The following is a 56660-nucleotide window of genomic DNA, read 5'->3' as shown; positions in this document are numbered from 1 at the left end:
GGTCAGGAGAAACTTGTCGCTCACCGTGTCGCGGATCGCGTTGAAGAAACGCCCGCAGCCATGGATGTGCCGCCAACGCTCCCAGGCGATGCCCTTGGTGTTGTCGCGCAGGAAGAAATATTCGGCGAAATCCTCGTCGGAAATCTCCGAGATCACCTCCGGCCGGGCGATATGCGCCTCGCCCGCCCAGCGGAATTCGAGTTCGGATCGGTCGTCGCCGCAATAGGGGCAGTGGATCAGAAGCATGGTCGTCCCCTTATCAATGCGCGACGGCGGCAGCAGCCGCCTCGTCGATCAGGCGGCCGGTGCGGAAGCGGTCGAGTGTAAGGCCTTCCGCCAGGCGGTGCGGCTCTCCCTTGGCGATCAGCCAGGCGAAGAGATGTGCAGACCCCGGTGTCGCCTTGAAGCCGCCGGTGCCCCAGCCGCAATTGACGAACAGGTTCTTGACCGGCGTCACGCTCTGGATCGCCGAACGGTCCGGTGTGTTGTCGGTAATGCCGCCCCACTGGCGCATCATCTTCACGCGGCGGAAGATCGGGAAAAGTTCGCAGATGGCATCCAGCGTATGGGTGATGATCTGCAGGCCGCCGGTCTGCGAATAGGAGTGATACTGGTCGGTGCCGGCGCCGATGACGAGTTCGCCCTTGTCGGACTGCGAAATATAGGCATGCACCGTGTTCGACATGACGACGCAGGGGAAGATCGGTTTGAGCGGTTCCGAGACCAGCGCCTGCAACGGATTGCTGGTCAGCGGTACGCGCACGCCCGCCATCTGCATGACGACGGAGGAATGGCCGGCGGCGGACACGCCGATCTTCTTCGCGCCGATGAAACCGCGGCTCGTTTCGACGCCCGTCACCTCACCGTTCGGCCCGCGGCGGATACCGGTGACCTCGCAATTCTGGATGATATGCACGCCGCGATCGGAGGCGCCGCGGGCATAACCCCAGGCCACCGCATCGTGACGGGCGGTTCCGCCGCGTTTCTGCAGCGCCGCGCCATTGATGGGATAGCGTGCCGTCTTGGAGATATCGAGCGGCGGACAGAACTTCTTGGCCTGTTCCGGCGTCAGCCATTCATTATCGATGCCATAAAGCCGGTTTGCATTGATGTGCCGCTTGAAGCTCTGCATGTCGTGCGTGTTGTGCGACAGCATCATCACGCCGCGCGGCGAATACATGACGTTATAGTTGAGATCCTGGCTCAAGCCTTCCCACAGTTTCAGGGAATGCTCGTAAATGTCCATGCTCTCTTCATAGAGATAGTTGGACCGAATGATGGTGGTATTGCGGCCGGTATTGCCGCCGCCGAGCCAGCCCTTCTCGATCACCGCCACATTGGTGATGCCGTGTTCCTTGGCAAGGTAATAGGCAGCGCCGAGCCCATGGCCGCCGCCGCCGATGATGATGACATCGTAGGACGGACGCGGTTCGGGCGAGACCCAATGCGGCTCCCAACCCTTGTGGCTGCGCATGGCCTCGCGGGCCAGCGCAAAGACCGAATACTTGCGCATATGTGCCTAATGCTCCCTGGAACCCAAACCTGTGGGCGGAGCCATACAAATCGCAAATCGGCGGGCGTCGCAATGGCTGCTTTGCGACGCATTGGCTCCCTTCTATCGACACGCGCGATTTCGTGATGACAAAAGGCTACGTGAGCGAGTCTTCATCCTCTGTTATCCCACCACGCCACGAGACACCCGGGACGTCCAAAAAACGGATCATCCGGCACGTCGCAAACAGGCTGCAGCCCCTGCGAAACAAGGGAACTGACACTTTTGCCGCATTTTTCAATGTCGGGCTCCGGAGCCCGCTGGACTTCGCAAAAACCTTCTGTTATGTGCCTTCCCCAATTGCCGGACGAGACGCCCGGCTTTCAGCTATTGTTTCGTACCGGCCTGGACAGAGCCGGAACGGTCAACTCGAAAACCAAAGGAACGGGATTCACGTGCAGGTACTTGTCCGCGACAATAACGTCGATCAGGCTCTCCGCGCTCTGAAGAAGAAGATGCAGCGCGAAGGCATTTTCCGGGAAATGAAGATGCGCGACTACTACGAGAAGCCCTCGCAGAAGCGCGCTCGCGAAAAGGCCGAAGCCGTTCGCCGCGTCCGCAAGCTTGCCCGCAAGCGTGCACAGCGCGAAGGCCTCATCCCTGGCGGTCGCACCGCCCGTTAATTGGCCGTCTTTTGGACGTTTTTGCGTGCTTTTAAGCGGGGGCGAATGTTCGCCGCCGCTTTTTTGATTTGCCCTGCCCTTCACCCGTTCGTCACAGTACGAGGATCTGCGCCTTATGGCCGCCAAGACCGCCGCAAGCATGCCCCATGACCTTTCGCCTGCCGAGCATCCGATGACTGGCCGACGCATCGGCATGAAGCTTTCGGGCGCCGTGCTGTTCCTGACCAGCCTTGCCCTTGCCGGCTGCCAGACGGGACCGGCGAGCACGGACCTGATCAGGCTCGATCGCGCCCAGGGCTCGGAGCAGAACATCGCGTCGCTGTCGGCCGTCATCGCGTCCAATCCGCAGGATCCGGAAGGTTACAACGTTCGTGGTTCCGCTTATGGTCGCGCGGGCGACTTCCGCCGCGCTCTCGACGATTTCAACCGCGCCATCCAGCTGAACCCGCGCTTCTTCCAGGCCTATGCCAACCGTGCGCTCGTCTACCGCAACATGGGCAAGCCGTCGGAAGCGGTGAACGATTACAACACCGCGCTGCAGATCAACCCGAATTATGACGTTGCCCTCATCGGCCGCGGCAATATCTATCGCCAGGCCGGCCGCACCAACGAGGCGTTCAACGATTTCAACCGGGCGATCCAGCTGGAAACCACCGATGGACGCGCCTGGCACAATCGCGGCCTGATCTATCAGCTGCGTGGCCAGCACGCCCAGGCGATCGAGGATTTCTCCAAGGCGATCTCGCTGTCGCCCTCCTCGCCGGAACCGTATAACGGCCGCGGCGTCTCCTATGTCGCCCTGAACGACGACGACAACGCCTTTGCTGATTTCAACCACGCGATCGAACTGAACGACAAGCTGGCGGAATCCTGGGCGAACCAGGCTCTGGTCTACGAGCGCAAGGGCGACATGGCCCGCGCCTACAAATCCTACAGCCACGCGGTGCGTCTGGATCCGAACTACAAACCCGGCCAGGACGGAGCTGCCCGCACCCGCGGCAATTCCGCCACGTAAGCGGCATCAACAACATAACGACAGAAGAAGGCGGGTCCGCACTGCAGGCCCGCCTTCTTCCGTTTGATCCGGTATTGGCTGTGACGGGGCCGAGCCCGCAGCCCGACTTAACGCAGCAGATAAAAGCCTGCGGCATTGAGGATGACGAACAGCAGAAGCCCGCCCAGGAGACCGCCGCCGGCATAAAAACCGCCGACCATGGCAAGCAGCAGCACCACGACCATCATCGTGCCCCACTTGGTTCCCGCCAGGAACATGTCGTAGGTCTTCTCGTGCTCGCGATAGTCCATCGGCGCACCCGTTTCGACCGGTCCTGTCTGATGATTGTCCATTCTGATGATCTCCCGTAAAGCGCAGCCTCCCGTCCCGTGGGTGACTGCGCAAAATCCTGCCTGCCTCTGTCCATTAGAGCTACACAAAAACCGGGCCTTGCGCAATGCGACAAGCCGTTTCGCTGCTTGACGAACCGCAAGCCGGAAACGGCAAAATCCATTTGGCGGTGGGCGCCAGTGGACACTGATCACGCCGGTGATTGCTTTTCTTTGGTTGCGCGCATAGACGGTTCGGCGAAAGAAAACTCTGAACGATCGGCGGTTCGCGACTTTTGGAGCGTTGCCACGTCAGCTGTTTTAGACATAGAGAAGATACAACTATAAAAATGCTTGGGGGATAATCAATGAACATCCTGCTTGCGGTGAGCCGCGCGATCGACGCGGTGACCGGTTTCATCGGCCGTTGGGTCTCATGGCTGCTGTTGGCCGCCGTCCTGATCAGCGCCGGAAATGCCGTGATGCGTAAAGCCTTCGACATTTCGTCGAATGCCTGGCTGGAAGTTCAATGGTACCTGTACGGCACCGTCTTCATGCTGGCAGCGGCCTATGCGCTGTTGAAGAACGAACATGTGCGCATCGACATCCTGTCATCGTCCTGGTCCAAACGTACCCGCGACATCGTCGACCTGACACTGCATATCCTCTTCCTTCTGCCCTTCGCCGCCCTGATGACCTATCTGGCCCTGCCCTGGTTCTGGTTGTCCTACCAGTCGGGCGAAATCTCTTCCAATGCCGGCGGTCTCATCATCTGGCCGGCGAAGCTCGTCGTCCTGATCGGCTTTGCGCTGCTTCTGGCGCAGGCCATCTCCGAAATCATCAAGCGCTACGCGGTCATCATCGGCCGTATCGCCGATCCTCGTGACGAGGTCTCGGCGGAAGCCAAAGCGGCCTCGGAGGTGTGACATGATGGCGGATATCATCCATATCGTTGCGCACAACCTGCCCCTGGTGATGTTCAGCAGCGTCATGGCCATGCTGCTGCTCGGTTATCCGGTAGCCTTCACGCTGGCAGCCGGCGGCCTCATCTTCTTCGTCTTCGGCGTCGAACTGTCGCATATCTCGCCGGACATCCGCCTCTTCTGGCCGCTCCTGCAGTCGCATCCCGAGCGCATCTACGGGATCATGTATAACGACACGCTGCTGTCGATCCCCTTCTTCACCTTCATGGGGATCATCCTGGAGCGGTCGCGCATGGCCGAGGACCTGCTCGACACGATCGGCCAGCTGTTCGGCCCGATCCGTGGCGGCCTTGCCTATGCGGTCATCCTCGTCGGCGCACTGCTCGGCGCCACCACCGGCGTGGTTGCGGCCTCCGTCATGGCGATGGGCCTGATCTCTCTGCCGATCATGATGCGTTATGGCTACAATCGCCCGCTGGTCTCCGGCACGATTGCGGCCTCCGGCACGCTGGCGCAGATCGTTCCGCCCTCGCTGGTGCTCATCGTCATGGCCGACCAGCTCGGCCGTTCCGTCGGCGACATGTATGTCGGCGCGCTCTATCCCGCGCTGCTGATCATCGCTGCCTACTGCCTTTATATCTTCGCTGTCACCCTGGTGAAGCCGGAATGGGCCCCTGCCCTGCCGCAGGAAGCCCGTACACTCGGCAACGGCGTTACCTCGCTGATCGTCATGATCGCCATCTCGATCGGCCTCTATTTCCTCGGCATCGAGATCCTGTTTACGGGCATTGCCAGCGAGGAATGGCGCCTCGTCGCGGCACTCGCCTTCAGCGTGGCCGCTTGCTACGGCGTGGCGATTGCCAATAGCCGCATGGAAAAGAAGATCATCTCGCGGCTTGCCGAACAGGTGATCATCGTGCTGATCCCGCCGCTGGCACTGATCTTCCTCGTGCTCGGTACCATCTTCCTCGGCATCGCGACGCCGACCGAAGGCGGCGCCATGGGCGCGACCGGCGCCCTCATCCTGGCGCTCGCCAAGGGTCGCCTGACGCTGACCTCGATCAAGACGGCGCTCGATTCCACCACGCGCCTCTCCGCCTTCGTCATGATGATCCTGATCGGTGCCCGCGTCTTCGGTCTCACCTTCTACGGCATCAACGGCAATGTGTGGATCGAGGACCTGATGCTGGCCCTGCCGGGCGGCGAATACGGCTTCCTGATCGTCGTCACGATCATCGTCTTCATCCTCGGCTGCTTCCTCGATTTCTTCGAGATCGCCTTCATCATGGTGCCGCTGCTGGCGCCGGTGGCAGACAAGCTCGGCATCGATCTCGTCTGGTTCGGCATCATCCTCGGCATCAACCTGCAGACCTCCTTCCTGACGCCGCCCTTCGGTTTCTCGCTGTTCTTCCTGCGGTCCATCGCACCGACGAGCAACTGGGTCGACAAGGTGACCGGCAAGACGATGCCACCAGTGAAGACGACCGAGATCTATCGCGGTGTCTTCCCCTACATCGTCATCCAGTTCATCATGATCATCGTGGTGATCGCCTTCCCGGGTCTCGTGATGCATTACAAGGACGAGCAGCCGACGGTAAAACCGGACGACGTGCAGATCCAGTTGCCGGCGGGTGGCAGCAACAGCAACAATCCGCTGGGTCTTCCACCGCTCAATCCCGGCAGCTCCGGCGGCAACTCTGCCCCGTCGATGGGCCTGCCACCGCTCAACCTGGGTGGGCCGGCTCCGTCGGGATCCACGGCACCAGCAGCTCCGCAGCTCGGCCTGCCACCGCTCAATTTCGGTGGCCCGGCACCTGCCGGATCGACGGCGCCTGCGGCACCCGCGGCCCCGGCGCCCAGCCAGCCCGATCTCAGCCAGCCGCCGAAGTTCTGACGCGGCTGGACAACCAGGCAATCTCGCAACCCCGTCCGACCTTGTCGGGCGGGGTTTTCCTTTGAGCAGAAGAGGCCACAAAAAGACCCCGGCGTTGAGGCCAACGCCGGGGTCTTGAATGGTACCGATGATAAAGGGCGACGGACGCTTAGAGCTTGCCGTTACGCTGCTGGATCATCATGAAGGTGTCGTAGGTGTATTCCGAAAGCTGGGTCCAGAGATAACCTTCACGCTTGTAGGCCACCTGGTCCTCGTAGATCTTCTTGAACCACTCGTTCTTGGCGGTGATCTCACCATAGAGTTCCATGGCAGCCTTGAAGCAGGCATCCAGGATCTCCTGGCTGAACGGACGCAGGATCGTGCCCTGGCCGACCAGTTCCTTGATCGCGATCGGGTTCTTCGTGTCGTACTTCGCCATCATGTTGGTATTGGCAAAGGCGCAGGCATCCTCCAGCACGGCCTGATAGGACTTCGGCAGGGCTTCAAACTTCGCCTTGTTCATGAAGGCATGAATGACCGGGCCGCCTTCCCAGAAGGCCGGGTAGTAGTAATACTTGGCAACCTTGTAGAAGCCGAGCTTCTGGTCGTCATAGGGGCCGACCCATTCGGCGGCATCGATCGTGCCCTTTTCCAGCGAGGGATAGATATCGCCACCGGCGATCTGCTGCGGCACGACACCAAGCTTTTCGACGACGCGGCCGGCAAGGCCCGCAATGCGCATCTTGACGCCCTTGAAGTCATCAACGGTGTTGATTTCCTTGCGGAACCAACCACCCATCTGGGCGCCGGTGTTGCCAGCAATGTAACCGACGAGGCCGTGCGTCGCGTAAAACTCATTGAGCAGCTTGTTGCCGTTGCCCTGGTAGAACCAGCCATTGGTCAGGCGGGCATTGAGACCGAAGGGAATGGCCGTGCCGATCGCAAAGGTCGGGTCCTTGCCCACATAGTAGTAGGAGCAGGTGTGGCACATTTCGACGGTGCCGGCGGATACGGCATCGGCCGCCTGCAGGCCGGGCACGATTTCACCGGCGGCAAAGGTCTGGATGGTGAAGTTGCCGTCGGTTGCGGCGGCTACGCGTTTGGCGATGTCTTCGGCGCCGCCATAAATCGTGTCGAGCGACTTCGGGAACGACGATGTCAGGCGCCAGGTGATCTTCGGCATCGACTGCGCGATGGCCGGAGCGGCGAGCGTGGTGGCGGCGGCAGCACCGGCACCCGTCACGGCCGCCTTCTTGAAGAATGAACGACGATCCATAAATAACCTCCCGTTGTTAAAAGCCGCGGGAAGTCCTTTTTTCCCCTATCCCCGGCCTTGCAGCGAAGTAACCATGCTAGCCACCGGCATGCAAGCGGCACGGATAATATTCCTGCCTCTGACGGGGGCCGGAGGTTGCAATACTTTCGTCTAATATGCCTGTACAGACTAGGGGATGGGTGGCGCTTTGCTTGAGAAGCGCTTGCCGGGAAGTAGCGCCTGGCTGCGCCCCTTGACTTGGGCGGCAAGCAGGATCAAGAACGCCGCGTCCCTTCTGGAGATGATGATGACGACGCCCATCGTTGCAATCCCTGCCGATATCCGCCTTCTCGACAAGACCGAATGGCACGCGGCGCAGACCCAGTATATCAATGCCGCCGTCAAGGTATCGAAGGTCATTCCACTGATCGTGCCCGCATTGGAGAGTGGCCATGATCTCGAAGCCGTGCTGGACCGGGTCGATGGCGTTCTGGTGTCCGGTTCCGCAAGCAATGTGCATCCCTCGCTTTACGGCAAGACCGCAACGGAAGCGGACGGCCCCTTCGATCCGGCCCGAGATGCCACCACGTTACCACTGATCCGCAAAGCACTGGAGCGCGGCATTCCGCTGCTGGCCATCTGCCGCGGCATCCAGGAACTGAACGTAGCACTCGGCGGCACGCTGGCGAGCGAAATCCAGGAGCAGCCGGGCGTTTGGGACCACCGCAAGCCGCCGGTGGAAAGCCGCGACGACATGTTTGCCATCCGTCAGCCGGTGCATGTGCGCGAAGGCTCCTGCATTGCGCAGCATCTCGGCCTTGCCGGCGAGATCCAGGTGAATTCGCTGCACCGCCAGGCGATTGCACAAACGGCACCGCGGCTGCAGGTGGAGGCGACCGCCGCAGACGGCACGATCGAGGCCGTCTCGGTGATCGATGCCAAGGGATTTGCCGTCGGCGTGCAATGGCATCCGGAATACTGGGCGGAAACGGACAGCCCGTCCCGCGCCCTGTTCGAAGCCTTCGGCCAGGCGGTTCGCGACTACGCCGCCAACCGCTGAGACCTTTTCGTTTACGGTGGTCAGCCCTTGACCGGCGTTTCCGGAACGGGCGTCAGCACCTTGCCGTCGCGGAACCAGCCGATGAGATTGTCGACCACAAGATCGGCCATGTCGTTGCGCGTCGGCACCGAGGCGGACGCAACATGCGGCAACATGGACAGGTTCGGCAGGTCAAAGAAGCCAGCCGGAATGCGCGGTTCGTCGTAGAAGACATCGAGACCGGCCGCGGCGATCGTGCCGCTCTTGAGGGCCGCCATCAGCGCATCCTCGTCGACACTCGTGCCACGTCCCACATTGATGAAGACACCGTTCGGGCCGAGCGCCGACAAAATATCGGCATTGATGATCTTGTGCGTCTCGGCCGTCGCCGGAATGATCGAGATCAGCGTATCAACGGACTTGGCCAACTCGATCAGCGTCGGCACGTAGGTGTAAGGCACGCCCTCGCGCGGGTTGCGGGTGTGATAGCTGATCTTCACCTTGAAGGGTTCGAGTCGCTTGGCAATCTCGATGCCGATACGCCCGAGGCCGAGCAGACCGACATGCCGGTTCTTGAGCGAGAGCGGCGAGAGCGCAAACGGACCTTCCTTCTCCCAGCGCCCTTCGCGCAAATAGGTTTCCGCGACCGGCAGGCGCCGCACTGTGTTGATCAAGAGGCCGATCGTCGTATCCGCCACCTCGTCGTTCAGCACATCCGGCGTATGGGTGACGATGATGCCACGACTGGCGGCGAAGACAGCATCGACACCGTCATAACCGACACCGAAATTGGAAATCACCTTCAGGTTCGGCAGTTCCGCGATCCAGGCGGCCGGCATGCGGTTGGTGGTCGCCACACCGGCAATCTTCGCCTTGTCGTCCTGCGACAGCGCCATTTCCGCACCGGCTTCCGTCTGGATGACCGTAAAGGCGGACTTCAGGCGCTCCAGGGCACGGGGGTGGATACGGCCCGGAACGAGCACGGTGGTCTGGCTTTCGGTCATGATCGGTTTCCTGTCTTGCTCAGCCGCGGGGGCGATAAGGGCCGGTAGACTGGCGGATGCGCATTTCCGGCTTGATGAGGTGGATGCCATCGGGTTCGTGGCTACCTGCCAATCTATCCAGAAGTGCACGCGCGGCAAGACGCCCGACTTCCGTTTGCCCGTTCCACACCGTCGTCAGAGACGGCGTGGCAATCGAGGCCTCTTCCAGATCGTCGTAGCCGGTAACGGAGATGTCACGCCCCACCACCAGGCCGGCGCGAGCCACCCCGTTCATCAGGCCGATTGCGACAAGGTCATTCCAGCAGACGGCAGCCGTCGGCTTCTGCGGCAGAGACAGAAAATGCACCGCCGCCTCGAACCCGCCCTGCTTGGTGCGCGGGCCGGGAATGCGCAGGTTCGGATCCACCTCGATACCGGCCTTGCGCAGCGCATTGACATAACCCTGGTAACGGTCGCGGCCAGTGGACGTCTGGTCCGTGCCGCCGATCATCGCAATCGTCCGGTGTCCGAGGCCGATCAGGTGATTGGTGGCAAGCGAGATGCCGTAACTGTCATCGCCGCGATAGGTCGGCAGGTCGACGCCGTCCATCGAACGGGCGACCAGGATCGCCGGCATGCCATTGGCCTCTGCCAGCTTCACGTCTTCGATGGGTGTGCCGATGGCGGGCGACATGATGACGCCGTCGCCGCCGAGCTGCAGCAGCGTCTCGATGAAGGTCCGCTGTTTTTCGACCGAATCATAATGGTTGGACAGGATGAAGGTCTGGCGGCTGCGATCGAGTTCGCTCTCGATCGCCTTCAGGATCTCACCGTAGAAGGGGTTCATGATGTCGTGCACCACGACACCAATGATGCCCGACCGGGAGGTTCTGAGACTGGCGGCGCGGCGATTGTAGATATAGCCCAGCGCGCGAGCCTGTTCCTTGATCTTCTCCCGTGTGTCGATCGCCACGAGCGGGCTGTCGCGCAGCGCGAGAGAAATGGTTGCCGTGGAAAGTCCGAGACTTTCGGCAATGGTAGAAAGCTTGACCTTTTGTGCCACGTCCCCTCCCCGAAGGCGCAGTTACAAACCCCGATTAAACTGATCTAAACAATTTAATCCGAACAGGCAATCTTTAGACACAAAGCGGTCTTGTTTTAATCGTCGTCCTCGTCGTCCGCCTCGATCCCGTGCAGATTGCGGTCGAGCGTTTTGAGCAGTTTGACCAGATTGCGCAATTCCTTATCGGAAAAACCCTGGATGGCCTGGGCGCTGCAATCGGTGATGGCCTGATGGATGCGTTCGACGCTCTGGCGTCCGGTCTCCGAGAGATAGATCTTGGTCAGACGTGCATCCGCCCCATCGGAGCGGCGTTCCAGGAAACCCTGCGCCTCCATGCGGCCGATCGTGCGGGTCATGGTGGGTGCCTTGACGCCGAGGCGTTGCGCCAACTGGCCGGGCGTCAGCCCGGGCTCCGTATCGAGCTGCAGGATGACCCCGTCCTGGCCCGCATAAAGCCCGGCCTCTGCCAGGTTGCGCGACAGCGTGGTGCGCAGTGAACGGGCGGCCTGCGTCAGCACCGGCGAGAGTTCCGATAGCGACACCGGATCCTTCTTCTTGCCCGCCTTGTCCTTCTTGTCGCCCTTCTTCTTGCTCATCCCCACCCGCCCGGTTTTGCGACCTTGTCATTATCGGTATACGCTTTTGCGAGGCTATCCATAGCGAAAACAGGACATTATCGCCAGATGCAGTGCCCACGCCCCAGGTTTAACGACAACGACCCCAATCTTGATCCGTCAAAGCGGGCCGAATGGATCGCCGTCCTGCCGCTCGGCGCCCATGAACAGCATGGTCCGCACCTGCCTTTCGAGACCGACAGCCTGATCGCCGAAGGTCTGGTGGAGCGCCTGATCGCCGCAAAACCGGCCAGCCTGCCTGCAACCTTTCTGCCTGTCGAAAGGGTCGGTTACTCCATCGAACACATGGATGTCCCGGGCACGCGAAGCCTCTCCTTTGACGAGGCCGTATTTCGTTGGCTTGGGATTGCGGAGGCACTGTCGCAACAAGGTATCCGCAAATTCGTGATGCTGAACGCCCATGGCGGCAATTCTCCACTGATGACGATCGTCGCAACCGAAGCCCGCGTGCGCTTTAACATGCTGGCCGTTGCCACCAGCTGGACCCGTTTCGGCCAGCCGGAGGGCTGGATTGCGCCGGAGGAGAAGGCGATCGACATCCATGGCGGCGATATCGAGACCTCCGTCATGCTGGCGCTTTACCCGGACAAGGTGGACATGGCGAAGGCGGCAACCTTCTCCTCCCGGCAATCGGAGTTCAGCCGAACCTTCCGACATCTGCGCGCCTACGGCCCGCACGCCTTTGGGTGGAAGATGGCGGATCTCAACCCGATCGGTGTCGCCGGAAACGCCGCCGCCGCCACTGCCGAGCGGGGCGAGCAGCTGATCGCCCACGCCGTCCGCGGCATCCTGGAACTCTTGGATGACGTGCATCGGTTTGATGTTGCAACATTGTTGGACAGATAGCCTGCGTTCAGGAGCAACCGGCCAGGATCACACTTTTTCCGAAATGCACAGTGAGGGGGATTTGGTTGCAGTTGGCCCACATTTCACGGATACTGTGCACAGAACCACCTGAGGAACCTGTCATGCGCATATCGGTAGCAGAAGCAGCGGATCGCTTGGCGGAACTGACCAGGCGTGCGGACGAAGGTGAGCAAATTGTGCTGACTGACAATGGGCGATCAGCATTCCAATTGGTGCCTATTGCTGGCAGACCTTTACCTCCAGAAGAGAGAAAAAAGGTGTTTGACGAGATCCGCAGCAAAGCACCGACATGGTCCTCTCCCTTTGATACCGATGCCGCGCGAAGCCAGGACTTTCTCTACGACGAGTTTGGCCTGCCGAAATGATCGCTGTCGACACGTCTGCTCTGATCGCGATCATCAAGCAGGAGCCGCTCGGAGACCAGTGTGCCGCAATTTTGACCTCGGCACCGGCTGCCATCATGTCCGCGGGCACTTTGGTTGAAGCCCGCATCGTGGCGCTTACCGGCGGGAGAATTGAGGACTTGGACAAGATCGTTGCCGCCTCGATCTCCGAGATCGTGCCGGTAACGGAAGTGCGAACGCGGTTCATCTCTGACGTTTATGCCTTTTGGGGCAAGGGTATTCACCCCGCCGGCCTCAACTTCGGCGATTGTTTCGCTTATGCCACCGCCAAGGAATTCGGCTGCCCGCTTCTTTATGTCGGCCAGGATTTTGCGCGCACCGATATTGCCGCCGCCATCCCTGCAGGTCAGGCGTGATCTTATAACATACAAAAGCCCTTTGAACTGCCGCGGCCTTGGCCTTATATGATCGCCAACCGCTGTCGCTCCATTCGCCGAGCGCACCCATTCCCGGAGGTTCCCATGGCCGATACAGCCCCGCAGAAGCCCGTTCCCGTGACCGTTCTCACCGGTTATCTCGGCGCCGGCAAAACGACGCTTCTGAACCGCATCCTCACCGAAAGCCACGGCAAGAAGTATGCCGTCATCGTCAACGAGTTCGGCGAGATCGGCATCGACAACGATCTGATCGTCGAGTCGGACGAAGAAATCTACGAAATGAACAATGGCTGCATCTGCTGCACCGTCCGCGGCGATCTGATCCGCGTGGTGGAAGGCCTGATGCGCCGTCCGGGCCGTTTCGACGGCATCATCGTGGAAACCACCGGCCTTGCCGACCCGGTGCCGGTGGCCCAGACCTTCTTTATGGACGAGGATGTCCGCGCCAAGACCGAGCTCGATGCCGTCGTGGCGCTCGTTGATGCCAAGCACCTGCCGCTGCGCCTGAAGGACAGCCGCGAGGCCGAAGACCAGATCGCCTTTGCCGATGTCGTCGTCGTCAACAAGACCGATCTCGTCACGCCGGAGGAGCTTGCCACGATCGAGGAGATCGTACGCGCCATCAATCCGGCAGCGCGCATCTACAAGACCACCCGTTCCGGCGTCGATCTGGCCCGGGTGCTGGACCAGGGCGCCTTTAACCTCGAGCGCGCGCTGGAAAACGATCCGCATTTCCTCGAACATGGCCACGAGGACCATGTCTGCGGCCCGGATTGCGACCATCACCACCACGATCATGATCATCACCACCATGGTCACGATCACCATCATCATGACCATGATCATGGGCACGACCACGGGCATGATCATCATCACCATGCGGCGCCCTCGGCGATCCATGACGTGACGGTGAAGTCGATCTCGCTGCGTGGCGGAGAGATGAACCCTGACCGCTTTTTCCCCTGGATCCAGAAGGTCACGCAGACGGACGGTCCGAACATCCTGCGCCTCAAGGGCATCATCGCCTTCAAGGGCGACGAGGAACGGTATGTCGTCCAAGGCGTCCACATGATCATCGAGGGCGATCACCAGCGCCCGTGGAAGGACGGCGAGAAGCGTGAAAGCCGCCTCGTCTTCATCGGCCGCGATCTCGACCGCGAGAAGATCGAAAAGAGCTTCCTCGCCTGCCAGGCAGACCAGACCTGATGCCGACGGTTGCTCCTCTGGATCTCGAAGGTCATGTCGTCGCCGTGGAATTCCTTGGCGACGTGCCCTTCTTCGCCACCGCCGCCGGCGAGATCCGCCGGCTGGATGGCGGCGAAAAGGTGACAGAAGCGCATAACGGCCTGCTGACCTGCATCAAGGACCCCTTCAGCACCTCGCTGCTGACCGGTGGCGAAGATGGCAAGGTGATGCGGATTGCCGCCGATGGCAGCACGACGCAGATCGCCGAAGCGCCGCGCAAGTGGATCAATGTCGTGGCCGGCGGTCCGCAGGGTGCGGTTGCTTATGCCCATGGCAAGACAAGTTTCGTGGCGCTTGCCGATGGAACGGTGAAGGAATTCGCCGAAGAGCGCACGGTCGAGGCACTCGCCTTTGCACCGAAGGGGCTTCGGATCGCCGCCGCCCGGTATAACGGCGTGTCGCTGCATTGGGTGAACACCAGCTCGCCCGCAGCCGATCTGGAGTGGAAGGGCGCCCATACCGGCGTTACCTTCTCGCCGGATGGCCGTTTCCTGGTCACCACCATGCAGGAAAACGCCTTGCACGGCTGGAAGCTCGACGGCAAGGCGGGTGACGCCCGCCACATGCGCATGACCGGGTATCCGGCCAAGGTGAAATCCTATTCCTGGTCGCCCAAGGGCAAGTGGCTCGCCACCTCCGGTGCGCCGGCGGCCATCGTCTGGCCCTTCTCGGCCAAGGACGGCCCGATGGGCAAGGCGCCGCTGGAACTTGGCACGCGGGCGAATATTCTCGCCACCTGCGTCGCCTTCCACCCGGTGGAAGAAGTGCTCGCCATCGGCTTCATCGACGGCATGATTCTGGGCGTCCGGGTGGGCGACGGCAAGGAGGCACTGCTGCGCCGTCCCGGCAAGGGCGCCATCACCGCCATGAGCTGGAGCGGCAACGGCAAACTCGTCGCCTTCGGTTCCGAAGCCGGCGATTGCGGCGTGATCGATATTTCGGCGTAACGGCAACTCGGCTGTTGGGTAGAAGTCCCATTCGGGGCCTGTTCGGGCGGAGCATCCCCCTCTGGCTGCCGCCATCTCCCCCACAGGGGGAGACGGATGGAGCCTGCTCCCTGCCCCGTCTCCACAGTGGCCAGCCGATCGGTGAAGACGGAATACCATCCAATTTTTTCAGGCCAAGCACTGCTGACTGGGTGAAGGTCCTACCGTTCTGCGGTCTCCCCCCTTGTGGGGGAGATGGCGGCAGCCAGAGGGGGTTTTCGCCCCCACCGCTCAAGACGCCCGCTATGCCGCGTAGATCATCTTCTTGGTCATGCCGCCATCCAGCACCAGAACCTCTCCGGTCATGAAACCGGCACTGGTGAGATACACCACCGCCTCGGCCACATCCTGCGGTCGGCCGACCCGGCCGACGGGGTGCTGTGCGTGGTCCTCTGGCCGAAGCTCTTCGTCACCGGATATCCAGCCCGGCGCAATGGCATTGACGCGGATCTTCGGCCCCAAGCTCACGGCCAGCGCATGGGTAAGCGCCACAAGCCCGCCCTTCGCCGCCGCATAGGCCTCCGTCTGCGGCTCCGACATGAAGGCGCGGGTGGAGGCCATGTTGACGATGCTCGCTCCCTCGCCCATCAGCGGAACCGCCGACCGCGTCATCAGGAATGCGGCGGTCAGATGGCTGTCGGTCACGCGCCGCCAGTCCTCAAGCGACAGATCCTGGATGGGACCACTGACCGGCCCGGCGACGCCGGCATTGTTGACGAGCAGATCGAGGCTGTCCCAACCGAGCTCGGCAAAAGCCCCGGCAACCGAGGCTTCGTCGCCGACATCGCAGAAGATGTGCCGCACACCGGCCGCCTGCAGATCCTCCGCCGTATCCTTCATGTCGAAGGACGCCACACTCCAGCCGGCCTCCAACAAGGCCCGGCAGATCCCCGTGCCGATAAGGCCGGCACCGCCTGTGATGATCGCGTGTCTCATGCACGAAGAGATAGGATCAATTGTGCGCCTGTCCACCCGTCTCAGGCACTGCGCACGACAGCGATGATATCCGCCAGCAGCGCATGCAGCCGGTCGCGGTAGCCGTTGGCGGCCGAAGGCGAATCGGATTCCGACGTCATGGTGACGGTGAGTGCCAGGCGCGGTACGATGTAGAGCATCTGCCCGCCATAGCCCCAGGCAAAACGGACATCCTCGCCGCCGATCTCTTTCAGGAACCAGCAATAGCCGTAGCCATCGCCCGAATAACGGGAGGTGGTGCGCTGGTCCCACGAGGTCTTCACCCAGGCTTCCGGCACCACCTGGACACCATCCGCAGTCCGACCACCGCGCCGGTAAAGCTCGCCAAAGGCATGCAGAGAACGGGTGGTCATGGCCATCTGGTTGCCGCCGATATGCACGCCCTGCCGATCCCGCGACCACGAACCGATGCGGAAACCGTCGACCGGCTCGAACCAGTCTTCTGCCAATTGCAGGGTCGGTTTTCCGCCGACCTTCGTGAGGATGGCGGACAGAAGATGGGTGGAGGCAGTGGAATACACCATGGCGCCGCCGGGATCTTCGACAAATTCGTCTGCGAGTGTGAAGCGCACCCAGTTGCGGCTGGCAATCATGCGCCCGTAACTCGGCCCCAGTCCGGACTGCATGGACAGCAGCTGGCCAATGGTGATGCGGGCGAGCCGCGGGTCGGGATTTTCCGGCAGATCCGCCTTCAAGAGCGGTGCGATGGGCTGATCCACGCCTTCGAGCAGTTTCTTGTCGATCGCAATACCGACCATGGCCGAAACGATCGACTTTGATGCCGATTTGATGTTTGTAGAATCCGTCGGCTGATAGCCGTGGTAACCGCGTTCGGCCAGTTGTTCGCCGTCACGCGAGACGATGACGGCCTTCAGCGGCGGAAGTCGGCCGCCGCGCTCGAGAATTTCCGAAAGGGAAGTCGCAGATCCGGATGGTTGCGATCCGGCGGCATCGCCGGTCGGCGCCTCAGGATCGGCATCGGACGTGTCTTGCGCACGCGAAGAGAGAGCGGCAAGGGTGATCGGCAGGGAAAGTGCAAAGGTCCGTCGTGTCAGCATGCCTGCAAGATAGAACCATCCGTGCGGGACGCCACACCTGCCGGCCTCAGGTCACGGCCTTGTGACGATTTGCTCCGGCAAATAGGAAACGGGGACCAGCGCGGTCGAGGCGCTGATCCCCGTCTCTTCTCCTCATCCGAAGAAACCTGCCACGGTGCCGGATGCCCCCATCCGGACGATTCCTCGAAGAGGTAACCGCAGCCGCTTAGAAGCGGTAGGTCACACCGGCGCCGACCAGCCAGGGGTCAAGTTTGGCCTTGCCGGACAGCGGGCCGAGCGTCGAATGATTGGCGCTCCAGTCGGTTTCCAGGAAGAGCTTCTTGACGTCGAAGTTGACGCCCCAGTGTTCGTCGATCATGTAGTCGAAACCGACCTGCAGGGCCGCACCCACATGGTGATCCACCTTGAGGTTGCTGAAACCCGCCTTCTCCGATTCGTTGTAGAAGAAGGTGTAGTTGATGCCGGCACCGACATAGGGCTTGAAGGCGCCGAAATCGGTGAAGTGATACTGCAGCGTCAGCGTCGGCGGCAGGATCCAGGTCTTGCCGACATCGATACCAGCCAGAGAACCGGCACCCGAAATCTTGGCGCTGGTCGTGCCGAGGATGAGTTCGGCAGCGATGTTGTCGGTGAAATAATAGGAGATATCGAGTTCCGGGGTGACGGAGTTCGAATAATGCAGGTCGGAGCCCGCGACACCGTTGACCGAACCCTCGTCATTCGGGATCACGCCCAGCGCACGCACGCGGATCTGCCACGGGCTCTTGGCCGCGGCAACGGCCTCTTCGGCGGCCGGAGCCGGCGCAACCGGCGTCAGATCGGCTGCCTGAACCGCCCCCGAAAGAAGGACCGTAGCCGCACCCAGCATGGCGGCGAAAGCTGGCCCGTTCTTGATCATGTCACTCTCCTTGAAACATCGTCAGCAATTGATGTCCCGAGGAGTACCATTGAAGCGGCGCAGACAGTTGATCTCGATCAAACCCGCTTGACGTTGGTCAGGCCAGGCCAGGCCAGAGCGCAAATTGCTCCCGCAAAGTGCAGAAAAGCAACACTTGAGCAGGCGCTTAACAAAAACCCTCCCTCCGCGTGGATGCGGAAGGGAGGGCGACGACTGGAGAGGTCGATGGGTCTTCAGGCAGCGCGGCGAAGCGGCGGGCGCGAGAGCTTGCGGCCACTCGCCACCAGCATGCCGGCAGCACCGGCAAGCCAGCCAGCCTTCAGTTCAAGGCCAAGGAAGCGGTCGCGCGCGAATGGACCCGGCATCACCAGATGCTGTGCCTTGTCCGCAAAAAAGCCGAAGCGTTCGTAATAGGCCGCATCGCCAACGAGCAGGATCGCGCCGTGGCCGCGCTGATGCGCTTCCGCAATCGCTGCCCGCATCAACGCGGAGCCGATTCCCTTGCCCTCATGGGCCGAATCGACCGCAAGCGGACCGAGCAGCAGCGCATCCACCGGCGCGCCGGAGGCAGAAACGCCGGCTTCGACGTTCCACAGGCGGACCGTGCCGATCACATGGCCGGCCGGATCGCGGGCGACAAGCGCCAGCCCTTCCGCCGGCACACGGCCGCGGCGGATCTTTTCCGACGACTTCTTGCGGCGGTCGCGGCCCATGGCGCGGTCGAGCAGCGCCTCGCGCGCGACGACATCGGCCGGCGTTTCATGGGCGATTGTAAATGTGTTTGGCGCAAACAAAGCGCGCACAGCGTCAAGAACAGCGGCCATCTTGGCCTCCGAAGCTCAAAACCGTTCAAGCGGCACGAGAAAAAAGGGTGAAGTGCGGCTCCGGTCTTAGAACCGGAGCCGACGGATCGTCAGATGACGTAGGCCTTCAGCGGGTCGAAGCCGTTGAAGGCGACGGCCGAATAGGTCGTCGTGTAGGCGCCGGTGCCTTCGATCAGAACCTCGTCGCCCACCGTCAGCGTGATCGGCAGCGGATACATGTTCTTCTCGTACAGCACGTCGGCCGAATCGCAGGTCGGGCCGGCGATCACGCAAGGCTGCATCGCATCGCCGTCGCGCGTCGTGCGGATCGGGTAACGGATGGCTTCGTCCATGGTTTCGGCCAGACCGCCGAACTTGCCGATGTCGAGGAAGACCCAGCGATGTTCGTCATTGTCAGACTTCTTCGACACCAGAACGACTTCCGCCTTGATGACGCCCGCATTGCCGACCATGCCGCGACCCGGCTCGATGATCGTCTTCGGCAGGTTGTTGCCGAAATGCTTGCGCAGTGCCGCGAAGATGGCCTGGCCATATTCTTCGGCCGACGGAATGTCGCGCAGGTACTTGGTCGGGAAGCCGCCGCCCATATTCACCATCTGCAGGAAGATGCCCTGCTTGGCGAGCTGTGCGAAGACGCGCTTGGCATCGGCAAGAGCCGAATCCCAGGCATCGACCTTGGTCATCTGCGAACCGACGTGGAACGAAACGCCGTAGGATTCCAGGCCCAGCTGATGCGCATAGACCAGAACGTCGACGGCCATCTGCGGCACGCAGCCGAACTTGCGCGACAGCGGCCATTCGGCGCCTTCGCCATCGGTCAGAACGCGGCAGAACACACGGGCGCCGGGGGCTGCACGGGCAACCTTTTCGACTTCCTCGTGGCTGTCGACGGCAAACAGGCGAACGCCGAGTTCGAAGGCACGCGCAACATCGCGCTCCTTCTTGATCGTGTTGCCGAAGGAGATGCGGTCAGCGGTGGCACCGGCGGCAAGCGCCATCTGGATTTCAGCCACAGATGCGCAATCGAAGCTCGAGCCAAGCGAGGCGAGCAGCTTCAGAATAGCCGGCTCCGGGTTTGCCTTGACGGCATAATAGATCGAGCTGTCCGGCAGCGCGTGGCGGAAGGCGCGGAAGTTGTCGCGCACGACGTCGAGGTCCACGACGAGGCAAGGGCCTTCCGGGCGTTCGGTGCGGAGAAAGTCGAGGATGCGAGCGGTCGTCGTCATTGGTCCAATCCCTATTAAGCTTCTCCGGCGAGCCGAAGGACAAAGACGCGCAGACAGGTGAACGAGGCCCGGCCGGTGGAAATCCCGGAGCTTCGAACGCGCCTGATGCGCAGGGTTTGGGTCAACGCCCTGCCAAGAGCATTGATCCGGCTTTGTCTGCCATGGATTGGAGGGATTTACCCAACCGCACTTCCGGCAATGATGGTGTGCCTCTTCAGTATTGCAGGCTGATGGAAAGCCTGCAGAGACCAGAAAGGCCCGCACCGTCGTTGCTTCAAGATGTCCTCGCATTTCCCGGTTGGCCGGAATAGCGACTGGAGGGGTTAATTCCAGGTACCTTACCGATGACCTCACCTTAGGGATAAATCCCAATTCGAGGGTCGGCGGACACCCACAGGCACGTGCGACTTTGGGCAAGCCGGGAGATAAGATTTCCGCTCGTCATAATCAAGCGTTTTTTTGGACGAACCGCAAATTTTGGATTGCGCATCCGCCGGCAAGCCTCCACCTAGGGACAGCAACCAGAAAAGGGGCTTTCGGGTGGATACTCTAACGCGCATGCGAGCCTTCATAGACGTGGTGGAAGCGGAAGGGTTTTCCGCCGCAGCACGGCGCACGGGACGCTCCAAGGCGCTTCTGTCCAAATATGTGCGGGAGCTGGAGGATGATCTCGGCGCCCTGCTTCTGAACCGCACGACACGGCAGTTTTCCCTGACGGAAGCCGGACATACCTATTTCCGCACCGCCTCCGATATCCTGAAGGAGATCGACAACCTCGCCGACCTCGTGCGCGAGAACAATGCCGACCTCAAGGGAAGGCTCCGGGTCTCCGTGCCACGCACCTTCATCGATGCCGATGTCGGACAGTCGCTGATCGATTTTGCCAAGGCACATCCGGACGTCTCGCTCGACATCGTGGCGGAGGACCGGTTCGTCGATCTGATCGAGGAAAGCTTCGATCTCGCGATCCGAATCACCAAGCTGGAGGATTCGGGCATGATTGCGCGCAAGCTCTGCGATTTCCGGGTCTATGCCTGCGCCACACCGGATTATGTGGCGCGCTATGCGCCCCTTTCCCATCCGCAGGATCTCGCCGGCAAACCCGTCATCATCGACACCAACCTACGTTCGCACAACAACATGCGTTTTCAGGACCCGGCAGGCGGCGGGCAGATCAGCGTGCCGGTCGCAGGCCCCATTGAGGTCAACACGCCGCAGGCAACGCTGAAGGCCTCGCGCGCAGGCCTCGGCGTCGCCATGGTGCCGGATTTCCTGGCGCTTCCCTTCATCCGCTCCGGCGAACTGGTGACCCTGTTCGACGACTACATCATCAAGGACCGCGGCATCTATGCGGTCTACCCGCACCGGCGTTATCTTCCGGCCAAGGTGCGCGTCTTCGTCGACTTCCTGTCGAACTGGTTTCGCCGCACGCCGCAGCAACCGGAATAAGCAGAGATTGACCGAGGTCGAATTTCCGTCCCATTTTCGGGAGAGACCGGGGCAAGAACGGGGTCAGGATTCGCCGATGCGCATGAAATCATGGCTGCTTGCAGCCCTTCTGGGCCTTGCGCCGCTACCGGCGCTGGCCCACCCGCACATTTTCGTCGATGCACGGCTGGAAGTGCTGTCCGACGACAAGGGCAACGTGACGGAACTGCGCAACGTCTGGCGCTTCGACGAGATGTTTTCCTCCAGCGTGCTTCTGGATTTCGACAAGAACACCGATCTGAAGCTCGACGAGCATGAACTGGCCGAACTCGGCGAGACGATGCGCACCTCGCTTGCGGATTTCCACTATTTCACGACGATCACGGCGGACGGCAAGACGGTCCCGATCGCCAAGCCGGACGTGATCCATGTCAGCTACCAGAACCAGCAGATCCTCGCCTTCTTTGCGGTGAAGCCGCAAAAGCCGCTGCACCTGAAGGGCAAGCTGACCTTCGGCATCTATGATCCGTCGCTTTATACGGCGATCGATTTCCCGAGCGATGCGGATCTCGTGCCGGAAGGCAACAGCATCGCCGCCTGCAGGCACCAGGTGGTGCGGCCTGATCCGGACGAGGTCATCTCGCAGAACAAGAACACGCTGACCGACGCCTTTTTTAATGATCCGACGGGCACGGACATGACAAAGCTGTTTGCGACACGCCTTGAGGTGACATGCTGAACCGCCGCACACTGTCCCTCGGCCTTCTGGTGACACTTGCGACGGTCGCCGTCGCGCATGCCCAGTCTCCGCTCGGCGTGGGTGCCGCCGAACCGTCCTTCGACACGACCGGCATCCTCGGCCCCTTCCTCGGCTGGATCAATACCTACCAGCAGTCCTTCTACCGGGCGCTGACGGGCGCGCTGCGCGCCATGCGGGAAGATCCGTCCGCCCTGAACACGCTGGTCTGGCTCTCCTTTGCTTACGGCGTGTTCCACGCCGCCGGCCCCGGCCACGGCAAGGCGGTCATCTCGTCCTACATGATTGCCAACGAGACGGCACTGAAACGCGGCATCCTGATCTCGCTGCTTTCGGCGCTGGTCCAGGGGGCCGCCGCCATCCTGCTGGTGGCAGCCGCCTTCTACATCCTGCGCGGCTCTGGCATCACCATGACAAAGGCCACCTGGGCGATGGAGATCGCCAGTTTCGGCTTGGTCGCGCTGTTCGGCGCCTGGCTGCTCGCCCGGAAACTTTACGAGATCCGGCCGCGCTTCTCCTCGCTGCCGGTCTTTGCCGATGCAGCGCCCGGAGCGGGGCCGACCGGCCTGCGTTTTCAGGCGATCGAGGTGGACCACAACCACAATGATCTGGCGCCCGGCAGCTACTGCGCCGATTGCGGCGAGCTTCACATTCCGGATCCCTCCTCGCTCAAATCGAAGGATTTCAGCGTCCGGGAAGCCTGGTCGGCAATCATCGCGGTCGGTCTGCGCCCCTGCTCCGGCGCGATCCTCGTGATGAGTTTTTCCATCCTCAACGGGCTTTATCTGGCCGGCGGATTGTCGGTGCTCGCCATGTCGCTTGGCACGGCCATCACCGTCTCGATCCTCGCCATCCTGGCCGTCACGGCAAAGGATGTGGCTGTCCGGCTTGCCGGTCCCCGCTCGAAGCTCGCCTCGCGGCTGACGACGGCGATCGAACTGCTGGGCGCCCTGTTCATCCTGCTGGTCGGACTTGCCCTGCTCGGCGCCTCTTTGCAAAGCGGCAACCTGCAGACGCTCTGGTAACCTCAGCCTTTGCGGCGCTGGTGACGGGCTCTCAGCCAGAAAATCAGGAAGAAAGATAGCACCGCGGCCAGGCCGAACACGCCGGCAATCCAGGGTGAAATATTGCCGAGCCAGATCATGATGCTCGGCATCACGAAGAACAGCAGCATGAAGCCGCCCATGATGAGGGCCGCGGCGATGGCGGCCGAGCGGCCCGAGCTGTTCGTCATGCCGAGGCGTCCTTCAGTTCTGCGCGAATATCCTCCAGCCGGCGTTTCTGGTGGCCGTGGTCGTCGAAATTTTCTGGTGCGAGCCAGGCTTCGAAGGCCTTGGACAACAGTGGCCATTCGCTGTCGATCATTGAAAACCAGGCAGTGTCCCGATTGGCGCCCTTGGAGACCATGTGCTGGCGGAACACGCCTTCGAAGGTGAAACCGTAACGCGCAGCACTTGCCTTGCTCGGTTCGTTTTCGTTGTGGCACTTCCACTCGTAGCGGCGATAGCCGAGGTCTTCGAACACATGGCGCGCCATCAGGTAATGCACCTCGGTCGATAGCGGCGAGCGCTTCATCGCCGGCCCGTGCGCGACGGAACCAACCTCGATGACACCGTTGGCAGGATCCGGCCGCATGTAGCTTGCCATGCCGACGACCTCGCCATCCTCCTTGTCCCGGAAGACGAGCGTGATGAGGCGGCCATCGCGGTTCATGCCCTCCAGCCAGTCGGCAAACTCTTCCTTGGCTTTGTAGATGGGGTTCGGGAAGAACTGGATCAGGTCGTTGATCCCTTCTTCCCCACCGAGAGCCTCCCACAGCGTCTGGATATGCACCGCCCGCTCGTAGGGCTCCAGGATCACAAACTGGCCTTCCAGGCGCACGGGTGCCGGTGGCGGGCAGCCCTTGAAAGTCGCAAGATCACGCATCGAATTCCCCCTCGTTCGGCCATGAGGATTACGAGAGGCGGCCATCAAAGGCAACCGCCGCCTTGTCGCAGGGATTGATGGCCGCAATGCCTCAAAGGGAGACCTTGGCCGAGGAGACAGTCGCCTCGATGTGATCGACCAGCGCATCCGGCAGTTTCAGCCGACCGGCGAGCAGATCGAGATAACCGCGTTCGGCCCGCGTGTCGGGATCGATCGCCAGTCGGGAGGCCGTATAGATTTCCACCCGCTGCTCCTCGGTGCGGCCGGCCGCCACCAGCGCGTCGAGATCGATCGGATCGGCAAGCTCGCGCGAAAGAAAGGCTTCCGCTTCGGCGCCGAGATCCACCTCATGCACCTTCTGCATGATGTTCTGCCGCTCGAAGGCATCGATATGGCCATCCGCCTTGGCGGCGGCGATCATCGCGCGCAGCAGGGTCAGCGCAAAATCATTGGTGAGGGCGGCAGACTGCGGATTGAAGGGAGAATCGGCAGGCGGCTCAAGTGCCGCGGTATCCTGCGGCACGCCCTGCGGTTTGGCACCGGACTGGTAGTTCTTGTAGGCCAGGTAACCAAGGCCGGCGATGGCCGCAACGCCACCCAGCGTCGCGACGTTGCCGGCGAGCTTGCGCCCGGTCTTGGTGCCGAGGATGGCGGCGGCAAGCGCGCTGGTCTTCAAGGGATTGTTGCGGGCAAGATCACCCATCTGCCCGGCGCGGTCCTTGACCGATCCGGACAGGCCGGGGATCTGCGATCCGAGGAACTGGTCAAGAAGCTTCTTGGCGTCGAACATGAACTGTCTCCCTGTTGATCTCAGGGAGACAGATAGGAAGGGTCTGCCGTTTTACAAAGGCAATCAGGCCTTCAGGGCCGAAGCTTCCGATGCCAGTTTCGTGATGCCGGCCCAGTCACCCGCCGCGACCAGATCCTTCGGCGCCACCCAAGAGCCGCCGACACACACGACGTTCGGCAGCGACAGGTAATCGTGGGCGTTCTTCAGCGAGATGCCGCCGGTCGGGCAGAAGACGGTGCCGGCGAGCGGCGAGGAGAGCGCCTTCAGATAAGCGGCACCACCGGCCTGTTCGGCGGGGAAGAACTTCAGGACCTCGTAACCGGCCTCGCGCAGCGTCATGACCTCGCTTGCGGTGGCCGCACCCGGCAGCAGCGGAACGGCGGAATCCTTGGCAGCCGACAGCACGCCGGGCGCGACACCCGGGCTGACGATGAAGGTGGAACCGGCCTTGACGGCAGCCTCATAGTCGCGGGCATTCAGGATGGTGCCGGCCCCCACATGCGCGCCCTCGACTTCGGCGGCAACCGCCTTGACCGCATCGAGCGCCGCCGGCGTCCGCAGCGTGATCTCGATCGCCTTCAGACCACCTGCCACAAGCGCGCGTGCCAGCGGCACGGCCGAGGCGGCATCCTCGACGATCAGCACGGGCACGACCGGCTGCAGCTTCAGGATGGACAGCAGGCTTTGGGTCTTCGCGTTCATGATCGATCTCCCGCAGGTGGTGAATTGAAACGATTGAAAACTGCGCCTGAGATAGCGCGCCGCATTCATCCTGTCGAGGGGGCGCTGCGGCTCATGGCTTGCAAGGATGAACACAGTCGTGCGTATATGGTACTGTCACAAAAGTTGACGCTAGGAGAGCCCATGGCCAAAGAGATCGAACGGAAATTCCTCGTCCGCTCGGATGTCTGGCGGAAGGAAGCAACATCCTCGGCCGAGCTGATCCAGGGTTACGTGGCCATTGGCGACGACCGCAGCGTGCGGGTGCGCCTGTTCGATCGCAAGACGGCAAAACTGACCGTCAAGATCGGTCGCAAACTTCTCGCCCGCGACGAATACGAATACGAGATCCCGGTCAGCGATGCCGAGGAACTCATCAAGGCCAGCATCGGAACCGTCATCGAAAAGGTGCGTTACAATGTCCCGCGCAACGGTCTGGTCTGGGAGATCGACGTCTTCCGGGGCAGTTATCAGGGACTGGTGGTCGCCGAAGTGGAATTGACAAGCGAAGACGAAAAGCCGCCGATTCCGGTCTGGATCGGTCGGGAAGTGACGGGAGACCGGCGTTATTCCAATATGGTGATGGCCATGGAAGGTCTGCCGAGGGAGTTGTTGCATGGCCTTTCGCATCCGTCCCTCTAAGCGCTTCACCAGCGAATTCATCTCGGTCGGGCGTTCCCAACTCGAAAAGGCGATGGCCGTGCTGTCCGATCAGCCCGATGGACCGCATGCGGCAATCCATGCGGCCCGCAAGCGCTTCAAGCGATTGAGGGCGCTTTATCGACTGGTCTCCCCCGACGCGAAGGAGTTCAGAGAGCAAGAGAACGCCCGCATCCGCGACATGGCCCGCTCTCTTTCAGCCGTCCGCGATGCCACCGCTCTGGTGGAGACGGTCGATTATCTGGCGACCCAAGCCACCTCCGCCGAGGAGTTCACCGCGCTTTCGCATGCCTCCCGCACGTTGATGGACAGGCGGGACCGTATCGCGGAAAATGAGGTGGATCTGCCGGAAAAGATCAGCAACGCCATCGCAACCTGTGGCGAGGCGATCGCCGCACTGGAAGAACTCGACCTCAGCGACAGCCGCAACCGCACCGCCCGCCGCCTCGGCAAGGTCTGGACGAAACAGCAGCAAAAGGCACAGCTCGCGCTGATGCATTGCCTCAGCAATCAGGAGGCGGAGGCTTTCCACGACCTGCGCAAGCGCGGCCAGGTCTACTGGATGCATCTGTCCCTGTTGCGCGATCTCTGGCCATCCGCCATGACGGCAAAACAGAACGAGGCGAAGCTTTTGGTCGATCTTCTCGGTCACGAGCATGATCTCAGCGTGCTGACCCAGACGGTCAATGAAAATCCGGAGGAATTCGGCACCAGCGATACGCTGGCCCTGCTGATCGCCGCGATCATCACCCGTCAGCAAGCATTGCGGCAGGAGGCGTTGACACGCGCGGAAACCGTCTTCCAGGACGATCCGGTGAGAGAGGGCAAGATCATCGAAATGCTCTGGTCCGAGGCATCCTGAGGCCCTGTGGCACGGCGCCGCTCGATGATTTATGTTGCACCGCACGGAAACTGCGACTTTTCGCAAATTCGATTCAAATACTGTTAACCGGCACCCGCCAAGCTCCCATCGGTTTGACGAGGAACTTGCCAGTGTTGACACGTATTAGCCTCTGCGTCGCGGCCATCATGGCCTCTTGTCTTTCTGTTCCCGCCTACGCCGAACAAAAACTGGACCTCTTTTACAATTCGGCCGGCAACAAGGAAAAAACCCTTGGGTTCCAGGTACTTCAGCTGGCCATCGAAAAATCCGGCAAACCCTATGTGCTGAAGCCGTCACCCACGGGCTACAGCTCGAATGCCGGCATGGTCGATGCCATCGCCAACGGCGCCGAGATCGACATCGCCTGGGTCAACGCCGCCAAGGCTGTCTCGGCGAAGCTACTTTCGGTTCCGTTCCCGATCGACCGTGGACTGGGCGGTTATCGCCTGTTCCTGATCGATGGCGCCCGCCAGAACGAATTCAGCAAGGTCAAAACGCTTTCCGACCTCAGCAAGTTCATCGCACTGCAGGGAACCGGATGGGCGGACGTGGACGTGCTGCGCAAATCCGGCCTCACCGTCCGCACCGGTCCGCAGAAAAACCTCTACCGCATGACGCTCGGCCAGCGCGGCGATTATTTTGCCCGCGGGGTCAATGAAGCGCTCAACGAGCAGGCCAAACAGGTGGCCGACGTACCGGGCCTCGCGGTGGAAAAGACGCTGGTCCTGCAATACCCGTCCGCCTCGATTTTCTACGTTTCCAAATCCCGGCCGGAGCTGCGCGACGATCTTCTGCGCGGCCTCGAGATCGCATGGAAGGACGGCTCCTTCGAGGAAGTGTTCCTCTCCAATCCCGACATCAAGCTCGCCTTCGACAAGGGCGATCTGAAGACCCGAACCATCATCAAGATCCCCAATCCGAACCTGCCTGACGATATCCTCGCAATGGATGCCAAGTACTGGTTCGATCCGCAGAAATAGCCTTCACCCCCCACACCGTTTCAACACGTAGCCGTATTGAAGATCCGGGAAGATGCACATGTTCAAAAGCAAATCCATTCGCATGCAGGTCATGTTGCCATCTCTGGCCCTGATCCTGGTCGGTTCCGCCGCGCTGTCGATCTACTCCGGCTGGTCGCAGGCCAAATCCGCCAAAGAGATGTTCGACAACAAGGTCAGGCTCACCGCCTCCATGACGACATCCGGCGCATCGACCGCCATGTGGCAGTTCGACAAGGGGTTGGCGCAGGCGACGTTCGAACCGGTCGCGACCGATCCCGATTTCAAGGGCGCCGTCGTTCTCGACAACACCGGCAAGGCCTTTTTCTCCTCCGGTGACGCAACGGCCGTTGCCGCTGGCGTGACCGCAGCCGGCAAGGCCCAGTCCGACGATGACAGCGGCCAGCTGCGCTTCTCCGTCGTGCCTCTGAAGCATACGGAAGAGAACAAGGAAATGACCATCGGCACGATGGTGCTTGCTTTCGATACCGGCTCCATCATGGCCAATACCTGGAATTCGCTGACCGGTCTCGCGGCCATCGCCGGCCTCACCCTGCTCGCCTCGGCACTCGCCCTCACCGTCCTGCTGCGCTCCATCACGAAGCCGCTGATTTCGCTGTCGGGTGTCATGAACAAGCTTTCCTCCGGAGCGCTCGACACACCCGTTCCCAACCAGGAGCGCATCGACGAGATCGGCGAGATGTCGCGCGCGGTCCAGTATTTCAAGGATAGCGTCGCCCAGACCGCCAAGCTGCAGCAGGATGCCAATTCGAGCCGCGAGGCACTCGAAATCGAACGGCGGACGAAGGAAGAGGCAGACCACGCCCGCCTCGTCGAGGTGACTAAGGCCAACAATGCACTGGCCGCCGGCCTGCGTGCGCTGTCGCTGGGCGACATGACGATCCAGCTCGATGAGCGTTTCGCCCCGGAATATGAAGAACTGCGCACCAACTTCAACAATGCCGTGCGCCAGTTGCGCCAGACGTTGTCGGTGGTCGTCACCGCGGCAATGAACATCGACGCCGGCACGCAGAACATTGCCGAAAACACCAATGATCTGTCCCGCCGCACCGAACAGCAGGCCGCATCGCTGGAAGAAACCGCCGCGGCTCTGGATGAGATCACAGCAAACGTCTCGTCCTCGCTGCAGCGGACAGAAGAGGCCCGCCGCGTCGCAACAGAAGCCAATGACAGCGCCTCGCGTTCCGGCACCGTCGTCTCGGAAGCGGTCGAAGCCATGAGCCGCATCGAAAACTCCGCGGCGCAGATCTCCTCGATCATCGGCGTGATTGACGACATCGCTTTCCAGACGAACCTTCTGGCGCTGAACGCCGGCGTCGAAGCCGCACGTGCCGGTGAAGCCGGCAAGGGTTTTGCCGTCGTCGCCCAGGAAGTGCGCGAGCTCGCACAGCGCTCCGCCAAGGCCGCCAAGGAGATCAAGGATCTGATCCAGAACTCGACCAACGAGGTGGAAGTCGGCGTGAAGCTCGTCTCCGACACGGGTGCAGCCCTCAGCAACATCGGCAAGCTGATCATCGCCATCAATGAACATGTCGGCGCGATTGCCACCTCAGCCCGCGAACAATCGACCGGTCTCGGCGAGATCAACACGGCGGTCAATCACATGGATCAGAGCACGCAGAAGAATGCGGCGATGGTCGAAGAAACCAGCGCCTCCTCGGCCGCGCTTGCCGCCGAAGCCGCTCGCCTGCGCGAATTGATGGTGCAGTTCACGCTGGACGGCCAGACCCGCTCGCCGCGCTTTGCCAGCGCCGCCTGAGCGTCTGCCTGACAGACAGGGACCATCGGACACCCTTCCGCCCCGCCGGCGGGAGGGTGTTTTTGTTTGAGCTTCCGGCAGCCAATTGACAAAAGTCAAAGGTGGTTGCCGACGCGGAAAACCGTTGCTTTGCAGGCCGTTTGGCAGTATTGCCCCGCCCATGACCGACACCCTTACCGCCTCCGCAACCGGTACCAAGACCGGCTCCTTCCTCGTTGCCGCGCTGTATCACTTCGCGCGTTTCGAGCGTTATCAATCCGTGCGCGAGCCGTTGCAGGCGCTTTGCGAGGAAAATGGCGTCAAGGGAACCCTGCTTCTGGCGCGTGAAGGCATCAACGGCACGATCGCCGGCCCGGACGAGGGTATTGCCAATGTGCTGGCCTATCTGCGCGGCCAGCCGGAATTTGGCGCGCTGGAGCACAAGGAAAGCCGGGCCTCCAAGATGCCCTTCCTGCGCATGAAGGTGCGTCTCAAGAAGGAAATCGTCACAATGGGGGTCGAGGACATCGATCCCAACCGCATCGTTGGCACCTATGTCGATCCAAAGGACTGGAACGCGCTGATCACCGATCCGGAAACGATCGTCATCGATACGCGCAACGACTACGAAACGGCGATCGGCATCTTCAAGGGCGCCGTCGATCCGAAAACGAAGACCTTCCGCGAGTTTCCCGACTGGGTGAAGAACAATACCGGCCTGCACAACAAGCCGAAGATCGCCATGTACTGCACCGGCGGCATCCGTTGCGAAAAGGCGACCGCCTTCATGAAGGAACAGGGGTTCGACGAGGTCTACCATCTGAAGGGCGGCATCCTGAAATACCTGGAAGAGGTGCCGGAAGCGGAAAGCCTCTGGGAAGGCGCCTGTTTCGTCTTTGATGAGCGCGTCTCGGTCACCCACGGCCTGAAGGAAGGCGAACATCAGCTCTGCCACGCCTGCCGCGAACCGCTGACGGCGGAAGATCGCGCCTCGCCGCAGTTCGAGGAAGGCGTCTCCTGCCCGCACTGCTTCGACACCCGCACAGAGGACGACCGCGAACGTTATCGCCAGCGCCAGCGCCAGATCGAACTGGCACGCAAGCGCGGACAGAAGCATCTCGGTAGCTGAATTCAGAGCGAGCCGGTCAGGCGGTGTTCGGCAACTGCAGCAGCGGACCGGAGCGCCGTAACCGGTCGATCACCTCCGCTCCGACCGGCCGGCCGAGCAGGAACCCCTGAAGCAGGTCACAGCCGGCCAGGCGCAAAGCAAGGGCCTGGGCTTCACTTTCAACGCCTTCCGCCGTCACCGGCATGTCGAGTGAGCGCGCAAGGGCCACGGTCGCACGCAGCATCTCGACGGCGCGGCTGCTCTCGCCGACGCTTTCCACCAGCGAACGGTCGAGCTTGATGCGATCAAAACCGAACTGGCGCAGATAACCAACACTCGAAAAGCCGGAGCCGAAATCGTCGAGCGCGATCTTGACCCCCGTTTCCCGCAGCAGATCGAGCGTCTTGCGCGCCCGCTGGGGGTTCTGGATGAAATAGGTTTCCGTCAGTTCCAGGGTGAGACGCGAGGGTTCGATACCGGTCTCCTCCAGCACCTTGCCGACGCGGCTGACAAAAGCCGGGTCGCGGAACTGGCCGGGCGAGACATTCACCGACAAGGCAAGATCCGGCCAGGCCTTCAGGGTGGTGCAGGCGGTCCGCAGCACACAAAGGCCGAGAAGATCGATGAGGCCCGTGCTTTCCGCAATCGGAATGAAGACATCGGGTGACACCGGACCATGGTCCTTGCGGTTCCACCGCGCCAGCGCCTCGACACCATAGAGCCGGAAATTGCGGGAATCGGCGATCGGCTGATAGACCACCGTAATCTCTTCGGCATCGATTGCCGCCCGCAGATCGAGTTCAAGCAGATTTCGCTCTTCGCGTTCCTCGTCCATGGAGGGATCGTACAGCGTCCAGCGACCACGCCCCTCCTCCTTGGAGCGATACATCGCCATGTCCGCCCGACGGATCAGTTCCTCGCTCGGCACAAGCCCGCGGCGCGATACTGACAAGCCGATGCTGCAGCCGATGACCGCCACCCGCTCACCCATCGTCAGCGGTTCGCCGAGAAAATCCAGCACGCGCTCGGCGAGTTCGGCCGCCGTCTTGTGCACGTCGAAGCCAACAAAGGCGATGGCGAATTCATCGCCGCCAAGCCGCGAAAGCACCCTTTCTTCCCCCGCCAGGACACGCAGGCCGGCCGAGACGCTGCGGATCAGCACGTCGCCCGTCGCATGGCCGTAAGCATCGTTGACCTCCTTGAAGCCATCGAGATCGAGATAGAGAAGCGCCACATCCTTCCCCTCGCTCTGAGCCTTGATGACGAGGTCTCTGAGGCCGGCAAACAGGCCGGACCGATTGGCAAGCCCGCTCAGACGGTCCGTCATCGCCAGACGTAAGGCGGTTGCCTCCTCGGCACTCAAGCGTGCCAGTGCCTGATTGCCGCTGACGAACAGGAGCAGCATGTAGATCGCGATCATCGCCACCGCGCACCAGACCAGCGGGCGCACCTGCGCAAGGCTCGTATCACCAGGAGAGCGCGGTACCCAGGAGAGCCCGCCAATCACCGCATTCGTCGGGCTGAGGATCGGCACGACATGCGAGATCTGGCCCGAAGGCGGGATCAGGGACAGACCGGGCAGCACATAGGCTCTCGCCAACCGTTCGACCGTCGTGGCGCTCAGATGGCGAAAGAAGAGCACATAACGTGTCTCTTCAGCGGCGACTGAAAGCTCACCGGACTTCGCCCGGATTAAGCCGATCGCCACGGCGGCAACACCCTTGCTGGTGGAGACGAAGCTCGACGCCTCCGGAAGCTCATCCGCCTGCATGCGGCGAACCTTGTCGAACAGGGTCCAGACATCCGGGGTGACGAAACCGGTCAATTCGGGCTGCATCCGCTCCCCGTCCGAATAGGCGGAAACCGGCTGACCGGAATGATCGAGGATCAGGGCGACGTCGAAAAGCTGGTTGTCGGCACTCATCTCGCCGAAATTGCGGTCCAGCCAGGAGATGTCCTCCCGGACATAGGTGTTCTCGGCAGCATCGTCCCAGGCAGCATAATCATGCAGCGTCGCGGCCAACTGTTCGCCAAACGTCTGCAACGCGCCGGAAACGGCTTCACGCGAGCGGTTTTCGTCCAGCTGGTTGGCGTAGTGGCCGACGCGGTCCAGTGCGGTGAACACCATGGCCGACACGCAGATCATCACGGCGGCAAAGATCAGCAGCATGGACCGGACTGCCGAACGACCGTCCAAGGTCGCGGCGGACCGCTGCAAATGAGAGGGGACAAACCGCATCCAATAGCCCTGACTAGCGGCCCGAGAATGGTCAAAAACTGTTCAGATCCGATTAACGCCGTTACGCTTCGGGACAAACGAAAAAAGCCCTCCGCGCGGAAGGGCTTTTCGAGAGATGGCAGAACCGAGACTTACCAGGCGGCGATGACGGCACCCTTGAACTGCTTGGCGACAAAATCCTTCACCGCTGCGCTGTGATAGGATTCGACCAGCGTCTTGACCCAGGCGGCATCCTTGTCTGCCGAGCGAACGGCAATCACGTTGATATACGGTGCCTTTTCGCCTTCGCGGGCAATCGGGTCCTTGGCCGGGTCGAGGCCCGCTTCCAGAGCGTAGTTCGTGTTGATCACCGAGGCGTCCACGTCGTCCAGTGCACGCGGCAGCTGAGCGGCATCGAGTTCGGCGAAGGTGAAGTTCTTCGGGTTCTCGACGACATCAGCCGGCGAGACCTTGAGGCCTGCACCGTCGCGCAGCTTGATCAGGCCCTTGTCGGCGAGGATCAGGAGCGCGCGGCCGCCATTGGTCGGATCGTTCGGGATGGCGATCGAAGCGCCGTCCTTCAACTCGTCGAGGCTCTTCACCTTCTTCGAGTAGATGCCCATCGGGAAGTTGACGGTCTGGCCAACGCTGACGAGGTCGAAGCCGCGGTCCTTCACCTGGTTGTCCAGATAGGGCTGGTGCTGGAAGGAGTTGGCCTGCAGATCACCATCGGCAAGCGCCTGGTTCGGCACGACGTAATCGGAGAATTCGAGGATGTCGAGATCGAGACCCTTGCCGGCCGCAACCTTCTTCACCTCTTCCATGATCTGCGCATGCGGACCGGGTGTCACACCGATCTTGATGGTTTCGGCGAAGGCTGCGCCGGCGGAAATGAGGGCGGCGAACGAGGCCGCGAGGATGAGCGTCTTCATGGGTGTCTCTCCTTGGGTAATGTTTGTCTTGTTCTGGTCGTGATTGGCTTCAAGTCAGGTCTTGCGGCTGCGCTTGTCGAAACGGCGGGCGAGACTGTCACCGGCGCTCTGCACCGCCTGCACCAGCAGGATCAGCACGATGACGACGGCGAGCATCACCTCCGGCATGAAACGCTGGTAACCGTAACGGATGCCGAGATCGCCGAGCCCACCGCCACCGACCGCGCCGACCATGGCGGAATAACCGATCAGGCTGACGAGGGTGAGCGTGAGTGCCAGCGTGATGCCGGGTTTCGCCTCGGCGATCAGCACCTTGGTGACGATCTGCCAGCGGCTGGCGCCCATCGCACGGGCCGCCTCGATCAGCCCACGATCCACCTCGCGGATCGCCGCCTCGATGAGACGTGCGACAAACGGAATGGTCGCGATAGTCAGTGGCACGATCGCGGCACTGGTGCCGATCGAGGTGCCAGCGATCAGCCGTGTGAAGGGAATGATCGCAACGACGAGGATGATGAAGGGCGTCGAGCGTGTCGCATTGACGATGAGGCCGGTGATGCGATTGACGAGCGGGGCGGCAAAAAGTTCTCCCTTGCCGCTGGTGGCGAGAAAGACGCCGATCGGCAGACCGATCAGCGTGCCGATCAGGCCGGCCACCGCCACCATCTGCACCGTCTGGACAAGCGCCTTCCAGAGAAGGGCGAGGAGCATATCAGGCGCCATAACCGAGCACCTCCGTGGAAAGACCGGTTTCGGCGTAGAAGGCATCGGCGCGGGCAACGATTGCCGGCTCAGCGGGGTAGGAGATCACCAGCGATCCATAGGGTTCGCCGGCGATTTCGTCGATCGTCCCGGTGATGATGTTGACCTCGGCACCCAACTCGCTCATCAGCCGCGAAATCAGCGGCTGCTCGGCCGTCGCGCCGTAAAAGGTAAGGCGTGTATAGACCCGTGCGGCAGAACTCGCCTCGGAGGTCAGGCGCCGGGCGATCGCGTCCGGCAGCTTTGTGCCGGCGAGACCAGACAAAAGCGCCCGCGTCGTTTCGTGTTTCGGTCGGGTGAAGACATCGAAGGTGCGTCCCGCCTCGACGATCAGGCCCTTGTCGATCACCGCCACCTCGGAAGCGATGGATTTCACGACCTCCATTTCGTGGGTGATCAGAAGCACGGTCAGGCCAAGCTCGCGGTTGATCCGCCGGATGAGATCGAGGATCGATTGCGTCGTCTCCGGATCGAGCGCCGAAGTCGCCTCGTCGGACAGCAGCAGCTTCGGTTCGGTGGAAAGCGCGCGGGCAATGCCGACACGCTGCTTCTGGCCGCCCGAAAGCTCTGCCGGATAACGCTTCGCCTTGTCGCTGAGGCCAACCAGATCGAGAAGCAGCTCGACCCGGGTGCGAATGGCCTTGGCGGTCAGACCCGCGATTTCCAGCGGCAGCGCCACATTATTGAAGACGGTGCGCGACGACAGGAGATTGAAGTGCTGGAAGATCATGCCGACTTCGCGGCGCAGATCGCGCAGGCCACGCTCGGAGAGTGCCGTCACATCGACGCCGTCCACCAAAACGGTACCGGATGTCGGCTGCTCCAGGCCGTTCACCAGCCGGATGAGCGTGGATTTGCCCGCTCCAGAGCGGCCGATAATGCCGGTGATGGCGCCCTTCGGCACCGTATAATCCACGCCGGCAAGCGCGGTGAATTCGCCCTGCCCGCCGCGATCGGCAAACCGCTTGGTGACGCCCTCGAAGGCGACCATGGCAGGAACTGCGGCAATGGCAGGGGAAAGACCGGGCGCAACGGCGCGCGCGGATAGCGTGGTTTCAGGTATGGACAGCATGGAAAACTCGTTTTTGGTGCCGCTTAGACGGCGCAATCAGGGCGTGGCTCGGTTCAGATCGAGCGACACATTCGACGCATGGTACGCCGTTTCAACATCCCTGACGTTTCCCTTTCGTGGCGGACGACATTTCACGCCCGCTTCATGACTGTCCTGCTTATCGCACCGCAGCAGACGGAATTCTAGAAATGAAATTCTTCATATGCTCGAATTCCGGAAAAATCGTGCGGAATCGGCGCTGCTCCGCTTACGAAGCAGCGCCGTCGATCTCACTTCACGACGGAGACGAAGTCTTCGCGGGCGCGGCGCACCTTCTTGAGGTTCGCCAGCCAGTCGCCGTCTTCCTGGCGATAACCGAGCGGGAGGAGCGTGACCGACCGCAGGCCGCGTTCGCGCAGGCCAAGGATCTCGTCCACCTTGGCCGGCTCGAAGCCTTCCATCGGGGTGGCATCGACGCTTTCGAAGGCGGCCTGGGCAATCGCCATGCCGAAGCCGATATAGGCCTGGCGGGCGGCGTGCTGGAAGTTCACTTCGGCATCACGGCCAGGATAGGTATTCAGCAGCATATTACGGTAATTTTCCCAACCTTCGTTGGTAAAGCCGCGTTCAGCATTGACGAGATCGAACATCGAATTGATGCGCTCGACCGTATAATTGTCCCAGGCGGCAAAGACGAGCAGATGCGAACCATCGGTGATCTGCGCCTGGTTCCAGGCGACCTCGCGGATCTTCGCCCGCACATCCTTGTTGGTTACGACGATCACTTCGAAAGGCTGCAGGCCGCTCGATGTCGGTGCGAGACGAGCGGCTTCGAGGATCCGCTCGACCTTGTCTTCGGCGACAACCTTGGAGGGATCCATCTTCTTGGTGGCATAACGCCAGTTCAGTTTTTCGAGGAGCATGGTCTCTTCACTTTCAGACGGTGGATGATGGCCGGCTTCTCGTGGGAGGTCAGGAAAGGGCGCGGCCGGTGTGACCGCGTCTAGATAACGATCGTGCAAGCCCATACAAGGAGGCACATTTCAGTAACCAATGCTTTTGCAGACCGGGCCGTCGTCTCAGGCAGACCGAAGGACCGGCTGCGCGAAGGCCTCGAAGGAGGGTTTGGCGAAGAGATAACCCTGGAACAGCGTCACCCCGAAATCGCGCAGGACCCTCAGTTCCTCCTGCGTCTCGATCCCTTCACAGACCGCCATGATGTCGAAATCCCGCAGCATCGCGAGCGTGTGCTTGACGACAATACGCTTGGCCGGATCGCGGTCGATGTCGCGGATCAGCTCCATGTCGAGCTTGACGATGTCCGGCTGGAAGCGGGCCAGAAGATTGAGCCCCGCATGCCCGGCGCCGAAGTCATCGATCGCCGTCTTGAAACCGATCTGCCGGTAGGTCTTCAGGATCGACAGCAGATGTTCGGTGTCGACCTGCTCGCTTTCGGTGAACTCGAAAATGATCCGCTCCGGCGCGAAGTTTAGCTGCTCCGCCGTTGCAAGCGTCAGCCGAATGCAGGCGCGCGGCTCGTAGACCGCGTTCGGCATGAAGTTGATCGACAGCTTTTCGTGCGAGTCGGGCGGCAGATGTTTTGCCGCCAGTTGCAGTGCCCTGACGCGACATTGCTGGTCGAAGGCATAACGGTTCTGATCGTTGACGGCGGACAGAATATGGTAGGCGCCCTCGCCAGCCGCACCACGCACCAGCGCCTCATGCGCAAAGGTGGTGCCGCTGTCGAGATCAACAATCGGCTGAAACGCCATCGAAAATGGTAGTTCGAACGCCTGACCGTCGCGGCAACCCGCGCATCCAACCGCCATTACAGTCACTCCCTCTCATTAATCGCAGGAGGAACTATGGCGTCTCCGTGCGGTGCCCATCCCCTCTCCCGTACAGAGATCGTAGACCGGGAAGATTAACGCACCTTATGGTTACCCTTTGGAAACTGGCTCGCCAGCTCCCGATACCATTTGCCGCTTTTCTTGATGGTCCGTTCCTGCGTCTCGTAATCGACATGCACGAGGCCGAAACGCATGCGGTAACCTTCCGCCCATTCGAAATTGTCCATCAGGCTCCAGGCGAAATAACCCTTCAGCGGATAGCCGTTGCCGATCAGGTCGGCGCAGACCGACAGATGCTCGGCATAATAGTCGAGCCGCGGCTGATCATCCACCTCGCCATTAACGACGCCCATATTGTAGGCGGCACCATTCTCGGTGATGTAGAAGTCCGGCAGCTCGTAGCGTTTGTAGAGTTCGCCGACGAGATCGGCCATGGCGGAGGGGAAGATCTCCCAGCCGATATCGGTCTTTTCCGGATTGACGAAGGGCGCCGGTCTGGTCGCCGGAAACTCGGCACCTTCGGTGGCGTCATCGGCCACGCGCATCGGCGTGTAATAGTTCAGGCCCCACCAGTCGAGTTTCTGACTGATGACGGAAAGATCCCCGTCCTCGATGACCGGCATCCGGTCGCCGAGAGCAGACATCAGGCTTTCCGGATATTCGCCCTTGAAGACCGGGTCGAAGAAAGCGCCGTTGTGGAAATCGAAGGCGCGTGCGGCAGCCTTCTGGTCCGCTTCGCTGTCCGAACCGGCAACGACCGAATGGGCATTCAGCACCAGCCCGACGGGCACGGTCGGCGTGACGTGGCGGATCGCCTCCACCGCCAGGCCGTGGGCAAGATTGGTGTGGTGCAGCGCATGAAGCGCCGCCTCCATATTGCGTTCACCGGGGGCATGGATGCCGTAAAGATGGCTGAGCCAGACCGAGCACCACGGTTCGTTGAAGGTGGCAACCGCATCCAGCCGGTCGCCGAGGCGGGCCATCACCACCTTCGCATAACGCTGGAAGGCATAGGCCGTGGACCGTGCGGTCCAGCCGCCGTCGCCCATCAGCGCCAGCGGCAGGTCCCAATGATAGAGCGTGGCATAGGTCTTGATACCGCGCGCCTTGCAGCCATCGAGCAGGCGATCGTAGAAATCGAGCCCGGGTTCGTTGATGCGGCCAACACCTTCCGGAATGATGCGCGGCCAGGCGATCGAAAAACGATACCCTTCGACGCCCATCTCCTTGATCAGATCGAGATCGGCCTCCATCCGGTTATAGTGGTCGCAGGCCACATCCCCATTGTGGCGCTGGAAAACCCGGCCCGGCATGTTGGAAAAGGCATCCCAGATGGAAGGCTTGCGGCCATCCGCCTTGGTTGCGCCTTCGATCTGGTAGGCAGCAGTCGCCACACCAAACAGGAAGTCACCGGGAAAGCGGTCTGCAAGGGTTTTCGGATCGGTCATCGGATTACCTTCACGGTCTTGGGCTGCCGGCGCGCAGCTGTTCTTGTATGCAGCGAGGATTTAGACCAATCGCCGGCGCACGGGAAGACCGCAGCCGACCAAAAACTGCAACGTTGCAGTCAATCGTCCCGATCCCGCAGCGGGGCGCCTCACCCCCACCACGAATGATGGGGCTGAGGCTCAGAGCCTGCAGCGGCCCGGTCGGCTTCTACACCTTCACCCAGGCGCCGTTCTGCTTGCCGCTTTCGATGCAGGCGGTGACGAAGGCGACACCCTTCACGCCGTCATCGACCGTCGGGTAGACGACCGACGGATCGACCAGCGTACCGGCCTTTGCCGCGTTGATCGCTGCCGCCGCCTCCGAGTAGATCGTCGCGAAGGCTTCGAGATAGCCTTCCGGATGGCCGCTCGGAATACGCGTTACGCGGGCTGCGGCAGCCCCTGCACCTGCACCGCCGCGGGTGATCAGTTGCTTCGGCTCGCCAAGCCGGGTGAACCACAGATAGTTCGGATCGGCCTGTGTCCATTCGATGCCGGCCTTGGTGCCGTAGACGCGCACCTTCAGGCCGTTTTCGTGGCCGACGGCCACCTGGCTGCACCAGAGCAGGCCCTTGGCCGGGCGACCGCCATCCTTGCCGCGGAAACGCATCATCACATGCGCGTTGTCGTCCAGGCGCCGACCGGGCACGAAGGTATCGACATCCGCCGCCAGTTCGTCGAGTTCGAGGCCCGAGATGAAGCAGCCGAGATTATAGGCGTGCGTGCCGATATCGCCGGTCGAGCCGCCAGCGCCGGATTGGGCCGGATCAGTGCGCCAGACCGCCTGCTTGGCACCCGTCTGCTCAACAGGTTCGCTCAGCCAGTCCTGCGGATATTCCATCTGCACCAGCCGGATCTCGCCAAGCTCGCCCGCCTGCACCAGTTCGCGCGCATGGCGCACCATGGGATAACCGGTGTAATTGTGGGTCAGGATGAAGAGAGCCTTTGCTTTGTCCGCAACCTCCTTCAGCTTCTTGGCGTCTTCGAGATTGGAGGTCAGCGGCTTGTCGCAGATCACATGGATGCCGCGCTCCAGAAACGCCTTGGCGGCGGCAAAATGCACATGGTTCGGGGTGACGATCGAGACGGCTTCGATGCCGTCCGGCCGGGCCGCTTCCCTGTCTGCCATCTCCTCGAAAGACGCATAGCAGCGCGCGGGATCAAGGCCGAGGTCGCGCCCGGACGCCATCGCCTTTTCCGGCGTGGAGGACAGGGCACCGGCCACGAGTTCATAATGATCGTCAAGCCGGGCGGCCATACGGTGTACGGCGCCAATAAACGCCCCCTGCCCGCCGCCGACCATGCCCAATCGGATCTTTGCCGCTTTCTGTTCGGATTTGCTGGCTTCAATGGTCATGAAAAATCTCCTCCTCGACAAGGTATGGTGAATGCCGTTGCCCCTCATCCGGCTACCGCCACCTTCTCCCCGTTCAAACGGGGAGAAGGAATATGCCGCGCCGTCTCCACCTCCAGCAACGTTGCCGAAATGCTCGTCCCCTCTCCCCGCCTGCGGGGAGAGGGTTAGGGTGAGGGGCTACGGTTACGTTACAATCCGAGCATCCGCCGGTTGGCGGCTTCGTCCGTGCCGCCGGATGCAAAGTCGTCAAAGGCCTTCTCGGTCACGCGGATGATATGCGCCTTGACGAAGTCTGCCCCTTCGGCGGCACCGTCTTCGGAATTCTTCAGCGCGCATTCCCACTCGACCACGGCCCAGCCATCGAAATCATTGGCCGTCAGCTTTGAGAAGACCGCCCCGAAATCCACCTGACCATCGCCGAGCGACCGGAAGCGGCCGGCGCGGCCGACCCAGCCCTGGTAGCCGCCATAGACGCCCTGGCGGCCGGTCGGGTTGAACTCGGCATCCTTGACGTGGAACATCTTGATCCGGTCTTTGTAGATGTCGAGATTGTCGAGATAATCCAGGCACTGCAGCACGTAGTGCGACGGGTCGTAGAGCATGTTGGCGCGCGGATGGTTCTTCACCCGCTCCAGGAACATCTCGAAGGTCACGCCGTCATGCAGGTCCTCACCCGGATGGATTTCGTAACAAACATCGACACCCTGTTCGTCGGCATAGTCCAGGATCGGTGTCCAGCGGCGGGCAAGTTCATCGAAGGCCGTTTCCACCAGGCCAGCCGGGCGCTGCGGCCACGGATAGATGAAGGGCCAGGCGAGCGCGCCGGAGAAGGTGGCATGCGCCTTGATGCCGAGATGGCGCGAGGCTTTCAGCGCCATCTTCACCTGCTCGACGGCCCATTCCTGCCGTGCCCTCGGATTACCGCGCACTTCCGGGGCCGCAAAACCGTCGAAAGCCTCGTCATAAGCCGGGTGTACGGCGACAAGCTGGCCCTGCAGATGGGTCGATAGTTCGGTGATCTCAATGCCGTTGTTGCGCGCCACGCCGGCGAATTCGTCGCAGTAATCCTTGGATTCGGCCGCCTTTTTCAGGTCGATCAACTGGCCGGCCCAGGTCGGCACCTGCACGCCCACATAGCCCTTGTCTGCCGCCCATTTCGTGATGCCGTCCCAGGAATTGAACGGCGCGGCATCTCCGGCGAACTGGCCGAGAAAGATGGCGGGACCCTTGATCGTTTTCATGAATCTCTCCTCCCTGAGAATTTCTGCAACGTTGCAGTAGGGCTAACGGACTTTGCGAAAGGATACAACCGCAGAGCCTGCGACAGGTTCGCCTCAGACGCCAAAAAAAGCGGCCGCATCCGGGGAAAGGCCCCGCCCGACGGTCAGGTCGGGCGAGGCGGTCTCACATCCCGTGCACATTCACATCGCGCTTAACGGGGCCGCGACATCAGAAGGGCGAGTTCGGGAAATAGTAGTTCTTGGCATTGTCCTTGGTGATCAACGTTGCATCCAGCGTATAGGTGCCGTGGACCGGAACCTGGTCGTAGATGGCGGCGGCCGTCAGTTCCATGGCGGTGCCCACCATCGACGGCGGATACAGAACGTTGACCGGCACCATCTTGTCGCCGTCCATGACCTTCTTGATCATGTCCTTCGAACCGGCACCACCGATGATGTATTTGATATCGGTGCGCTTGGCCTGTTCGATCGCCTGCAGCACGCCGACCGCCATGTCGTCGTCCTGACACCAGACCACATCGATCTTCGGATATTTCGTCAGATAGTCCTGCATCACGCGGAAGGCATCGTCGCGGTTCCAGTTGCCGAACTGGCGGTCGAGAACCTTGACCTTGGAGCCGGCAATACCCTTGTCGAACCCATCCTGGCGCTGCTGGTCGATCGGGATCGGCAGGCCGCGGATGACCACCACCTGTGCCTCCGGCGTATTCGCCTTGATGTATTCGCCCGCCACTTCACCGAGTGCCGGATTGTTGCCGGCCACATAAAGATCGCGCACGGAATCGTCGTTGACCGAGGGCGCGCGGTCGACGATCGAAACGAACGTACCCTTGCGCTTCACTTCCTTGATGGCGTTGACCAGCGGATCCGGATCGGTCGGCAGGATGACGAGCGCGTCGATGCCCTGCACTTCCAGATCCTGCAGGGCGTTCGCCTGGCTCGCCGGATCCGGCGAAGTCTTGACGACCACCTTGAGGCCCGGATGTTCCTTCATCAACAGGTCTGCCACGCGGTTGGCGTGGTAGACGACGCCGGCGGTCCAGCCATGGTCGGCAGCCGGAATGGAAACGCCGATCGTCTTTGTCTCCTGCGCCTGAGCGGCCCCGAAGACGGCCGACATCACAAGCGCAAGGCTCAAGATCTTCTTCATGTTCTTCCTCCCAAAAGAATGACGGGTCTCTGTTGGCCTGCGGGGCGACCCGGCCCCCGCAGGTTACGACTTGCGCGTCAGCGAGCGCTGCACGAGCATGGCGATGATGATGATCGAGCCCTGGATGGCGCCGATCAGGTATTCGCTGATGAAGTTGGAGAGCAGCATGATGTTGCCGACGAGCTCCAGGATGAAGGCGCCGCAGATGGTGCCCCAGACACGTCCCGCCCCGCCCTTCAGCGCAGTTCCGCCGACGACCACCGCGGTAATCGCCTGGAGTTCCCACAGAATACCCGTGGTGGCAGAGGTGGAACCGAGGCGCGGCACGTAGAGAAGCACCGCAATCGCGACGCAAAGCCCCTGGATGATGAAGGCGATGGTGCGCACGCGGTTGACCGCGATGCCGGAATACCGCGCCACCTCACGGCTGGAGCCGACCGCCGTGACATGCCGACCGTAGCGCGTGCGGTAGAGAATGAAGGCGGCAATCGCGGTGACCAGCAGGATAACGAGGATCGGCACGGGGATGCCGGCGATCGAGCCGAAATAGACCGGGCGGTAGAGCGCCTGCTGGTCCGGTGACCTCAGCGTGATGGCGCCGCCCTGGGACAGCCAGGTGGTCAGCCCACGATAGATGCCCATCGTGCCGAGCGTCGCGATGAAGGGTTCGATGCGCCCGACCGTCGTAATCAAGCCATTGGCGAGACCGCAGAGCGAGCCGATGACGACCGTCAGCACGACGGCCGCCGCCAGCATCAGCGCCGGATCGGCAATCGCGCCGGAATTCATGAACAGGATCATCAGGCTGGCAACGAAGGCCACCATCGAGCCGACCGACAGGTCGAGATCACCCGACGAGATGACGAAGGTGGCCCCAACCGCGATGATGGCGATGAAGGCCGAGCGGGTGGCGACATTGGCGAGGTTGGTGAGCCCGATGAAGTTCGGATTGACCAGCGCCCCGATGATCAGCAGCAGGAACAGTGCTGCAAAGGGTGCCACTGCCCGCAGATCGATATCCTTCAGGAATGAGCGAGACTTCCTCGCCGCCTGTCCCCCGCCGTCCACACTCATGTCCAACACTTCCTCCCGTTAGACCCCAAGGCTCTTGCGGCCCGTTTCAATTTGTTCTCACCCTGTGGAGCCGTTCCCTCACCCCGCCTCCGCTCTGCTCGGCGGACCTCTCCCCAAGGGGAGAGGAGAATCGCCAGCGTTGCGGCTCTTCCCTTCTCCCCTTGGGGAGAAGGTGGCCCAAAGGGCCGGATGAGGGGTTCTTACCCCAACAATAAATCTGGCTGCCTACCCCGCCATCTGCCGTTTCAGGCCGGCGGCGTAACGCATGATGGTCTGTTCGTTGATGTCGTCGCCTTCCAGCTGGCCGACCAGATGTCCCTCGCGCATCACCATCACGCGGGTGCAAAGCCCGATCACCTCCGGCATTTCGGAGGAGACGACGATGACGGAACAGCCGTCCCGCGCCAGTGCCGCGATGAAATGGTAGATCTGCTGCTTCGTGCCGACATCAATGCCGCGCGTCGGCTCGTCGATGATGACGATCTGAGGCGCCGTTTCCATGATCTTCGCCAGCATCAGCTTCTGCTGGTTGCCGCCCGACATGCGCCCGACCCTCACCCGGTCGTCCCGCACCCGGATGTCGAAACGGCGCTTGGCGCGCGCCATCGCCTCCGCCTCACTCGCCGGATCGAGATACCCGTACCGCACATGGCGAAAGAGCGATTGCAGCGTCAGGTTCGCCGTCATGCCCTCGTCGAGCAGCAGGCCCCGGCCCTTGCGGTCCTTCGTCATGTAGGCAAGCCCGCGGCGTGTGGCCTCGTCCAGATCATGGGCCGGGAGAAGCTCCCCCTTCACGCTGACCTCGCCCGATAAGCGAGAGCGAAGCCCGATGATCGCCTCCATGATTTCGGTCCGGCCGGAGCCGATCAGGCCGGAAAAACCCAGGATCTCGCCCTTGCGCAGATCGAAGCTGACATCCTTGACGTAACCCGTCGAAAGGCCGCGCACGGAGAGAACGACCTCTTCATCCACATCCGGCTCGTGTTTGGCGGGATAGAGGCTGGACAGCTCGCGCCCCACCATCAGCTGAGCGATCGAATCGCTGTCGAGAAGCGAGGTCGGCGCGGTCTTGATCCACTGTCCGTCGCGCAGCACCGTCACCCGGTCGCTGAGCTCCATCACCTCGTTCAGCTTGTGGGTGACGAAGACGAAGCTCGTACCCGTCTGACGCAGCTTGCGCACCTGATCGAAGAGGATATCGGTCTCCTCCCGCGACAGGACCGCCGTCGGCTCGTCCATGAAGATCACCCGCGCATCGCGGCTGATCGCCTTGGCGACCTCCACCATCTGCTTGTCGGCGACGGCCAGCGAACTGATCAGCGCGTCCTCATCCACATGGGAGCCCAACATATCGAGAATACGACGGGTCTCGGCGCGCATGAAGCGGCGGTCGAGAATGCCGAAGCGCGTGACCTCGCGGCCGAGAAACAGGCTCTCGGCAACCGTCAGATGGTCCGCAAGATTAAATTCCTGGTGGATGAGAATGATGCCGAGCGCTTCCGCATCGCCATTCGCCGGCAGGCTGACCGGTTGCCCGTCCAGAAGCAGGCGTCCCGAGCTCGGGCTTTCGAAACCCGACAGGATCTTGACCAGCGTCGATTTTCCGGCGCCGTTTTCACCGACCAGCGCGTGCACCTCGCCCGGCCGGACGTCGAAATCGACGCTGAACAGAACCTGCACTTCGCCGAAGCTTTTTGAGACACGCTCAGCCGCCAACACGGGCACCAGCTCTGTCGCAGGCGCCTCCTCCCCATCCCCGGTCATGATATCCTCCCGCGGCTCCTCAACCGCATATGAGCATTGTGTAAACCTTTACATGGCGCATGTAAAGGTTTACATGATTGCATCATTGGGGATTATCGAGCCACTCAACCATTTGACTGTTGCAGCCAGCCCCGGATCATTCCAAGCCATTCGAAGCCTGTTCCAAGACCATCCGGATTGCGCCCTTGTCGAATGCAACACCTGCCACGATCGAAGATGTTGCCCGCCTCGCGGAAGTCTCGATCGCGACGGTGAGCCGCGCCATCCACACGCCGGACAAGGTGGCCAAATCGACACGCCAGCGCGTGAACCAGGCAATCGCCATCACCGGCTACACGACGAATGCCATGGCGCGGTCGCTGCGCATGGGCCGCTCCAACATGATCCTGGTGCTGGCGCCCGACATCGGCGACCCGAACTTCTCCTCCATCCTGATCGGCATCGAGAACGAGGCCCGCGCCCATGGGTACGGCGTCCTGATCGGCCACACCCAAAACGATCCCGAGCGTGGCCTCGAATATCTCAAGTTTCTGAATTCCAACCAGGCGGCAGGCCTGGTTCTGTTTACCGGTCACGAGCCCTTCGGCCACCAGGAACTGGCGCAGCGGCTGCCGCCGACGGTCGCCGTCTTCGAGCCGGTCTTCGGCACCAAGGTCTCCTATGTCGGCGTGGACGACACCGCGGGCGCCCGCAAGGCGGCGGAATATCTGCTCGCCTCCGGCCACCGCGACATCGCCTTCATCGGCGATTCGAAGACGAAGCTCGGCCATGTCCGGCGACGAAAAGGGTATGACATCGCGCTCGATGCCGCCCGTATTCCGCAGGAGAAGCGCATCGTCATCGACGGCGAGGGATCCGTCGAGGCCGGCCGGCTGGCCGTCGAGCAATTGTTCATGCGCGACACGCTGCCGAGCGCCTTCATGTGCGTCAATGATGCAACCGCCGTCGGTGTCATCAACGGGCTTGCGGCGCGCGGTTACGACCTGCCGCGCGATTTCTCCATCATCGGCTTCGACGACGTTCCGCAGGCGACCTACCTCACTCCGCCGCTCACCACTGTGCGCCAGCCCCGCTCGGCGATCGGTCGCCAAGCCATGGCGCTGCTGCTGAAACAACTGGCCGAGCCCGGCGGCGGCACGGAAGAAATCCTCCTCCTGCCGGACCTGATCGTCCGCGGTTCCGTCACCTCGGCCATGCGGTCGAGATGACTCGCTTCTGATATCTTGACTGTGCGCGATCATGGATCTCAGATCGCCGCCACCGTGTGAGGGATGAAACCCGCTTGAGGGCGCAGGAATGTTAATAACCGTGCGAGATGCCGTGCCCGCGGATGCCATGGCCATGGCAGGCCTCATCAATGACATCATCAGGATCGGCGGAACGACGGCGCATAGGTCCCCCTTCGACCCGGCGAGCATCCTCTCGCATTTCATCGCTCCGCCGCTCACCATCAGCTGCACGGTTGCGGTCAGCGATAGCCGGCTTCTCGGTTTCCAGGCCCTCGAGTGGGCAGACCCGGATTGGCCGGGAGAAGACAAAATACCCGCGGATTGGGCCATCATCGCAACCTATGTCGATCGATCGAGCCAGGGGATGGGTATCGGTAGGCACTTGTTTGGCGAAACCCTGAAAGCGGCAGGGGCAAACGGCGTCACCTGCATTGATGCGACCATTCGCAGGGAAAATGCCGCCGGCCTTCGATATTACAGCCGCATGGGGTTCCAGGATTACCGTGAAGGACCGGAAACCGTATCCAAACGGTTCTCCATGGATGGCGCCCCCTCCGCACTGGGGAGGGAGCGCCTCGATCAGCATCAGACGTAGCGGTTGACCACGTTTTCCAGAAGCTCCTGCTTGCCGGATTTCGGCTGCGGGTTGACGTTCTGGCTTTCCACACGGGCCGCAATCACATCGAGGCCTTCTTCGCCGCGCAGCATCTTCTGGTTTTCGGCCTTGTCCCAGCCGGCATACCGGCTGGCGAGCGGACCCGACAGCGCCTTGTCTTCCAGCATGGCAGCCGCTGCCTTCAGGCCACGGGCGCAGCAATCGATGCCGCCGATATGGCCGATCAGCAGGTCTTCCGGATCGAGCGACTGGCGACGCAGCTTGGCATCGAAGTTCGTACCACCGGTGGTGAAACCGCCGCCGGCGAGCACCTGGTAATAGGCAAGCGCCATTTCCGGCACGTTGTTCGGGAACTGGTCGGTATCCCAGCCGGACTGGTAGTCGTTGCGGTTCATGTCGATCGAACCGAAAATGCCGAGCGCATTGGCAAGCGCCAGTTCATGCTCGAAGGAATGGCCGGCGAGAATTGCGTGGCCCTGTTCGATATTGACCTTCACTTCCTTCTCGAGACCGTAGTTCTTGAGGAAACCGTAGACGGTCGCGACGTCGTAGTCGTACTGGTGCTTGGAAGGCTCCTGCGGTTTCGGTTCGATGAGGATCGTGCCCTTGAAACCGATCTTGTGCTTGTATTCGACGACGAGGTTCAGGAAGCGGCCCATCTGGTCCATTTCCTTCTTGAGATCCGTGTTCAGCAGGGTCTCATAGCCTTCGCGGCCGCCCCAGAGCACGTAGTTTTCGCCGCCGAGCCTGTGGGTGGCGTCGATGCAGGTCTTCACGGTTGCCGCGGCAAAGGCAAAGACATCCGGATCCGGATTGGTGGCGGCACCCGACATGTAACGGCGATGCGAGAAGAGGTTTGCCGTGCCCCACAGCAGCTTGACGCCGGTGGCGGCCTGCTTTTCCGCGAAGTAGTCGACGATCTCGTTGAGGTTCTTCGTGTTTTCCGCAAAATTCGCGCCTTCCGGACGCACGTCGGCATCGTGGAAGCAGTAATACGGCGTGCCGAGCAGCTGGAAGAATTCAAACGCCACATCCGCCTTCAGCTTGGCGGCATCCATCGTATCCTTGAACCACGGACGCTCAAACGTGTTGCCGCCGAACGGATCGGTGCCCGGCCAGGTGAAGGTATGCCAGTAGGCAATGGCAAAACGCAGATGGTCTTCCATGCGCTTGCCCATGACCACTTCGTCCGGGTTGTAGTGACGGAAGGCCAGCGGATTGCTGCTGCCTTCGCCTTCATATTTGATCTTCTGGATATCGCCGAAAAAGCCTGTCGACATGGGTTGTCCTCCTTGGAGCATCATCGTTGTCGTAGATCGTCTCTGCGCTTGTCGCGCGGCCCCTCATCCGCCTGCCGGCACCTTCTCCCCGCACGCGGGGAGAAGGGATCAAGCCGCGGCCTCTCCGTTCCCTCTCCCCGCTGGCGGGGAGAGGGTCAGGGTGAGGGGCAATGTCTCAAATCCCCCGGATCGCCGGGTAAAGCGCCCGGTAGCGGTGGTAGGCGGTCTCGTAGGCGACGGTCAGATCCGCAACCGGCTCCACCGTCTCCGCCGTCTGCGGCGCCGTGCAGACCGTCAGCGGATCGGCACCGGTGGCGGCGATCAGGCCGAGGCGAGCGGCGCCGAAGGCCGCACCGAAATCGCCGTCCGCCGGAATATCGACCGGCATGTCGAGCGCGGTGGCAATCGAGGCGAGCCAGTAGCGCGAACGCGAGCCGCCGCCGATCGCCGTCACCCGGCTGATGCTGGTGCCGGCGGATTTCAGCGCCTCCAGACTGTCGCGAATGGCAAAGGTCACGCCTTCCATCACGGCCTGTGTCAACTCCGCACGCCCGCTCTCATGGCCCAAACCGATAAAGGCGCCACGGATCTTTGCGTCATTGTGCGGCGTGCGCTCACCGGAGAGATAGGGCAGGAAGGTGACGCCCGTCGGTGCGTGGAGAACGTCGCCCACTTCGGCGGAGAGCTCGCCCGCCGTGCGGCCGGTCACCTTGGCATGCCAGTTTAGGGCATCGGTGGCCGACAGGATCACGCCCATCTGGTGCCAGGTGTTGGGCAGCGCGTGGCAGAAAGCGTGCACCGCGCTTTCCGGCTTCGGCAGGTAGGACCCGTTTGCAGCAAACAGCACGCCGGAGGTGCCAAGCGAAACGAAGGCCTGGCCTTCCGCCACCGTGCCCATGCCGCAGGCAGAGGCCGCATTGTCGCCGGCGCCGCCGGCAATCACCACGCCGGAGCCCATGCCCCATTCGGCGGCAAGTTCCGCACGCAACGTGCCGCCCTGTTCGGTGCCCTCGACCAGGCGAGGCATCTGCTCTTCCGAAAGATCCGTCGCCGCCAGGAGTTCTTGAGACCAGGCGCGTTTTCCGGTGTCCAGCCAGCTCGTGCCGGCGGAATCGGACATCTCGGAGATATGCTCGCCCGACAGCCAGAGCCGCAGATAATCCTTCGGCAGCAGCACCTTGGCGACCCTGGAGAACACGTCCGGCTCGTTATTCTTCACCCAGGCGAGCTTCGGCGCCGTAAAGCCCGGAAAGACAATATTGCCGGTCAGAGCCCGAAAGCGCGGATCGGCATCGAGCGCCGCCGCTTCGGCAAAGGAGCGCGTATCGTTCCACAGGATGCAGGGCCGAAGAACGGCGTCCGAGGCATCGATCAGCGTCGCACCATGCATATGGCCGGACAGGCCGATGCCGCGTACGGCAGCCAGTTCCGCCGGATGTGCGGCCTTCAGCGCCCCGACAGCTTCCTGGGTGGCGTGGATCCAATGCGCCGGGTCCTGTTCCGACCAGCCGGGATGCGGGCGCGAGACGTCGAGACCGCCGGTGGCGGAACCCACGACGCGCTGGTCGCCATCGATCAGCATCGCTTTGACGCCGGACGTGCCGAGGTCGAGACCGAGATACATGGTGTCCTCCTTTGCCGCCCCGTGTCTCAGGGCAGATTGTCCTTCAAGAAAATGTCGATGCGGATGCGCTCCTGAGCGGCGATCACCGCATCGCCATCCGCCCTGGCTTTGAGCACGCGCAAAGCGCTGCGCACCTCGTGCCCGGCATCCTGGTTCAACACCGCATCGATGAGTTCCTGCGACAGCGCCTCGCGCGTGGCGGGCGTCAGCTCGTGCAGGATCACCACCGGGCGGGCTTCGCGCGAGAGCATCGAAAGCGCGTGGATGAGCCCGCGATTGCCGGCGCCGGCGCTGTAGATGCCGGCAATGCCTTGATGCTCGGCAATCGCCTGCGTCACCAGCCGTTCGGTTTCGGCAGGGTCATCGCGCCCCTCGAGCACGGGCAGGATGGCGCGGGCGCCAAACCGCTCGCCCATCACGGCGGTAAACCCTTCCAGCCGCTCCCGGTGGTCGCGCACCATCAGCGAACCGGCAAGCGGAAGCACGAGCCCCGGGCGCGCCCCGAGGAACCGGCCCATGAGCGTGCCGGCCGTGCGGCCCGCTGCGCTGTTGTCGATCCCGGCGAAATGCGTGCGTCGCGAGGCGCTGAGATCGGAGACGAGCGTCACGACGGCGATGCCGGCCTCCACCAGCCGGTCGGCCGCCGCCCGGACCTCCGGCGCATCGACGGCCACGAAAGCCACACCGTCCAGCCCCTCCTCCAGAACCCGGTCCAGCGCGGCAACCAGGGCAGCCGGGTCGAAGGCCGGAACGTCGCGCAACACGATCGACATCCGTTCCCGCGCACCGCGTTCGGCAGCGGCCTGAACCTCAAGGCGCAGGTTCTGCATGAAGGAGTTGTTGTTGGCGGGCAGAATGAAGACGAAATTGTAGACCCGGCCCTTCGCAAGGTTCGCCGCTGCGACATCGCGCACGAAACCGAGCGCCTCGACCGCCGCTTCGACCTTCGCCTTCATCGCCGGGCGCACGCCCGCACGGCCGTTCAACACACGGTCGACGGTGGCAAGGCTGACACCCGCATGGGCGGCGATATCGTGAACGGTTGGCTTCATGTCTCCTCCGCGGACACCTTTAGCGCAGATCTTGAGGTACGTAAATCAGGAGCATACACAAAAAGACGATCGCGCATGAAAAAAGGGGCCGCCGCTGGTGCGACGATCCCTCCTCAGTCCTTCTCAGCGGTGGATTTCGGGAGAAACGAGAAGGACTAATGGCCTGCCCCGGCGGGCGGTGCCGCCTTGGGCTTTGATATCAGGCTGACCAGCAGGATCAGCGATCCGAAGAGCACGGTGAGTGCCATGAAGACGTCGATGAAGGACATGACCGTGGCCTGCTGGCTCACCATGCCGGAGAGCTTGCTCAAGGCCGCACTCGTTCCATCGATACCATAGGCGCTGTAGTTCGCGCCGACATTGTCCAGCCAGGCGAGCGCGGCCGGATTTCCGAAATTCACATGCTCCGACAGCCGGGCGTAATGTTCGTCCGCCCGCTGCGTCAGCATGGTGTTGATGATCGCAAGGCCGACGGCACCGCCGAGGTTGCGCGTCAGGTTGTAGAGGCCGGACGCGTTCTGGATGCGCTGCGGCGGCAGCGTGCCGAGCGCGACATTGTTGATCGGCACCATGCACAACATCAGCGAGCAGCCGCGCAGGATCTGCGGCACGAGCAGTTCGTAAAAATCCCAGTCCGCCGTCAGTCCCGTCACCATATAGGTGCCGAGCGCAAAACCGAAGAAACCGATGCCCATCATCACCCGCGGATCGAGCTTGTTCGACAGCATGCCGGCAACGGGTGCGGTGAAGAACATCGCCATGCCGGACACGAACATGGTCTCGCCGATCATCAGCGCATCGTAACCGCGGATGCGGGCGAGATAGAGAGGATAGATATAGGTCAGGCCATAGAGGCCGACGCCCATGATGAAGGAAAACAGCGATCCGAACGCAAAATTCCGGTTCGTGAAAGCCTTCAGGTCGACGACCGGGAAATCCACCTTGAAGGCGCGCCAGAAGAACACCACCGCACCGACCACCATGGCGACCGTGCCCAACACGATGTGTTCGTCGCTGAACCAGTCCTTGTTGTTGCCTTCCTCCAGCACGTATTCGAGCGACCCGAGGAAGACCGCCATGGAGGCAAGTCCCCACCAGTCGAAACGCTTCATCAACTGGTGCTGCGGTTTGTCGAAATCGATGAAGCTCCAGGCCAGAACAGTGACGAAGATGCCGGGCACGATATTGACGAGGAACAGCCAGTGCCAGGAAAAGGCATTGCTGAGATAACCGCCGACCGTTGGCCCGATCGTCGGCGCGAGCGTCGCGATGAGACCGATGATCGGCGAGACAACCGAACGCTTGGAGGGCGGAAAGATGGTGAAGGCCGCCGCGAAAACGGACGGGATCATGCCACCGCCGATAAAACCCTGGATGGCGCGGTAGATGATCATCTGCTCGATATTGGTCGCCGTCGCGCAGAGCGCCGAGGCGATGGTGAACCCGCCGGCGCAGAGCGTGAAGAGAACACGGGTCGACAGGATGCGCGCCAGCGTTCCCGACAGCGGGATCATGATGACTTCGGCAATCAGATAGGATGTCTGCACCCAGGCGATTTCGTCAGAACCGGCGGAAAGGCCGGCCTGGATTTCCGCCAGCGACGCGGAGACGATCTGGATGTCGAGGATGGACATGAACATGCCGACGACCATCGCGAAGAAGGCGATGAGCTTGCGTCTATCCATCGGAGGGTCGGCTGGAATGGCGCCGACCACGGCAGTGGCAGCCATGAGGTGCTCCTTCACGAAACCCTGCAGCCCTTAACGGGCGGCAGCAGCTTCCTGTCCCTTGGGGGCCGTGCGCGTGTCGACATCCGCCACGACGCTGAGGCCCGCCCGCAGATGACCGCGCTCCAATTCCTCCTTGGGGATCGCGATCCGAACCGGAACACGCTGGACAACCTTGGTGAAATTGCCGGTCGCATTTTCCGGCGGCAGCAGCGAGAAGACGGCGCCCGAGGCCGGAGCGATCGACTGGACAGTGCCCTCGACCGACTGGTCGTCAAAGGCATCGACATGGATGCGAACCTTCGAGCCCGGCACGATATGGCCGATCTGGGTCTCCTTGAAGTTCGCCTCGACATAAAGCTCGGTCAGGGGAACGAGCGAGGCCAGGCGCTTGCCGCTCGACACCAGGTCACCGACCTGAACGGAGAGATTGCCGATGGTACCGTCATAGGGCGCCTTCAGCACCGTGAAGCTCAGGTCCCGCTCGGCCTGGTCGACAGCCAGTTCCTGCAGGCGCACGGTGTTGACCGCCTCTGCCCGCTGGGCTTTCAGGAGATCGATATTGGCCTGGGCCGAGGTAACCGCCGCTTCGCCGGCCGTCAGATTGGCCTTTGCCTGGTCAAGCGCCACCTGGGCATTGTCCAGTTCGGCCGTTGTGCCGATCGATTTCGCCGCCAGCTCGGCCGCACGCTTCTGGGTAATTTCGGCACCACGCAGGGCGGCCTGCAGTGCGCCCCGTTGCGCCTCAGACTGCTTCAGGCTCGCCTCGCCACCGCCAATCTGCGCATCGATACGGGCGACGGCAAGCCTGGCGCTTTCCACATTGGCCTTGGCCTGTTCAAGCGCCAGCACATAATCGCCCTGATCCAGCGTCACCAACGCATCGCCGGCCTTCACCCGCTGGTTCTCGACCACGTTGACCTTCTCGACGTAACCGGAAACCTTGGGCGAGATGACGGCGATATTGCCTTCCACATAGGCATCATCGGTCGAAATCAGGAACCGGCCATCCGTCCACCAGTTATAACCATACCAGCCGCCACCGGCGAGAAGCGCAATGATGAGAACCGGCAGAACCGGGCTGCGCTTCTTCTTTTTCGGTTCCTCGATGGAAGACTTGACATCCGCGGCACCGGCCGGCGCCGTCGTCGGTTTTTCCGACACCGGGGCATCCGTGCGGCCACGCGTAGGCTCTTCCACGGTGCTGTCGGCAGAAACGACGCGCAGCGAGCCTGTGTTGGATGAAGTCGTCATCATGATCACCGAAAAATGGGGCAGTTCGATCGAACCGAACGGTTCAGTTCAACTTGACATAATCCGGTCGATCGCACATATCAAGTGTCATCGAACCGGGCGGTTCGAATTCTTTTGCAAAACAGGATCACAGATGCTTGAAAACAGCTCCTCTCCTGACGAGACAGCCTGCGCCGCAGGCCGCTTCGCCGCGGGCGAGGATCCGGCCAAGCGAGAACAGATCCTGGATGGCGCCAAACGGGTCTTCATGCGGCTCGGTTTCGACGCCGCCAGCATGAACGACATCACCCGCGAGGCCGGCGTCTCCAAGGGAACGATCTACGTCTATTTCGAAAGCAAGGATGATCTGTTTGCCGCCTTCATGGAGCGCGAGCGGATGCGCACGGCAGCCTCCATGCGCGACATTCTGGATGGCAGCGAAGAGGTGGAGGAAGGGCTTTCCCGGTTCGGCCTCGCCTTCGTGCAGCGCGTCACCAGCGACGAGACCATTTCGGCCATGCGCACCATGATCAGCGTGGCGTCGCGCATGCCCATTCTCTCCCAGCGCTTCTTTCAGGGCGACTCGATGAACATCAGCTTCTTTCTGGAGCGGTTTTTCATTCGCCAGATCACCCGCGGCGCATTGCAGGTCAATGACGTAAGCTTGGCCTCCCGCCACTTCATCGACCTGTGCTCAGGCACCTTCATCAAAATGCGTCTGTTCGGGCATATGACAGAACCTCCCCGCCCGGAAGAGATCGAAAAGCATGTCGCAAGTGCGGTGAAGCTTTTTATGGCCGGGTACGGAGTGAATAACTGTCCCTAAAGACGGTTTCCGGCGGTTCGCTCACGCCAAGACTTACAACTTGAATCCTGTTGCCAATGACCTAGGTTTGCACTGCCGGAACCGATCCGGTTTGAGGGGCTTTTTATGCAGGACATCGTTCAACTTGTTCAGGATCCGGCGGCCTGGGTGGCGCTCGTCACGCTCGTCGTGATGGAGGTCGTGCTCGGCATCGACAACCTGATCTTCATTTCCATTCTCACCAATAAATTGCCCCCGGAAAACCGGGAAAAGGCCCGCAAGATCGGCATCGGTCTGGCGCTCCTCATGCGCCTTGGCCTCCTCGGCACCGTGGCCTGGATCGTCCAGTTGACGGAACCGGTGTTCGAAGCCTTCGGCCATGGTTTCTCCTGGAAGGACATGATCCTGATCGCCGGCGGCCTCTTCTTGGTCTGGAAGGCGACGAAGGAGATCCATCACAGCGTCGATCCGGAAGACCACAAGGACAATATGGTCGGCAATCCCGTCACCGCCTCCTTCGCTGCGGCCATCGGCCAGATCCTGCTGCTCGACCTCGTCTTTTCGATCGACAGCATCATCACCGCCGTCGGCATGACGCCGCATCTGCCGATCATGGTCGTCGCCGTCATCGCCGCCGTGACCGTAATGCTCGTCGCGGCCACGCCGCTTGCCAATTTCATCGAGAAGAATCCGACGATCGTCATGCTGGCGCTCGCCTTCCTGCTGATGATCGGCACGACGCTGATCGCCGAAGGCATGGGTTTCCACGTGCCGAAGGGTTACGTCTACGCCGCCATGGCCTTCTCGGCTCTCGTGGAGGTGCTCAACATGTTTGCCCGCAATGCCCGCCGTCGCAAGCGCGGCGCGGACCATGACGGCCAAACGGTGCATTAACAGCAACGATGGCCGCCGGGCGCTTGGAACTTTGTCTGCCGCGTTGTATTTAGGTGTGACGTAAAATCCTTCCCGGCGGCCTTCTGGCCGCCCTGCCCTTGCGGAGCGGCATGACCACCCAACAGATTCTCGCTTTCGCGGTCATCGCCGGCATGA

General features: G+C 61.8%; 56 protein-coding genes (2 of these 56 only partly in view). 23 read left to right on the top strand and 33 right to left on the bottom strand.

From position 1 onward, the window contains the following. Positions 1-246, bottom strand: the 5' portion of a protein-coding gene (locus OU993_RS11480) for a sarcosine oxidase subunit delta (protein ID WP_268157147.1). It extends 81 nt beyond the left edge of the window; only the first 246 of its 327 coding nucleotides appear in the window; the start codon lies at positions 244-246; its stop codon lies off the left edge, out of view. Positions 247-259: 13 nt separating this feature from the next. Then, on the bottom strand, positions 260-1513 hold the full coding sequence (locus OU993_RS11475) for a sarcosine oxidase subunit beta family protein (protein WP_268157145.1): 1254 nt from the start codon (positions 1511-1513) through the stop codon (positions 260-262). A 434-nt stretch (positions 1514-1947) separates the two neighbouring features. Here OU993_RS11475 and rpsU point away from each other — a divergent pair, with 434 nt between their 5' ends. Further along, on the top strand, positions 1948-2175 hold the full coding sequence (gene rpsU, locus OU993_RS11470) for a 30S ribosomal protein S21 (protein ID WP_268157142.1): 228 nt from the start codon (positions 1948-1950) through the stop codon (positions 2173-2175). A gap of 115 nt (positions 2176-2290) precedes the next feature. Then, positions 2291-3190 (top strand): tetratricopeptide repeat protein, encoded by a 900-nt coding sequence (locus tag OU993_RS11465; protein WP_442792908.1) that lies wholly within the window; start codon positions 2291-2293, stop codon positions 3188-3190. Between the two features lie 107 nt (positions 3191-3297). Here the strand turns inward: OU993_RS11465 and OU993_RS11460 are convergent, their stop codons facing one another. Then, complete coding sequence (locus OU993_RS11460) at positions 3298-3522, bottom strand: aa3-type cytochrome c oxidase subunit IV (RefSeq protein WP_268157139.1); 225 nt, start codon at positions 3520-3522, stop codon at positions 3298-3300. Between the two features lie 344 nt (positions 3523-3866). Between OU993_RS11460 and OU993_RS11455 the strand changes: the two genes are divergently transcribed. Continuing rightward, the gene (locus OU993_RS11455; protein WP_268157137.1) at positions 3867-4424 is read left to right on the top strand and encodes a TRAP transporter small permease subunit; all 558 of its coding nucleotides are present in this window, start codon (positions 3867-3869) and stop codon (positions 4422-4424) included. A gap of 13 nt (positions 4425-4437) precedes the next feature. Further along, the gene (locus OU993_RS11450; protein ID WP_268157680.1) at positions 4438-6315 is read left to right on the top strand and encodes a TRAP transporter large permease; all 1878 of its coding nucleotides are present in this window, start codon (positions 4438-4440) and stop codon (positions 6313-6315) included. A 148-nt stretch (positions 6316-6463) separates the two neighbouring features. Here OU993_RS11450 and OU993_RS11445 read toward each other — a convergent pair whose 3' ends face one another. Next, positions 6464-7570: a TRAP transporter substrate-binding protein gene (locus tag OU993_RS11445; RefSeq protein WP_268157135.1), complete on the bottom strand. Its 1107-nt coding sequence runs from the start codon at positions 7568-7570 to the stop codon at positions 6464-6466. 286 nt (positions 7571-7856) lie between these two features. On the opposite strand from OU993_RS11445, the gene OU993_RS11440 reads away from it, so the two are divergent. Further along, entirely contained in the window at positions 7857-8609 is a 753-nt protein-coding gene (locus OU993_RS11440; RefSeq protein ID WP_268157133.1) for a gamma-glutamyl-gamma-aminobutyrate hydrolase family protein, read from the top strand. Positions 8610-8629: 20 nt separating this feature from the next. On the opposite strand, the gene OU993_RS11435 is transcribed toward OU993_RS11440, so the two are convergent. From OU993_RS11435 to OU993_RS11425, 3 genes are all read right to left on the bottom strand, one after another. Beyond that, positions 8630-9592 (bottom strand): 2-hydroxyacid dehydrogenase, encoded by a 963-nt coding sequence (locus OU993_RS11435; protein ID WP_268157131.1) that lies wholly within the window; start codon positions 9590-9592, stop codon positions 8630-8632. Positions 9593-9611: 19 nt separating this feature from the next. Further along, the gene (locus OU993_RS11430) at positions 9612-10634 is read right to left on the bottom strand and encodes a LacI family DNA-binding transcriptional regulator (RefSeq protein WP_268157129.1); all 1023 of its coding nucleotides are present in this window, start codon (positions 10632-10634) and stop codon (positions 9612-9614) included. A 95-nt stretch (positions 10635-10729) separates the two neighbouring features. Then, positions 10730-11230, bottom strand: coding sequence for a MarR family winged helix-turn-helix transcriptional regulator (locus OU993_RS11425; protein ID WP_268157128.1), 501 nt, complete (start codon positions 11228-11230; stop codon positions 10730-10732). Positions 11231-11317: 87 nt separating this feature from the next. On the opposite strand from OU993_RS11425, the gene OU993_RS11420 reads away from it, so the two are divergent. From OU993_RS11420 to OU993_RS11400, 5 genes are all read left to right on the top strand, one after another. Beyond that, a complete protein-coding gene (locus OU993_RS11420; RefSeq protein ID WP_268157127.1) occupies positions 11318-12115 on the top strand; it encodes a creatininase family protein in 798 nt (265 codons plus the stop codon). 122 nt (positions 12116-12237) lie between these two features. Then, on the top strand, positions 12238-12501 hold the full coding sequence (locus OU993_RS11415; RefSeq protein WP_268157125.1) for a type II toxin-antitoxin system Phd/YefM family antitoxin: 264 nt from the start codon (positions 12238-12240) through the stop codon (positions 12499-12501). Further along, on the top strand, positions 12498-12896 hold the full coding sequence (locus OU993_RS11410; RefSeq protein ID WP_268157123.1) for a type II toxin-antitoxin system VapC family toxin: 399 nt from the start codon (positions 12498-12500) through the stop codon (positions 12894-12896). The genes OU993_RS11415 and OU993_RS11410 overlap by 4 nt, the downstream gene beginning before the upstream one ends. A 105-nt stretch (positions 12897-13001) precedes the next feature. Next, the gene (locus tag OU993_RS11405) at positions 13002-14123 is read left to right on the top strand and encodes a CobW family GTP-binding protein (protein ID WP_268157122.1); all 1122 of its coding nucleotides are present in this window, start codon (positions 13002-13004) and stop codon (positions 14121-14123) included. Further along, on the top strand, positions 14123-15109 hold the full coding sequence (locus OU993_RS11400; RefSeq protein WP_268157120.1) for a WD40 repeat domain-containing protein: 987 nt from the start codon (positions 14123-14125) through the stop codon (positions 15107-15109). The genes OU993_RS11405 and OU993_RS11400 overlap by 1 nt, the downstream gene beginning before the upstream one ends. A 282-nt stretch (positions 15110-15391) precedes the next feature. Here the strand turns inward: OU993_RS11400 and OU993_RS11395 are convergent, their stop codons facing one another. The 5 genes from OU993_RS11395 to odc2 form a co-directional block, all read right to left on the bottom strand. Next, complete coding sequence (locus OU993_RS11395; protein ID WP_268157119.1) at positions 15392-16084, bottom strand: SDR family oxidoreductase; 693 nt, start codon at positions 16082-16084, stop codon at positions 15392-15394. A gap of 41 nt (positions 16085-16125) precedes the next feature. Beyond that, positions 16126-17178, bottom strand: a complete 1053-nt coding sequence (locus tag OU993_RS11390; protein ID WP_442792949.1) for a serine hydrolase domain-containing protein — start codon at positions 17176-17178, stop codon at positions 16126-16128. A gap of 208 nt (positions 17179-17386) precedes the next feature. Then, positions 17387-18076, bottom strand: a complete 690-nt coding sequence (locus tag OU993_RS11385) for an OmpW/AlkL family protein (protein WP_442792948.1) — start codon at positions 18074-18076, stop codon at positions 17387-17389. A gap of 236 nt (positions 18077-18312) precedes the next feature. After that, the gene (locus OU993_RS11380; protein ID WP_268157115.1) at positions 18313-18903 is read right to left on the bottom strand and encodes a GNAT family N-acetyltransferase; all 591 of its coding nucleotides are present in this window, start codon (positions 18901-18903) and stop codon (positions 18313-18315) included. An 89-nt stretch (positions 18904-18992) separates the two neighbouring features. Continuing rightward, complete coding sequence (odc2, locus tag OU993_RS11375) at positions 18993-20129, bottom strand: ornithine/lysine decarboxylase (RefSeq protein ID WP_268157114.1); 1137 nt, start codon at positions 20127-20129, stop codon at positions 18993-18995. A gap of 540 nt (positions 20130-20669) precedes the next feature. On the opposite strand from odc2, the gene OU993_RS11370 reads away from it, so the two are divergent. The 3 genes from OU993_RS11370 to OU993_RS11360 all read left to right on the top strand — a co-directional run bounded on the left by OU993_RS11370 (position 20670) and on the right by OU993_RS11360 (position 23339). Next, positions 20670-21578, top strand: coding sequence for a LysR family transcriptional regulator (locus tag OU993_RS11370; RefSeq protein ID WP_268157113.1), 909 nt, complete (start codon positions 20670-20672; stop codon positions 21576-21578). Between the two features lie 76 nt (positions 21579-21654). Continuing rightward, positions 21655-22296 (top strand): DUF1007 family protein, encoded by a 642-nt coding sequence (locus OU993_RS11365; RefSeq protein WP_268157112.1) that lies wholly within the window; start codon positions 21655-21657, stop codon positions 22294-22296. Next, positions 22290-23339 (top strand): nickel/cobalt transporter, encoded by a 1050-nt coding sequence (locus OU993_RS11360; protein ID WP_268157111.1) that lies wholly within the window; start codon positions 22290-22292, stop codon positions 23337-23339. The genes OU993_RS11365 and OU993_RS11360 overlap by 7 nt, the downstream gene beginning before the upstream one ends. Before the next feature lie 2 nt (positions 23340-23341). On the opposite strand, the gene OU993_RS11355 is transcribed toward OU993_RS11360, so the two are convergent. The 4 genes from OU993_RS11355 to OU993_RS11340 form a co-directional block, all read right to left on the bottom strand. Continuing rightward, the gene (locus tag OU993_RS11355; protein WP_268157109.1) at positions 23342-23548 is read right to left on the bottom strand and encodes a hypothetical protein; all 207 of its coding nucleotides are present in this window, start codon (positions 23546-23548) and stop codon (positions 23342-23344) included. Then, entirely contained in the window at positions 23545-24240 is a 696-nt protein-coding gene (locus OU993_RS11350) for a GNAT family N-acetyltransferase (protein ID WP_268157108.1), read from the bottom strand. The genes OU993_RS11355 and OU993_RS11350 overlap by 4 nt, the downstream gene beginning before the upstream one ends. Positions 24241-24331: 91 nt before the next feature. Continuing rightward, positions 24332-25030, bottom strand: a complete 699-nt coding sequence (locus tag OU993_RS11345; RefSeq protein ID WP_268157107.1) for a tellurite resistance TerB family protein — start codon at positions 25028-25030, stop codon at positions 24332-24334. Between the two features lie 63 nt (positions 25031-25093). After that, positions 25094-25732, bottom strand: a complete 639-nt coding sequence (locus tag OU993_RS11340) for a 2-dehydro-3-deoxy-phosphogluconate aldolase (RefSeq protein WP_268157105.1) — start codon at positions 25730-25732, stop codon at positions 25094-25096. Between the two features lie 162 nt (positions 25733-25894). Between OU993_RS11340 and OU993_RS11335 the strand changes: the two genes are divergently transcribed. From OU993_RS11335 to trhO, 5 genes are all read left to right on the top strand, one after another. After that, positions 25895-26392, top strand: coding sequence for a CYTH domain-containing protein (locus OU993_RS11335; protein WP_268157103.1), 498 nt, complete (start codon positions 25895-25897; stop codon positions 26390-26392). Further along, positions 26367-27272 carry a CHAD domain-containing protein gene (locus OU993_RS11330; RefSeq protein ID WP_268157101.1) on the top strand — a complete coding sequence of 302 codons (906 nt, stop codon included), beginning with the start codon at positions 26367-26369 and terminating at the stop codon, positions 27270-27272. The genes OU993_RS11335 and OU993_RS11330 overlap by 26 nt, the downstream gene beginning before the upstream one ends. 131 nt (positions 27273-27403) lie before the next feature. Beyond that, positions 27404-28273, top strand: coding sequence for a hypothetical protein (locus tag OU993_RS11325; protein ID WP_268157100.1), 870 nt, complete (start codon positions 27404-27406; stop codon positions 28271-28273). A gap of 58 nt (positions 28274-28331) precedes the next feature. Beyond that, positions 28332-30071, top strand: coding sequence for a methyl-accepting chemotaxis protein (locus tag OU993_RS11320; RefSeq protein ID WP_268157098.1), 1740 nt, complete (start codon positions 28332-28334; stop codon positions 30069-30071). Between the two features lie 160 nt (positions 30072-30231). Further along, the gene (trhO, locus tag OU993_RS11315) at positions 30232-31179 is read left to right on the top strand and encodes an oxygen-dependent tRNA uridine(34) hydroxylase TrhO (RefSeq protein WP_268157097.1); all 948 of its coding nucleotides are present in this window, start codon (positions 30232-30234) and stop codon (positions 31177-31179) included. Between the two features lie 16 nt (positions 31180-31195). On the opposite strand, the gene OU993_RS11310 is transcribed toward trhO, so the two are convergent. The 12 genes from OU993_RS11310 to OU993_RS11255 form a co-directional block, all read right to left on the bottom strand. Beyond that, positions 31196-33328 carry a putative bifunctional diguanylate cyclase/phosphodiesterase gene (locus OU993_RS11310; protein ID WP_268157096.1) on the bottom strand — a complete coding sequence of 711 codons (2133 nt, stop codon included), beginning with the start codon at positions 33326-33328 and terminating at the stop codon, positions 31196-31198. 200 nt (positions 33329-33528) lie between these two features. Further along, positions 33529-34308, bottom strand: a complete 780-nt coding sequence (locus tag OU993_RS11305; RefSeq protein ID WP_268157095.1) for a MetQ/NlpA family ABC transporter substrate-binding protein — start codon at positions 34306-34308, stop codon at positions 33529-33531. Between the two features lie 54 nt (positions 34309-34362). Further along, positions 34363-35031, bottom strand: a complete 669-nt coding sequence (locus tag OU993_RS11300) for a methionine ABC transporter permease (RefSeq protein WP_268157094.1) — start codon at positions 35029-35031, stop codon at positions 34363-34365. Beyond that, a complete protein-coding gene (locus OU993_RS11295) occupies positions 35021-36061 on the bottom strand; it encodes a methionine ABC transporter ATP-binding protein (protein ID WP_268157676.1) in 1041 nt (346 codons plus the stop codon). Before OU993_RS11295 ends, OU993_RS11300 begins: the two co-directional genes overlap by 11 nt. Positions 36062-36411: 350 nt before the next feature. Further along, a complete protein-coding gene (locus tag OU993_RS11290) occupies positions 36412-37044 on the bottom strand; it encodes an NAD(P)H-dependent oxidoreductase (RefSeq protein WP_268157092.1) in 633 nt (210 codons plus the stop codon). Between the two features lie 156 nt (positions 37045-37200). Next, positions 37201-37950 carry an EAL domain-containing protein gene (locus tag OU993_RS11285; RefSeq protein ID WP_268157091.1) on the bottom strand — a complete coding sequence of 250 codons (750 nt, stop codon included), beginning with the start codon at positions 37948-37950 and terminating at the stop codon, positions 37201-37203. Between the two features lie 95 nt (positions 37951-38045). Then, positions 38046-39419, bottom strand: coding sequence for a GH1 family beta-glucosidase (locus OU993_RS11280; RefSeq protein ID WP_268157089.1), 1374 nt, complete (start codon positions 39417-39419; stop codon positions 38046-38048). Between the two features lie 208 nt (positions 39420-39627). Next, positions 39628-40815, bottom strand: coding sequence for a Gfo/Idh/MocA family protein (locus tag OU993_RS11275; RefSeq protein WP_268157086.1), 1188 nt, complete (start codon positions 40813-40815; stop codon positions 39628-39630). 188 nt (positions 40816-41003) lie between these two features. Continuing rightward, complete coding sequence (locus OU993_RS11270; RefSeq protein WP_268157084.1) at positions 41004-42056, bottom strand: sugar phosphate isomerase/epimerase family protein; 1053 nt, start codon at positions 42054-42056, stop codon at positions 41004-41006. A gap of 208 nt (positions 42057-42264) precedes the next feature. Next, the gene (locus OU993_RS11265; protein WP_268157080.1) at positions 42265-43206 is read right to left on the bottom strand and encodes a substrate-binding domain-containing protein; all 942 of its coding nucleotides are present in this window, start codon (positions 43204-43206) and stop codon (positions 42265-42267) included. Positions 43207-43269: 63 nt separating this feature from the next. Further along, the gene (locus tag OU993_RS11260) at positions 43270-44280 is read right to left on the bottom strand and encodes an ABC transporter permease (RefSeq protein ID WP_268157077.1); all 1011 of its coding nucleotides are present in this window, start codon (positions 44278-44280) and stop codon (positions 43270-43272) included. A 225-nt stretch (positions 44281-44505) separates the two neighbouring features. Continuing rightward, positions 44506-46044 carry a sugar ABC transporter ATP-binding protein gene (locus tag OU993_RS11255; RefSeq protein ID WP_268157075.1) on the bottom strand — a complete coding sequence of 513 codons (1539 nt, stop codon included), beginning with the start codon at positions 46042-46044 and terminating at the stop codon, positions 44506-44508. A gap of 185 nt (positions 46045-46229) precedes the next feature. On the opposite strand from OU993_RS11255, the gene OU993_RS11250 reads away from it, so the two are divergent. Next, positions 46230-47252, top strand: a complete 1023-nt coding sequence (locus tag OU993_RS11250) for a LacI family DNA-binding transcriptional regulator (protein WP_268157073.1) — start codon at positions 46230-46232, stop codon at positions 47250-47252. A gap of 133 nt (positions 47253-47385) precedes the next feature. After that, complete coding sequence (locus tag OU993_RS11245) at positions 47386-47868, top strand: GNAT family N-acetyltransferase (protein ID WP_268157070.1); 483 nt, start codon at positions 47386-47388, stop codon at positions 47866-47868. Here the strand turns inward: OU993_RS11245 and xylA are convergent. From xylA to OU993_RS11220, 5 genes are all read right to left on the bottom strand, one after another. Further along, the gene (gene xylA, locus OU993_RS11240; RefSeq protein ID WP_268157067.1) at positions 47859-49169 is read right to left on the bottom strand and encodes a xylose isomerase; all 1311 of its coding nucleotides are present in this window, start codon (positions 49167-49169) and stop codon (positions 47859-47861) included. The two genes, OU993_RS11245 and xylA, sit on opposite strands and share 10 nt — an antisense overlap. Positions 49170-49344: 175 nt before the next feature. Further along, positions 49345-50793: a xylulokinase gene (gene xylB / locus OU993_RS11235; RefSeq protein ID WP_268157065.1), complete on the bottom strand. Its 1449-nt coding sequence runs from the start codon at positions 50791-50793 to the stop codon at positions 49345-49347. 26 nt (positions 50794-50819) lie between these two features. Further along, positions 50820-51845 carry a LacI family DNA-binding transcriptional regulator gene (locus tag OU993_RS11230; RefSeq protein ID WP_268157063.1) on the bottom strand — a complete coding sequence of 342 codons (1026 nt, stop codon included), beginning with the start codon at positions 51843-51845 and terminating at the stop codon, positions 50820-50822. A gap of 155 nt (positions 51846-52000) precedes the next feature. Continuing rightward, a complete protein-coding gene (locus OU993_RS11225) occupies positions 52001-53575 on the bottom strand; it encodes a DHA2 family efflux MFS transporter permease subunit (protein WP_268157061.1) in 1575 nt (524 codons plus the stop codon). 30 nt (positions 53576-53605) lie between these two features. Further along, the gene (locus OU993_RS11220; protein ID WP_268157059.1) at positions 53606-54826 is read right to left on the bottom strand and encodes an HlyD family secretion protein; all 1221 of its coding nucleotides are present in this window, start codon (positions 54824-54826) and stop codon (positions 53606-53608) included. A gap of 133 nt (positions 54827-54959) precedes the next feature. Between OU993_RS11220 and OU993_RS11215 the strand changes: the two genes are divergently transcribed. The 3 genes from OU993_RS11215 to OU993_RS11205 all read left to right on the top strand — a co-directional run. After that, the gene (locus tag OU993_RS11215; protein WP_268157674.1) at positions 54960-55631 is read left to right on the top strand and encodes a TetR/AcrR family transcriptional regulator; all 672 of its coding nucleotides are present in this window, start codon (positions 54960-54962) and stop codon (positions 55629-55631) included. A gap of 105 nt (positions 55632-55736) precedes the next feature. Further along, on the top strand, positions 55737-56504 hold the full coding sequence (locus tag OU993_RS11210; RefSeq protein WP_268157058.1) for a TerC family protein: 768 nt from the start codon (positions 55737-55739) through the stop codon (positions 56502-56504). A gap of 110 nt (positions 56505-56614) precedes the next feature. Then, positions 56615-56660, top strand: partial view of an SLC13 family permease gene (locus OU993_RS11205; RefSeq protein WP_326493830.1) — the 5' portion only. The gene runs 1727 nt beyond the window's last position; the window shows 46 of its 1773 coding nt (coding positions 1-46); the start codon lies at positions 56615-56617; its stop codon lies off the right edge, out of view.

Source organism: Rhizobium sp. SL86, from assembly GCF_026672545.1.
In the GTDB taxonomy this organism is placed as follows: domain Bacteria; phylum Pseudomonadota; class Alphaproteobacteria; order Rhizobiales; family Rhizobiaceae; genus Neorhizobium.
Note: the sequence above shows the minus strand (reverse complement) of the source record. Positions and strands in the feature narration are given on the sequence as shown.

Coding starts and splice junctions, on each gene's coding strand:
- OU993_RS11475 (WP_268157145.1), bottom strand. CDS start 1,513: ATGCGCAAGTATTCGGTCTTTGCGCTGGCCCGCGAGGCCATGCGCAGC.
- OU993_RS11465 (WP_442792908.1), top strand. CDS start 2,291: ATGGCCGCCAAGACCGCCGCAAGCATGCCCCATGACCTTTCGCCTGCC.
- OU993_RS11460 (WP_268157139.1), bottom strand. CDS start 3,522: ATGGACAATCATCAGACAGGACCGGTCGAAACGGGTGCGCCGATGGAC.
- OU993_RS11455 (WP_268157137.1), top strand. CDS start 3,867: ATGAACATCCTGCTTGCGGTGAGCCGCGCGATCGACGCGGTGACCGGT.
- OU993_RS11445 (WP_268157135.1), bottom strand. CDS start 7,570: ATGGATCGTCGTTCATTCTTCAAGAAGGCGGCCGTGACGGGTGCCGGT.
- OU993_RS11440 (WP_268157133.1), top strand. CDS start 7,857: ATGACGACGCCCATCGTTGCAATCCCTGCCGATATCCGCCTTCTCGAC.
- OU993_RS11435 (WP_268157131.1), bottom strand. CDS start 9,592: ATGACCGAAAGCCAGACCACCGTGCTCGTTCCGGGCCGTATCCACCCC.
- OU993_RS11425 (WP_268157128.1), bottom strand. CDS start 11,230: ATGAGCAAGAAGAAGGGCGACAAGAAGGACAAGGCGGGCAAGAAGAAG.
- OU993_RS11420 (WP_268157127.1), top strand. CDS start 11,318: ATGCAGTGCCCACGCCCCAGGTTTAACGACAACGACCCCAATCTTGAT.
- OU993_RS11415 (WP_268157125.1), top strand. CDS start 12,238: ATGCGCATATCGGTAGCAGAAGCAGCGGATCGCTTGGCGGAACTGACC.
- OU993_RS11410 (WP_268157123.1), top strand. CDS start 12,498: ATGATCGCTGTCGACACGTCTGCTCTGATCGCGATCATCAAGCAGGAG.
- OU993_RS11405 (WP_268157122.1), top strand. CDS start 13,002: ATGGCCGATACAGCCCCGCAGAAGCCCGTTCCCGTGACCGTTCTCACC.
- OU993_RS11400 (WP_268157120.1), top strand. CDS start 14,123: ATGCCGACGGTTGCTCCTCTGGATCTCGAAGGTCATGTCGTCGCCGTG.
- OU993_RS11395 (WP_268157119.1), bottom strand. CDS start 16,084: ATGAGACACGCGATCATCACAGGCGGTGCCGGCCTTATCGGCACGGGG.
- OU993_RS11380 (WP_268157115.1), bottom strand. CDS start 18,903: ATGGCCGCTGTTCTTGACGCTGTGCGCGCTTTGTTTGCGCCAAACACA.
- odc2 (WP_268157114.1), bottom strand. CDS start 20,129: ATGACGACGACCGCTCGCATCCTCGACTTTCTCCGCACCGAACGCCCG.
- OU993_RS11365 (WP_268157112.1), top strand. CDS start 21,655: ATGCGCATGAAATCATGGCTGCTTGCAGCCCTTCTGGGCCTTGCGCCG.
- OU993_RS11360 (WP_268157111.1), top strand. CDS start 22,290: ATGCTGAACCGCCGCACACTGTCCCTCGGCCTTCTGGTGACACTTGCG.
- OU993_RS11355 (WP_268157109.1), bottom strand. CDS start 23,548: ATGACGAACAGCTCGGGCCGCTCGGCCGCCATCGCCGCGGCCCTCATC.
- OU993_RS11350 (WP_268157108.1), bottom strand. CDS start 24,240: ATGCGTGATCTTGCGACTTTCAAGGGCTGCCCGCCACCGGCACCCGTG.
- OU993_RS11345 (WP_268157107.1), bottom strand. CDS start 25,030: ATGTTCGACGCCAAGAAGCTTCTTGACCAGTTCCTCGGATCGCAGATC.
- OU993_RS11340 (WP_268157105.1), bottom strand. CDS start 25,732: ATGAACGCGAAGACCCAAAGCCTGCTGTCCATCCTGAAGCTGCAGCCG.
- OU993_RS11335 (WP_268157103.1), top strand. CDS start 25,895: ATGGCCAAAGAGATCGAACGGAAATTCCTCGTCCGCTCGGATGTCTGG.
- OU993_RS11330 (WP_268157101.1), top strand. CDS start 26,367: ATGGCCTTTCGCATCCGTCCCTCTAAGCGCTTCACCAGCGAATTCATC.
- OU993_RS11320 (WP_268157098.1), top strand. CDS start 28,332: ATGTTCAAAAGCAAATCCATTCGCATGCAGGTCATGTTGCCATCTCTG.
- trhO (WP_268157097.1), top strand. CDS start 30,232: ATGACCGACACCCTTACCGCCTCCGCAACCGGTACCAAGACCGGCTCC.
- OU993_RS11310 (WP_268157096.1), bottom strand. CDS start 33,328: ATGCTGCTGATCTTTGCCGCCGTGATGATCTGCGTGTCGGCCATGGTG.
- OU993_RS11305 (WP_268157095.1), bottom strand. CDS start 34,308: ATGAAGACGCTCATCCTCGCGGCCTCGTTCGCCGCCCTCATTTCCGCC.
- OU993_RS11300 (WP_268157094.1), bottom strand. CDS start 35,031: ATGGCGCCTGATATGCTCCTCGCCCTTCTCTGGAAGGCGCTTGTCCAG.
- OU993_RS11295 (WP_268157676.1), bottom strand. CDS start 36,061: ATGGTCGCCTTCGAGGGCGTCACCAAGCGGTTTGCCGATCGCGGCGGG.
- OU993_RS11290 (WP_268157092.1), bottom strand. CDS start 37,044: ATGCTCCTCGAAAAACTGAACTGGCGTTATGCCACCAAGAAGATGGAT.
- OU993_RS11285 (WP_268157091.1), bottom strand. CDS start 37,950: ATGGCGGTTGGATGCGCGGGTTGCCGCGACGGTCAGGCGTTCGAACTA.
- OU993_RS11280 (WP_268157089.1), bottom strand. CDS start 39,419: ATGACCGATCCGAAAACCCTTGCAGACCGCTTTCCCGGTGACTTCCTG.
- OU993_RS11275 (WP_268157086.1), bottom strand. CDS start 40,815: ATGACCATTGAAGCCAGCAAATCCGAACAGAAAGCGGCAAAGATCCGA.
- OU993_RS11270 (WP_268157084.1), bottom strand. CDS start 42,056: ATGAAAACGATCAAGGGTCCCGCCATCTTTCTCGGCCAGTTCGCCGGA.
- OU993_RS11265 (WP_268157080.1), bottom strand. CDS start 43,206: ATGAAGAAGATCTTGAGCCTTGCGCTTGTGATGTCGGCCGTCTTCGGG.
- OU993_RS11260 (WP_268157077.1), bottom strand. CDS start 44,280: ATGAGTGTGGACGGCGGGGGACAGGCGGCGAGGAAGTCTCGCTCATTC.
- OU993_RS11255 (WP_268157075.1), bottom strand. CDS start 46,044: ATGACCGGGGATGGGGAGGAGGCGCCTGCGACAGAGCTGGTGCCCGTG.
- OU993_RS11245 (WP_268157070.1), top strand. CDS start 47,386: ATGGCAGGCCTCATCAATGACATCATCAGGATCGGCGGAACGACGGCG.
- xylA (WP_268157067.1), bottom strand. CDS start 49,169: ATGTCGACAGGCTTTTTCGGCGATATCCAGAAGATCAAATATGAAGGC.
- xylB (WP_268157065.1), bottom strand. CDS start 50,793: ATGTATCTCGGTCTCGACCTCGGCACGTCCGGCGTCAAAGCGATGCTG.
- OU993_RS11230 (WP_268157063.1), bottom strand. CDS start 51,845: ATGAAGCCAACCGTTCACGATATCGCCGCCCATGCGGGTGTCAGCCTT.
- OU993_RS11225 (WP_268157061.1), bottom strand. CDS start 53,575: ATGGCTGCCACTGCCGTGGTCGGCGCCATTCCAGCCGACCCTCCGATG.
- OU993_RS11220 (WP_268157059.1), bottom strand. CDS start 54,826: ATGACGACTTCATCCAACACAGGCTCGCTGCGCGTCGTTTCTGCCGAC.
- OU993_RS11215 (WP_268157674.1), top strand. CDS start 54,960: ATGCTTGAAAACAGCTCCTCTCCTGACGAGACAGCCTGCGCCGCAGGC.
- OU993_RS11210 (WP_268157058.1), top strand. CDS start 55,737: ATGCAGGACATCGTTCAACTTGTTCAGGATCCGGCGGCCTGGGTGGCG.